This window comes from Pseudomonas nitroreducens TX1, assembly GCF_000313755.1.
In the GTDB taxonomy this organism is placed as follows: Bacteria; Pseudomonadota; Gammaproteobacteria; order Pseudomonadales; family Pseudomonadaceae; genus Pseudomonas; species Pseudomonas nitroreducens_A.
Genome location: NZ_AMZB01000129.1, coordinates 1 through 57,366, shown reverse-complemented (window position 1 = coordinate 57,366; position 57,366 = coordinate 1). Strand labels below are relative to the sequence as shown.

Sequence of the window (57,366 nt, the reverse complement as noted above, 5' to 3'; positions counted from 1 at the left end):
CCCCCGCCCTCTCCCTGAAGGGAGAGGGAGCTATCTGTGCCGGCTGACAGGTCCGGCGTACTGCTGATACATCCATCTGCTCCGAACCAGTCCCCTCTCCCTTCATGGGGGGGACGCCTAGTCAGAGGGTTAGGGAGAGGGTGCTTCCGGCCGCTCCGGCGCTGGACGCTGCCCTCTCCCCCCGCCCTCTCCCTGAAGGGAGAGGGCGCTATCTGTGCCGGCTGACAGGTCCGGCGTACTCCTGATACATCCATCTGCTCCGAACCAGTCCCCTCTCCCTTCATGGAGGGGACGCCTAGTCAGAGGGCTAGGGAGAGGGTGCTACCAGTCACTCTGGCGCTGGGCGCTACCCGTGCGGCGTTCAGCCTTGTGCGTCAGCCCCATGCCCTTCCGCCATCGCCACCACCACCTTGCGCGGGCCTGAGAACGGCGAGCGCGCATGGGCGGCGAGCATGTTGTCGAGCATCAGGACGTCGCCGCTGTACCAGGGGAAGCTCACCTTCGCCTCCTCCAGCACGCCGCGCACTTCGTCGAGTACCGAGGGCTCGATGGGACTGCCGTCGCCGTAGTAGACGTTGCGCGGCAGATCCTCCTCATCGACGATTTCCAGCAGGCTCTCGCGCACGTCCGGCGGCAGGTTGGAAACGTGGAACAGGTGCGCCTGGTTGAACCAGACCCAGTCGCGGGTCACCGGGTGCTGCGCGACGGCCTGGCAGACCTGGCGGGTGCGCAGCTCGCCGTCTTCCTTCCATTCCCAGCCGATCCGGTGGGCCTTGCAGTAGGCCTCCACCACGGCCGGATCGTCGCTGTTGAACACCTGCTCCCAGGCCACGTCCAGGCCATTGCCGAAGTTGCGGGTGTACATCAGGCCGCGTTCGCTGAAGCGCCGGCGGATGCCTTCGTCCACCTGGCGATAGATCTCGCGGCTGTCGGCGATGGGCGTCTCGCCGCCGCTCTGTGCGGCCTGCACGCAGTAGAACCAGATCTTCATGGGCCACTCGCGGGTGTAGGCCTGCTCGTTGTGCAGCGGGATGTGCTGGTGTGGCGGGTACTCGGTGGAGGTGTACACGCCACTGGTAACGTTGCTGCGCGGAGTGGAGCCGAACTCGTAGTTGAGCAGCGGATGGCCGAAGCCGGCGGCGAACTCGCGGAAGCGCTCCGGTGCGCCGGCCTGGAAGCCACGAAAGAGCATGCCGGCGCAGACCGGCAGGCGTTCCGCCACCAGCGGCCGCAGCTCGGCCAGGGCGTCGAGCAGGTCGATGCCGTCGCCGCGGGCCTGGACCAGCAGGGGCAGGCCGCCGCGCGCTTCGGCCAGGGGAGCAATGTCGAACAGAGAGGAGCTTGGCATCGGGGTCTCCGCTTGAATCGATCAGGCCAGCGCTGCGCTGGTCGACGGGCCGGGCTGGCGCAGGTGGCCGAGCAGCAGCTCGAGCAGGCGCGCCTCGCCGTCGTTGAGAAAGAAATGGCCGCCGTCGAGCATCTCCAGGGAGAAGCCTGCGCTGGTTTCGTCCTGCCACGCGGACAGGGAATCCACCGAGAGCCGGTCGGCCTTGCCGCCGAACACATGGATCGGGCAGGCCAACGGCGCACGAGGGCGGTAGTCGTAAAGGCCGCAGAGGAGAAAGTCGGCGCGCATCACCGGCAGGGTCAGGCGCAGCATTTCCTCGTCGGCGAATACCGCTTCGGGCGTGCCGCCCAGGCGGCGCATGCGCTCGATCAGCTGGGCATCGCTCTGCTCCTGTGCCAGCTCGCGATGGCTGTCGCGGCGGGCCGGCGCGGAGGCCGCCGAGGCGAACAGCGCCTGCGGCCTCGGCAGGCCACGCTCGCGCAGGGCGTGGGCGAGTTCGAAAGCCAGCAGGCCACCGAGGCTGTGGCCGAAGAGCGCGTAGGGCTGGTCCAGGCGCGCGGCGATTTCATTCGCCAGTTGGCTGGCCAGGGCACGCAGATCGGTCTGCAGGCGCTCGGCAAAGCGCCGGCCACGACCGGGCAGCTCCACCGGGCAGACTTCGATCCAGCCCGGCAGCTGGCGCTTCCAGCGGGCATAGAGCATGGCGCTGGCGCCGGAGTACGGCAGGCAGAACAGGCGCAGCATCGGTTACTGCACCTCGGCCATCTTCTGCCGAAGGCTCAGCGGGCGCATGTCGGTCCAGTTGGCTTCGACGAAGGCGAGGCAGTCGACCTTGCTGCCCTGCTTGCCTGCTTCGCGCCAGCCGGCGGGAACTTCCTTGTAGTCCGGCCACAGCGAGTACTGCTCTTCGCCATTGACCAGCACCTTGTAAACCGCATCTTCGCGATCGAACGCCATCGCCCTTCTCCTTCAGCTGTGTGGGATGCCGGCCACCGGCCATTACCGATGTTTTCCAGCTCTGCCATGAAGACGAGGGAGATGATGAAATAGTTAGTGTTCTCGGATGCGATTAATTCTCATAAGATATGTGCCGGCGAAATTTCCAGGCTTGTCCTTCACCCAAGTACCGAGAGACCTGACGAATGGATGCGAATGAAAAATCTTCAGACTGGTGTGGGAACCCTGTTCCAGAGCGATAGTCGGAGTCTTCCGAATAAATTGATAATAATTATCATTTGATCTAGATTGACCGCCTCAACCCATGTGGACGTCCCCGCCTCCGCCGCCGCATAGGAAACCTTGCATGTCCAAGCCAATGCCCGCCGAGCCGCGCCCCGCTCTCCACGAGCTGTTCGCTACCCACCGGCAGACCTTCATCAATGCGGCCGCACGCATCCTCGGCTGCCGCAGCCATGCCGAAGACGTGGTGCACGATGCGTACATCAAGCTCAATGCGAGCGACCTCACTCCCGGCATCCAGTCGCAGAGCGGCTACCTGATGCGCGTGGTGCGCAACCTGGCCATCGACCTCTATCGCCGCCAGGCGCTGGAAAAGCGCTACTCGGGTAGCGAGGAAGAAGGCATGCACATCGCGACGCCGTCCGCCTCACCGGAGGCCGAGCACGAGGACCGGCAGACCCTGGAGGCTATTTCCAGCGCCCTGCAGACCCTGCCCGAGCGCACCCGCTACGCCTTCGAGATGTACCGCCTGCACGGCCGCACGCAGAAGGAGATCGCCGAGGAACTGGGCGTTTCCCCGACGCTGGTGAACTTCATGGTGCGCGATGCGCTGGTCCACTGCCGCAAGACCCTCAAGGGGCTGGAAGACGGCAAGCGCTGAGATTGCGTTTTGAGCCTCAGCCTTCCGCCAGGGCGCGGAAGGTCAGTCGATACTGCTCCGGCGTGGTGCCCGACAACCGCCGGAACATCGCGATGAACGCCGAAGGGCTGCTGTAGCCCAGGTTGAAGGCGATCTGCTGCACCCCCTCCCCCGATGCCAGTGCCTCGATGGCGGCAAGAAACCGCAGGCGCTGGCGCCATTCGCCGAACGACATTCCCAATTCCCGCTGACACGCCCGCGCCAGGGTGCGTTCGGTGCTGTGCACGCGCTCGGCCCATTGCGCGAGGGTGCGGTTGTCGCCCGGCTCGGCCTGCAGCGCGGCCAGCACTTCACCCAGTGCACCACCGTTGGCATACGGCAGGTAGTCGTCGTGCGGCTGCGCGGCCTGCAACTGGTCCATCACCACTTCGGCCAGGCGCTGGTCCGCCGGACTCTGCGGGATGTTCACCCCGCGCGCGGCGAAATCGGAAAGGATCGCCTTGAGGATGTCGCTGATCGCCAGCGTGCAAGGGGACCGCGGCAACTTGCGCGCCAGTTCGGCGGATACGTAGAGCGAGCGGTAGATGATCGCCTGGCGGTTGTAGCAGCTGTGTTCGAGCCCCGGCGGCACCCACACGGCGTACTGCGGCGGCGAAAGGAAGCGCTGGCCGTCCACCTCAAGCTCCATCACTCCGTGGGAGGCGTAGTTGAGCTGGCCCCAGGCGTGGCGATGGCGGGGCGAATGGGTGCCGGCGTCGAACTCGTCGTAGCGGAAGTACAGCTCGGCGGGCAGTTGATCGATATCGGGAAGCGGGAGCGGCAGTGCGCGGGTCATGTCCGAATGCCGGGGTGGATTGTCCGGTTTTCATTATACGTCTGGATTCGGACGAGGCGAGAATAGGCGCCATATATGGAGCCCTCTCCCCAGCCCTGGCTACGCGCCCCGCTCTGAAGGGAGAGGGAGCCGTTTGGCAGTCAGCGCAATAGCGGAGTCAGCCGGCTAACACTGGACTTTCCGGCAGCTCCAGACCGTCCCCTCTCCCTTCAGGGAGAGGGTTAGGGAGAGGGAAACAACCCCACTCCGAAGCCAAACCCGAGCCCCGCAAGAATCCCATGAATTACCTGTTCCCCCTGCTGGCCGTGGTCATCTGGTCCGGCAATACCGTCGTCAACAAGCTCGCCGTGGGGCAGATCGCCCCGGCGGAGATCGGCTTCTTCCGCTGGGTTCTGGCCGGCGCGCTGCTGACGCCCTTCCTGCTGCGCGCTACCCTCGCCCACTGGCCGGTGATCCGCGCCAACCTGGGCAGGATCGTCACCCTCGGCCTGCTCGGCATGGCTGTCTACCAGTGCCTGGCCTACTACGCCGCCGCGCTCACCTCGGCGACCAACATGGGCATCATCCTCTCGCTGATGCCACTGATGTCACTGGCGCTGGCCTCCGTGCTGCTGCGCCACCGGCTGAGCCTCGCCGCCCTGCTGGGCGCGCTGGTGTCGCTGGGCGGCGTGCTGCTGGTGATCACCCAGGGCAGCCCGCGGCAACTGCTCAGCCACGGCGTGAACCTGGGCGACGGCATGATGATCGTCGCCACCCTCGCCTACGGCGTATACGGCGTACTGTTGAAGAAATGGAACCTGCCGTTGCCGCCGCTGCTGATGCTGTACCTGCAGGTGCTGGTCGCCATCGTCGCGCTGGCGCCGCTCTATGTGGCCTCGCCGCACCATGGTCTGAACGCCGCCAACCTGCCGCTGGTGCTGTATGCCGGGCTGCTGGCCTCTATCGTCGGCGCGCTGGCGTGGATGCAGGGCGTGCAGCGCATGGGGCCAAGCCGCATGTCGCTGTTCTTCAACCTGCTGCCGGTGCTGACCGCCGCCATCGCCGCCGTGGTGCTGGGCGAGCAACTGACCGGCTACCACCTGGTGGGCGGCGCGCTGACCCTGGCCGGCGTGCTGCTGGCCGAGCTGTGGCGACCACGGGCGAAGCCCGCCGCGGCCGTCAGCGCCCGCTGATCGGGCATGCCATCCGCCTCGGCGCCGCACGGGCTCTTGTAGGAGCGAGCTTGCTCGCGAAACGCCTGACGTCTGTGCCGCCGGGAAATCCGTTCGCGAGCAAAAACCAGGCGTCCACCTCGCTCCTACAGCTCTGTGCCGCAGCGGAACTCGGCCATCAGGGTCGAGACCAACTCCGCCGCGGGCATTTCCCGCGCCAAAGGCGCGCCCTGACCGGCCCATTGCACGGCGAAATCGCCGTTGCCCTTGGCGGCCGCCGCGGCGGTCAGGGCCTTGGCCGCATCGTAGGTGATCGGGTAGTCGGGCAACGCCGGCCCACTCGAACTTCCGACATCAGTGAACAGCCGGTTGACCATGCCCCGCGCGGCACGGCCGGAAATCGCCGCCGTCACCTCGGTGCGCTCGCCTCGCTCCCCTCGCAGCGCCGCCTTGAACGCGGCGTTGGCCGAGGACTCGTCGGCAGCGATGAACGCCGTCCCCATCTGCACCGCCTGCGCGCCCAGTTCGAACACCGCGCGCATGCCCTGTCCGTCCATGATGCCCCCCGCCGCGATCACCGGCAGGCCTGTACCTTTCACCAGTGTGCGGACCAGCGCGAAGGTGCCGATGCGCGCGTCCTTCTCCGGCTCGAACACGCCCCGGTGCCCGCCGGCCTCATAGCCTTGCGCGACGATGGCGTCGATGCCCGCCGCCTCGATGACGCGGCCTTCTGCAAGGCAGGTGGCGGTCGCCAGCAGACGGATGCCCGCGGCTTTCAGGCGGTCGATCCAGTCCTGCGGCGGCAGGCCGAAGTGGAAGCTGACCACGGCCGGGCGCGCTTCGATGAGGAAGTCCAGCATCTGCGGATCGGCCAGGAAGCTGCGGTAGATCTCGGTGATCTGTGCTGGCGGCTGCGCATCGAACTCGGCGAACAGCGGGCGCAGGTGTTCCAGCCAGGCTGCCTCGCGAGCCGGATCCGCCACGGCCGGACGGTGGCAGAACAGGTTGAGGTTGAGCGGCTTGTCGGTCAGCTCGCGGGTCTGCGCCAGCAGCGCGCGGGCCTGGGTGGCACTGCTCGCACCCAGGCCGATGGAGCCCAACCCGCCGGCGTTGGACACCGCCGCGGCCAGCGCCGGGGTGGACACGCCGACCATCGGCGCCTGGATGATGGGGTGCTGGATGCCGAGCAGTTCGGTGATGCGCATGACGGGGGTCCTCGGGGTCGGAGCCGGCGACGGGGGCGCCTGGCTGATTTGCACTTGACCAACAATCTCACAAAGAGAATATTATCGACAACGTATTCTCTAAAGAAGATCGACAATGGATCTCTCCAGCCTGGAAATCTTCCGTTGCGTGGCCGAGGAGCAAAGCGTCACCCGCGCCGCTGCCCGTCTGCAACGCGTGCAATCGAACGTCACCACGCGCATCCGCCAGCTCGAGGAAGACCTCGGTGCGGCGCTGTTCCTGCGCGACGGCAAGCGCATGACGCTGACCGACCAGGGCCGCGAATTCCTCCGCTACACCGAGCAGTTGCTGGCCCTGGCCAGCGAAGCGCGGCAGTCGCTGCACCCGCAGAGCGCTGCCGGCAGCCTGCGCCTGGGCAGCATGGAAGCCGCTGCGGCCAGCCGGTTGCCGAATATCCTCGCTGGCTTTCACCGCGCGCATCCCGAGGTCGAACTGCACGTCAGCACGGGGCATAGCCAGAAGCTGATCAATCAGGTGCTGGACCGCCAACTGGACTGCGCGCTGATTTCCCACCCTGACATCCTCCATGCCGATCCGGGTTTCGAATCGCTGCTGGAACGGGGCCTGTGCGCTGAACCTGTGTTTCGCGAGGAACTGCTGCTGGTGCTGCCCGGCGACCACCCGCCGGTCGAGCGCCCCGAGGATGTACAGATCCGCACCCTGGTGGGCTTCGCCCGTGGCTGCACTTACCGCCAACTGCTCGAGCGCTGGTTGAAGGGGGCCTCGCTCGCCGTGCAGGAAGTGGGCTCCTATCACGGCATCCTCGCCTGTGTGAATGCCGGCTCCTGCTTCGGCGTCCTGCCGCGCTCGGTGCTGGAGCTGCAACGGGACATGCCGGCCTTGCAGGTGGTACCGCTGATGGAAGTGGACACCCTGCTGATCTGGCGCGACGGCTACGCCACCGGCGCCTTCCAGCGCTGGCGGGAAGCCCTGGAGGCACGTTCGTGAGCCGCACTCGCCGCCTGCCCGCCGCGTTGTCCGCAGCGCTGATCCTGGCTGTCGGCATGGGTTTCGGCCGTTTCGCCTTCACCGGCCTCTACCCTCTGATGGTGCGCGACGGGGTGCTCAGCGTCACTGGCGGCTCCCTGGCCGCCTCGGCCAACTACGCCGGCTATCTGCTCGGCGCGCTGCTGCTGGCGCGCAGCCACGAACGGCATGCCGCGCGCATCTGCGTGATCGCCCTGGTCGGCACCCTGGCCACCCTCGCCGCCATGGCCATTCCCGCGCCGACCGGGTTCGCCATCGGCGTGCGCCTGCTGGCCGGCGTGCTCAGCGCCATGGCCCTGGTCAGCGCCGCGCAATGGCTGTTGCAGAGCATGGGCGAAAGCCACGGCGCGCCGATGATGTTCGCGGGCGTGGGGATCGGCATCCTGGTCTCGGCGGAACTCATCGCCGCTGGCAACGCCTTGGGCCTCGGCAGCGCGGCGATCTGGTGCGTGCTGGCGCTGGCTGGGCTGGTGCTGTCGTTGCTGGCCGCGCCCGCGCTCGGTCGGGAGGCGCCGACCAAACCGCATCACGCCGCGAACGGTGCAGGGGTGGCGCCGGAGCTGTCCGCGCTGATCATCCTGCTGGTCTACGGGCTGGCCGGTTTCGGCTACATCATCACCGCCACCTACCTGCCGCTGCTGATGAAAAGCGGCCTGGGTGCCATCGACCCACTGCAGGTCTGGGCCGCGTTCGGCCTGGGCGCCGCACCGTCGTGCTTCCTCTGGCACCGCCTGCACCTGAAGCTCGGCGGTCGTCGCGCGCTGGCGCTGAACCTGCTGGTGCAGGCCGTCGGCGTGATGCTACCGGCACTGGGCGACTCGGCATTCCTTTACCTGGGCAGCGCGGTGCTGGTAGGCGGCAGCTTCATGGGCACCGTGACCATCGCCATGCCGGCCGCCCGCGCCGTGGCCGCGCAAGTTCGCTTCAATGTGCTGGCGGCGATGACGGCGCTGTATGGAGTTGGGCAAATCGTCGGGCCGCTGGCAGCCAGCGCCCTGCGCGGGCTGACCGGCAGCTTCATCCCGGCCCTGGGGGCGGCGGCCAGTGCGTTGCTGATCGGCGCGCTGTGCTGCCTGCCGTTGCGCCGCGCCGAGGTGGTGCCCACGTAGGGCGGATAACCTGGAACAGGTTATCCACCTACCACCTCATGGCGGATAATGCTGACGCGTTATTCGCCCTACAAATGCACGGTTCACGCCGGCGGCTGCTGGCGGAAGGAGACGCCCAGGCGGTTCCACAGGTTGATCGCGCCGATGGCCACGGTCAGGTCCACCAGCTCCCGCTCACTGAACTGCTCGCGGGCGAGCTGGAAGTCCTCCAGCGGCACCTTGGATTCGGACAGCAGCGTGACCGATTCGCACCAGGCCAGCGCCGCCCGTTCGCGCTCGGTGAAGAACGGTGACTCGCGCCAGACGCTGACGGCGAACAGGCGCCGCTCGGTCTCGCCGTTGCGCCGGGCTTCCATGGCATGCATGTCGGCACAGAAGGCGCAGTCGTTCACCTGCGACACGCGCAGGCGTACCAGCTCCAGCAACGGTTTTTCCACGGACAGTTCGAAGGTGGCGGCTTCCAGCGCCAGCACCGCCTTCAGCGCTTCCGGCGAGGCGGTGTAGTAATCCAGACGCGGCTGCATGATGGCACTCCAATAAATGACCAGGGCATTGTGCGCCGCACCGCGCCCCAGGCAGTTGACCAATCCGCTGGATTTCGACTGCGCAACTTCACCGCGCAACAAGCCGGCGCTACGCTTGCCGCACTGCCCAGAAGCTGCGGAGTTCGCCCTTGGAGCTGCACCTGATCATCCACGGCCAGAAGGATCTTGCCGGGCAACTCTATCGCCAGCTGCGCGAAGCCATCGACTCCGGCCGCCTCGCCGCCGGCACGCGCCTGCCGCCCAGCCGCCTGCTGGCCGAGCAGTTGGGTATCTCGCGCAAGACCATCTCCGACACCTATGCCCAGCTGACCTACGAAGGCGTCCTGGTGGGCAGGATTGGCAGCGGCACCTTCGTCAACACCCACCTGCCGCGCCACGACCGGCGCCAGGACGGTGTGCGCTTCGCCAGCCAGGACAACATCGAGCGCTGGGCCAGCCTCGACACCCGCCTGCGCCACCCTGGCGCTGGCACGGCAAAAGCCGACTTCATCGGCGGCGCCACCACCCAGTTGCAATTTCCCCAGGAGGAATGGCGGCGCTGCGTGAACCATGCCATGCGCCAGATGGCCGGCTTGCGAGGGCACTACAGCTCGCCCGAGGGCATCGCGCCGCTGCGCGACGGCATCGCCCGGCACATTGCCTATGCCCGCGGGGTGAACTGCCAACTGGACGACGTGATGGTCTGCAACGGCGCGCAGCAGGCGCTGGACCTGCTCGCCCGCGTCATGCTCCGCCCCGGCGACAAGGTGGCCATGGAAGACCCCGGTTACACCCCGGCGCGGCTGATCTTCCAGACCCTGGGCGCCGAGGTGGCCAGCATACCGGTGGACGCCGAAGGCATCTGCGTCGGGCTGATTCCCGACGGCACGCGGATGATCTACACCACCCCCTCCCATCAGTTCCCACTGGGTATGCCGATGAGCCCGGCGCGCCGCGAGGCGCTGCTGGCGCGGGCGCTGGAACTGGGCGCACTGGTGATCGAGGACGACTATGACAGCGAATTCCGCTACGAAGGCCGGCCCGCCGACGCGCTGCAGAGCCTCGACCGCCACGGCGTGGTGGCATACATCGGCACCTTCTCCAAGGTGGTGCTGCCGGAGCTGCGCCTGGGCTACCTGATCCCGCCGCCCAGGCTGTTTCCGGCGCTGGTGCAGGCCAGGCAGATCTGCGACTGGCACAGCTCGACGCTGCCGCAGTGGGCGCTGGCCAGGTTCATCAGCGAGGGGTATCTGCTCAAGCATATCCGCCGCTGCCACGGCATCTATGCCGGGCGCCGCGAACGCATCCTCGCGCGGCTGGCGGGCGACCTTTCGCCCTGGCTGGAAGCGGTGCCTTCGGTGGCAGGCTTCCATCTCTGCGCGTTGCTGCGCGAGCCTCGCAACGTGGCGCTGCTCTGCGAACTGGCGCGCAAGGTCGAGGTCGGCCTCTATGGTCTGGCGCCCTTCCATCACCAGGTGCCGGTACGCGACGGCCTGCTGCTGGGCTTCGGCGCCATCGACACCCTGGATATCGACCCTGCGCTGGACAAGGTTCGCGACCTGTTGCAGCAGTTGGCCTGAGCGCCAGAGCCCAGCTCCCGGTCAATTCGCGGTGCGCTGTGGAAGGATTGGCTCGGCGGTTTTTCCGGAAATTGGCGGTTCAGCCGCAGGGGCGCTGGCCGTAACCTGCCAGCATCGGTTTTGAAAGCCGCTTCCGGCCTTTACCGGACTCCGGCATCAGCGCCCAATGGCCACCCTGCACAGAAGGAGCCTCGCCATGTCCCCGTCCGCCATTGCCATCGTCCGCGTCCAGGCCTTCCCCGGCCAGGCTGCCGCCCTGGGCGAGCACCTCCAACAATTGATCATGCAGGTCCGCCAGCAACCCGGCTGCCAGGGCAGCGCGTTACAGAAGCTGGCCGCCGACCGTTGGCAGGTGCAGACCCGCTGGGCCAGCCAGGCCGAGTTGGAGGCGCACCTGTCCGGCCCGAAAGCGCAGCGGTGGTTAGGCGAGCTCGGCTGTGGCGACCTGGCGCTGGGGCTGGAATTCGAGAACTGCAGCGCCGAGTGACTCAGAAGGCCGAGCGCACCAATCCGCCGTCCACCCGCAGCGCCGCGCCGTTGGTGGCGGACGAAGCCTCCGAGCAGACATACAGCACCAGGTTGGCAATCTCCTCGGGGCGGGCGAAACGCTGCAGCAGCGACCCCGGCCGCGCGGTACGGAAGAATTCCGCCTCGAATTCCTCGAACGGCTGACCACCGGAAAGCTTGTCGACGAAATCGCCCACTCCCTCGGACGCCGTTGGCCCCGGCAGTACCGCATTCACCGTCACCCCGGTGCCCGCACAGCTTTCCGCAAGGCCGCGTGAAAGGCCGAGCTGGGCGGTCTTGGTGACGCCGTAATGGATCATCTCCACAGGGATCTGGATGCCGCTCTCGCTGCTGATGAACACCACCCGCCCCCAGTTCTTCTGCTTCATGCCCGGCAGGTAGGCGCGGGACAGGCGCACGCCGGAGAGCAGGTTGACGTCGAGAAAGCGTAGCCACTCCTGGTCCGCAATCTCCTCGAAGGGCTTGGGATCGAAGATGCCCAGGTTGTTCACCAGCACATCCACCGCCGGATAACGCTGCACCAGCGCGGCAATCTGCTGCGGATCGGACAGGTCGCCGGCAAACCCTTCCACCTTCGCATCGCCCTGCCCGGTGCGAATGCGCGCCAGGGCGTCGTCCACCGAGGCCTGGCTGCGGCCATTGAGGATCACCCTCGCCCCTTCCCGGGCCAGGCCCTGGGCGATGGCGAATCCGATGCCCTTGGTCGAACCGCTGACCAGGGCGAGCTTGTCTGACAGGTGCAGGTTCATGACATTTCTCCGGCGATGGCGAAGGGGGCGGCCTGCCGAGTGCCACAGGCCATGGACGGATCAGGATAGATGACGCCGCGACGGCGCGGCAGGTTCAGCGATCGGTGTCGGGCCTGGCCGGCGCCGCGTGCCACTGCTCGCGCGGCACCCACTTGGGCTGCTGCGGGTCGCCCAGGTAGTGCGGCGACATGATCTGCACGCCGTATTCGTTGAACACGTCCTGGATATGGGCGTGCAGCAGGCTCAGCAGTTCCGCGCGCGGCCGCGGCTCGCTGGGGATGGCCTGGGCGACCAGCCGGTATTCGGGATAGAAATCCGAAAGCGCGGTCTGGAACACCTGGGGCGCGGGGTATTGCAGGATGCCGTCGGTACGCCGCGCCGCCTCGATCAGCATCGCTTCCACCTGTCGCCAGGGAGTGTCGTATCCGATAGTCACTACGGTATCCACGACGTAGCCCTGTCCCTGGACGATGCGCGAATAGTTGCGCGTGACCGAGCCGGTGATCATCGAGTTGGGCAGTGTCAGCACCTCCCCCAGGCCGGTGCGGATGGTGGTGTTGAACATGCCCACCTCGGTCACCGTGCCCTCGTGGTCGCCGATGCGCACGAACTCCCCGGCGCGCAGGGTGCGCGAATAGGTGAGGATCAGTCCTGACGCCGCCTGTCCGATCACGCTGGAGGCACCCAGGGAGATCATCAGGCCCACCAGTACCGATAACCCCTTGAAGGCTTCCGTACCGGCGCCCGGCAGATAGGGATAGGCCATGACGATGGCGAACAGCCAGATCGCCAGAGAAGTCAGCCGGGTAGTCGGCTGCAGGGTTTCCGCAGTGAGCCAGCGCAGGTTCCCGGGGCGTGCCAGGCGTTGCAGCAGGCGACGGCTGAAGCCGGTGAAGGCGCGGGCCATGACCAGGATACAGAGCGCCACGGCGAGCCCCGGCAAGGCGCTTAGGATGCCGTTGAGCAGGTAGCGCGCCAGGTCCAGCAGGTGAACGTTGAGACTTTCCCCCCAGGGCCGCGTATAGGGGAACTGCGAAAGCACGAAGCTCAGCCACTGGTAGCTCAGCAGCAACGCTGCCAGCCAGTAGAGCAGCCAGATCGCGCGCCCGAGCAGGTAGCAGAGGTACTGGGTGTCGAATACCGGCGTGCGCCCCAGGCGCAACAGATGGGTATGCCGCTGCATCAGCTTGGGCAACACGCCCAGCGATTTGCTCCGCAGGTAACCGGCCCCGCGCAACAGCAGCAGGTAGAGCAATGAGGCCACTGCCGCATAGCCCGCGGCGCGGAGCAGGAACTGCAGATTGCGCGCCTCGCCGGCTTCGGTCACCACCTGGCGCAGGTTGGCCGCAGCCTTATCGGCCGCCTCGCGCGTGGAAACGCCCGGCTGCTCGATGTCCTGCGGCGAGACGATGAAGGCGCGGCTGTAGCCCAGCAGCACCAGGTAACTGTCCTGAATCGAATCGGTGCTTACTGCCAGGTCGCCGCCGTCCTGCAAAATCTCCTCGATCACCGCCTTGGCTCGCCGCGCCCGCGCCGCCGGCGACTCACCCAGCAAGGTGCCGCGAAACACGATCACGCTGCGGTTTTCGATCTTCAGCTCGGCGGGGGCCAGCTCCCCGGCCTGGGGGGCTCCCTCGCCTTGCGCTGCTACCGCAGCAAAGGAACACAAGGCCAGCAGCCATGACAGCAACAACCCTCCAGCCGACCTCATGACCATTCCCTGCCCCCGTCGTCCTGTTTTCCGTGTTGGTTCGGACCGTTCGCACAAGCGTAGCCAAACTCATCCCGGCTGTCGGGTCGGCGAAACAGTCGGCGGCCGATTGAACCATCGTTCAGCCGGAGGCCGCGCCAGCCGCGGGCCGCGTTCTACTTCCTGTAAGAAATCGGATACATGCTGGGAACATGTGCTCTTTCAATTCGTGGCATATGTCCCTGTTCTACTTGCGAAAATTCCATTCCCGACTAGCGTCAATTCCGTAAGCAGATATGTGTAGGACTGCTTTTCTCTGGGATTCATCAGCCGGAAATAGGGAAATGCAGGCTAAATATCGCTCGAAGCTCTTCCAGCCAGTCGGCCACGCCCTGGCGCTGGAACAACGCATCCTGTTCGACGGCGCGGCCGCAGCAGCCATCGACCAGCAGCATCACGACGGCACCGCCGCCGAAGCCAAGGACACCGCCACGCCGGCCACGGCGGTCGAGGCACGGGCCCAGGCAGCGGCCCCCGCACAGGCGGCGCCGCGCAACCTGGTGGTGATCGACGCCCGCCTGGAAAATCGCGATCAGCTCGCCGCCAACCTGCCGCTGGGCACCACTGCGCTGGTGGTGGACGCTGGCCAGGATGCCATCGCGGCGATCAGCAACGCACTGGCGCAACTGGGCAAGGTCGATTCGATCCAGATCTTCTCCCACGGCGCTACCGGCCAGTTCACCCTCGGCAACCAGACCTTCACCAGCCAGAGCGTCGACCAGCTCGGCGACCGTCTGGGCGCCTGGCGCAGCGAGCTCAATGCCGGTGCGGACATCCAGCTTTACGGCTGCGACGTGGGCTCGGGCAGCGCCGGGCAGGCGCTGGTCAACGAATTGGCGCGCTGGACGGGCGCGGATGTCGGCGCCTCCAGCAACGCCACCGGCTCGACCGCCGCCGGCGGCGACTGGAACCTGGAAGTGCGCGCCGGCGACCTGGACAAGTCCATCGCCCTGAGCGCAGACACCCTGGTGAGCTTCCAGGGCCTGCTGGCCGATGCCAGCCCCACGGTGGCCATGGGCAGTGGCGGATCGACGGTGCGCCTGGGCGATCAGTTCACCTTCGACGTGATCTTCAACAACCCGTCGTCCCAGGTCGGCTATGCCCCCTATATCGACCTGTTCATGCCGGCTACCGGCCGCGACGGCAACGACGGCGCCATTTTCGTCTCCGCCACTTACCTCGGCCAGGCGGTGAAGAGCTTCGTCATCACGTTCGACGCCAGCGGCAACGCCACCCACCCCCTGGCCAAGGACGCCAACGGCAACGCCCTGGTGATCAATGCCGCCAGCGTCGGCATGAAACCGGGCGACCAGATGGTGGTGCTGCAACTGCCCTACGCCAGCGTCACCAGCGGCCAGCCAGCCATCGACATCCAGGTCACGGCGCAGCTGAGCAACCTGGCCGACACCAGCTATTCCGACGGCGCGCCCAACCTCACCATCAATGCCCGCGGCGGCTTCGAGTATGGCAACGATTCCCTGAACAACCCCGCCCAGGACCCAACACTGGTCGAGGCCGCGCTGCACAGTTTCGTGGTTACCCCGACGCTGCTGTCGATCACCCAGACGGTGAACATGCCCGAGGGCGAGACCGTCACAGGCCCCAACTTCACCCGCACCGAAACGGTCACCGTGACCCCGGCGCCGGGCCAGACCTTGACCAACGTGACGGTCACCCAGACGGTGCCCGACCAGGTTCACGTCAGCTCCATCACGCCCGGCGCCGGTGGTACCCTGACCTCGATCACCCTGCACGACGGCACCGTACTGACCAACCCGACGTTGATCGCCGCGGCGCTGAACAACCCCAACGCCTTCGTCGCCAGCTACACCATTCACTACGACACCCTGAGCGCGGCCAGCACCACCACGGTCGGCTTCTACGTACCGGAGATCGACGCCGCTGGCCGCCCCGTGCTCGACCCCGCCACGGGTAACCCGCGCACCATCACCTTCGGCACTGCCAGCGTGAATGGCGACTGGAATCCGCTGGACGTGCGCGACCGCCCGACCGACCCGGACGGCTACCCGTTCACCGTCACCGGCGACGGCGCAGGTATCACCTTCGTCGCCAAATCGATCACCCTGCTCAAGACGGTGAACCTGCAGACCGACTTCGGCACCCCCGGCATCACCCCCGGCGATACCCTGCGCTACACCATGGACGTGGCCATCTCCGATTTCTATGCCTTCGGCAAGAACATCCTCGGCCAGGGCACCTTCACCGTCACCGACCAGCTCAGCGACGGCCAGACCTTCTCCGCCGCCAATGCGCCGAGCATCGTCATCCAGCAACACGGCGCGTCGCAGGTCATCCCGGTGATCTACACCGCCACGGTGAACGCCGACGGCAGCACCACGCTGGTCTTCGATATCGGCGCATCCATCGCTGCCGCCGTCCAGGGGCCCGGCCTCTATGCGCTGTTCGGCGACCTCTGGGATGACGATGTGCAGGAAGGCGCCACGCGGATGTCCATCGTCTACGACGCGACCATCGACACCACCTACACCTCCGACCACCCGCCCCATGACCAGCTCAACGAGGGCGACAGCGTCAGCAACAATGCCGTGGTCGATGCCACGGTGCTGCGCGACTCGCTGAACATTGGCGGCGAGCAGACCGACGGCTCCGGCACCACCAGCACCATCGACACCTCCAACATCGATATCACCCTGACCCAGGTGAACGGCGGCAACCCGCCTGCCAACGGCGAGTTGCGTCCCGGCGACGTGGTCACCTTCACCATCACCTATGACCTGCTGGTGGCGGATTACGAGAACTTCAAGCTCACCGCCTACCTGCCGCTGCCGCTGCTCAACGCCTCCGGTATCAACTGGAGCAACGGCAACGGCGTCGGCCAGTGGAGCTTCGGCGCCGGCAATACCATTCTCGACGTGCCCGACAGCGTCACCACCGGGGCCGGCAACTCGATCGTCTTCGACTTCGGCAACTACGTTTCCGGCGGCCTCAACGGCGGCACCGTGCAGGTGCGCTTCACCATGGTGGTCGGCGACCAGCCCTATGCCGACCAGCGCGAACTCGACGTCCTGGCGCAATCCAGCCAGACCACCACCATCGACAAGACGCCGCTGATCTCCTCGGATGTCGCGGTCATCGAGTCGGTCGCCGAACCGGTGCTGGACATCAAGCACGGCGTGGTCTCCGCCACCCATGGCACGGTCACCGGCACCACCGGCACCTGGGCCCAGCCGGGCACCGCCGGCATTCCGTTCAGCGGCAGCGTGACCAGCCTGGCGGCCGTGGACGGCGACGTCAGCGGCATCGATGGCGCCGATACCCTGCGCCTGGCCACCGCGATCAAGAACAGCGGCGGCGGCAACGCCTTCGACGTCGCCACCAGCATCACCCTGCCGGCGGGCCTGGCCTTCGTCGGCGGCAGCCTGTCCACCGCCAACCTGCAGATTCACCGCGGCGACGGCACCCTGCTGGTGCAGGGCGTCGACTACAGCGTCAGCGGCAACGCCATCACCTTCCTCGACGCCAACAACCAGGGCACCCTGCTCGCCGGCCGCGCCGGCACGGCCAACGATCTCTCTGGCGCCAACGTCGTGGTGATCACCTACGACGTCACCGTGAGCAACGCCATCCTCGCCTCCCGCACCCTGCAGTCGAGCGCGGCGCTGACCCGCTACGCCAGCGTCGAAGGCGGCCAGGACTTCACCCCGGTGGACCTCGTCGAAGTCGCCAACCAGCAGGTGGCCGCGCCGACCATCAGCAAGACCTACCAGAACGGCAGCCTCACCGACGACGACTCCAGCGCCGGCCACACCACCGGCAGCAACCTGGTGATCGGCGAAAAGATGACCTACGACATCGTGGTCACGCTACCCGAAGGCAGCACCGCCAACCTGCGCCTTTCCGACCTGATTCCGCCAGGCCTGCGCCTGGACCTCTCGGCCTTCGGCGGTGCGGGTTACCAGATCATCACCACGGTCGCCGGCAGCGGCGCGCTGGGCCAGGACTTCGCCGGCAACGTCAATGTCCTCACCTTCAGCGGCGATGGCAGCGATGGCGGCGACCTGAACCTGGTGTTCAGTGCCGCCGGCTCCGCGGCGGACAACAACGTCGGCAACAACGCCTTCGTCATCCGCCTCGTGCTGGTGGCGAGCAACGTGCAGGGCAACCAGCAGGGCGTCACCCTGAACAACGGCGCGCAGCTGACCTACAGCGACCCGGACGGCGACACGCCCAATGGCGCCGCAGCGCTGGACCGCACCGTCGCCAGCGCGCAGCAACCCTCGGTGACCATAGTCGAGCCGACCCTGACGGTGAGCCAGCAGGTCACGGCCACGCCCACCTTCGGCGGCTTCGACGAAGGCGACACGGTCACCTACACCATCACCATCAGCAACAACTCCGGCACCAATGCCTTCGATCTCAGCCTGCTGAACATACTGCCCACGCAGATGGACAACATCGTGATCACCGGCAAGGTCTACAACGGCGGTGCCACCAACAACGGCGGCGTCGACTTCGTCATCCAGAACGGCCAGCTGGTCACCGCCAACGGCGCCAACATCGATATCGCCAATGGCGGCAGCATCGTCATCTCCCTGTCGGGCGTGGTGAATGCCACGGCAGCCGGCCAGGCGGTCATCTCGAACAATGTGGTGGTGCGCTGGACCAGCCTGGACGGCCTGAGCAACACCACCGACACCGCCGCCGGCGAACGCGGCGGCGACGACGGGCTGCTCAACTCCGGGGTGCTCAACGACTACCGGCAGATCAACACCCTGTTCATTCCGGTCACCAACGGCATCCAGGTCTCGCGCGTCGGCGGTCTCGACGCCACGCCACCGGCCACCAACTCCTCGGGCGCCACCGATACCGCCGGCCTGGAGGAAACCGTGGTGGTCGGCGAGATCGTCCGCTACCGCGTGGCGGTCGTGGTGCCCACCGGGGACAACCCCGATTACCAGATTCGTATCGAACTGGCTCCCGGGCTGGAGTTCATTCCCGCCGACCTCAACAACATTCTCATCGCGTTGGGTTCCAGCACGGGCGGGCTCACCACGGACGCCACCGATCTGATCAGCGGCGGTGCGCTGACCATGATCGGCAACCAGAACAGCGACGTCTCGCTGCCGATCCATCCGGACCTCTCCGGCGACAAGCCCACCGGCATATTCAATATCAACAGCGGGCGCCTGCAGATTTCAACGGACGGCCGGACCATCACCTTCAACCTCGGCAACCTGACCAACACCGAGGTGAACGACGGCGACATCGAAGGGGTGATCCTCGAGTTCAACGTCCGCGTGGCCAACATCGCCAGCAACCAGACAGGCGCGCAGCTGGGGATGAACGTGTTCGAACATGTCGGGCTCAACGGTGGGGTCGACCGCGGCCACAGCACCACGATCTTCGAGCACGTGGTAGAGCCGAGTTTCACCGGCATGGACAAGTCGGTCATCGACATCGCCGCCGGCAGTGTCGCCGGTACGACCCAGGCGACGGTCTCGGTCGGCTTCACCCAGAACGGCGAAGTACCGGCCTACAACGTCGTGCTGCGCGACCAGTTCCCCAACGGCAGCAACTACGCCATCCAGAGCATCGTCATCAATGGCACCAGCTACACCACCGGCAACCTGCCGGCAGGCGTCACCGCCAGCGTGACGGGCGGCCAGGTAGTGCTCAACTTCGACCAGTTGAACGTCAACGACAAGGTGCAGGTAATCTACAGCGTCACCCTGCCCAACACCATCGTTCCCGACGACGTCACCAGCTCCGCGGTCCTGACCTGGACCAGCCTGCCCACCAGCTTCGAGAACGCCGGCTGGGCCGGTTCGCTGCCACTGACCGCCGGCGGCGCCGATGGCGAGCGCACCGGCCAGGATGGCGTCAACGGGCTGAATAACTACATCCTCAGCGACGGCGCCGGCATGGGCGTGGTGCAAGGCACCCTGTGGGATGACACGAAGTCCGCCACCACCAGCGCGACGCCCGACGGCCCTGGCCTGGGCGGCATCGGCGTGACCCTGACCTGGGCCGGCGACGACGGCGTGTTCGGCAACGCCGACGACCGCACCTTCAGCACTGTGACCGCCGCCGATGGCACTTACCAGTTCGCCATCCTGCCCTCGGGCAATTACCTGGTGGCGGTGGCGCAGAACTTCGCCCAGGCGAGCAACAACCGCTTCCACGTGCGCGTCGACTCCGACAGCGGGACCTCCACCGTCGGCCTGGGCAACATCAACCTGAACCTGGCCGAAGGCGCCATCGGTATCGCCGATGCCGGCTACGTGCATATCAACGAAGCGCCGATCAATACCGTCGCCGACCAGCATGGTCAGGAAGATACCGTACTGCACATCGTCGGCCTCGCCACCAGCGACGTGGACGTCAACGCCGGCAATACCGACGGTGTCATGACCGTCACCCTCAGCGTGGTGCACGGTGTGATCTGGCAGAGCGCAACGACGCCCGGCGCCACCGCCGCCCCTCCGGCCGGCGCCAACCGCACCCTGGTGCTCACCGGCACCCTGCAGCAGATCAACGTGTTGCTCAGCCAGATTTATTACAAGGGCGACCAGGACTTCAACACCGCCCGCAATGCCGAAACCCTCACCATGGTCACCAATGACCAGGGCAATTTCGGTGATGCGGACGGCGATGGCATCCCTGGCGAAAACCCCGACGATGCGCTGAAAGCCACCAACACCCTGAACATCGTCATCGACCCGGTGAACGACGCCCCCATCGCCAACCCCGACCTCGCCATCGCGCTCGAGGCCGGCGGACTGAACAATGCCGATCCCGGCATCGACCCCACCGGCAACGTGCTGACCAACGATACCGATGTGGACATCGCCACCAACGGTGACGTGCTCAAGGTCACCCGCGTGGAGAACTCCATCGGTGGATTCGCGACGGTGGCGGCTTCAGGCGTGACTCCCCTCGCGGGCCGCTACGGCACGCTGTACATCACCGCCACCGGTGGCTTCCAGTACGTGGTCGACAACACCAACGCCGCGGTGCAGGCGCTGCGCAGCGCCGGCGACGTGCTGCGCGAATCCTTCGGCTACTTCGTCACCGACACCGGTGGCCTGAGCAGTTCGACCTCCCTGACCATCGACATCCACGGCGCCAACGACACCCCGGTTGCGCACAACGACACCGGTACCGCCGTCGAGTCCGGCGGCACCAACAATGGCAGCCCCGGCGCGGACGCCATCGGCAACGTGCTGCTCAACGACACCGACGTGGACTCCACGGTCTACGGCGAGACCAAGGCCGTCAGCCTGGTACGCTACGACGGCATCGGCGGCGGACGCATATTCCCGGTCGCCCCCGGCGCGCCGGCGACCGTACAGGTCACCTACGGCAGCCTGACCATGAACGCCGACGGCTCCTACCGCTACGTGGTGGACAACAGCAACCCTCAGGTGAACGCACTGTCGCCGGGCGAAACCCTCACCGAGGTCTTCACCTACCAGGTCACCGACAAGGGTGGCCTGAGCGCCATCGCCACCCTGACCATCACCATCCAGGGCGCCAACGATGCGCCGGTGGCGGTAGACGATCACAACACCGCGACCGCCGGTGCCAGCGACGGCAGTCCGGCGCCGGTCAATGCCAGCGGCAACGTGATCACCGGCGGCCTCAGTGGTGTCGGCGCCGATACCGATGTCGACAACTTCGACCAGCCCACCGCCGCCAAGCTGAAGGTGGACGGCGTGCGCAGCGGCCTGGAAAGCGCCGGTACCACCATCCCCAACAATGTTGGCAGCAGCGCGCCCGCGGTCATCAGGGGCACCGTGGCCAGGCTGGCGAACGGGACGGTCATCGGCGGCGACTTCGGCCAGCTCACGCTGGGCGTGGACGGCACCTACATCTTCATCGTCAACAGCGACGACCCGGCCATTCGCGCACTGACCGCCAGCCAGAGCCTGGACGTCATCTTCACCTATCGCATCCACGACAGCGGCAATCTGACCGACCTGGCGCAACTGGTGATCACTGTCACCGGGGTGAACGACCCGCCCATCGTGCAGCCGGTGGAAATCCACGCCACCGAAGCGGGCGGCCTGAACAACAACATCCCCGGCCTGGACCCCACCGGCAGCATCCGCGGTGCGTACACCGATCCCGACGGCGACGTGCTCACCATCACCGCCGTGGTCAGTCCCACCGGCGTCAACGGAACCGTCGGAGCGGATCTGGCCGGCAACTACGGCAAGCTGTTGCTCAACGCCGACGGCAGCTACCGCTTCGTGGTGAACAACCTCGATCCGGCAGTCCAGTCGCTGCGCACCTACAACGACACGCTCAGCGAGGTGTTTACCTACACGGTCAGCGATGGCAACGGAAAATTCATCACCCGCACCTTCACGGTGATCATCCACGGACAGAACGACGTCCCCATCGCCGCCGACGATACCGGCACTGCCATCGAAGCGGGCGGCACGCTCAACACTACCCCTGGCGCCCCCGCCACCGGCAATGTGCTGCCCAACGACCTGGACGTCGACGGCGCCGCCTACGGTGAAACCAAGGTGGTGGACGCCGCGCGCACGGGCGCGGAAGCCGCCGGCGGTACGCTCATCGACCTCACTGCCAGCGGCGGCGTGATTGCCGGCAGCTACGGCACCCTGGTGCTCAATGCCAATGGCACCTACAGCTACACGGTGAACGACAGCCTGGCCGCGGTGCAGGCGCTCAAACTGGGTGACAGCCTGGTGGAGAGCTTCACCTACCGCATGCACGACGCAGCCGGTGCCAGCTCCATCGCCCAGCTGACCATCACCATCGAAGGCCGTTACGACGCCCCGGTGGCCAACGACGACATCAACTACGCCGTGGCCAACCTCGACGGCAGCGGCGGACGCAACCCTACCGGCAACGTCATCACCGGCCTGACCGGTATCTTCGCCGGCATCGGCGCCGACACCGACGTCGATGCCGGCGACCATAGGGTCGTCACCGCCATCGCCAAGGGGCCCGAGGGCTCCCAGGTCAATACCGTATCCGTGGTGCCGGGCAGCCCGCAGACCATCCAGGGGGCCTTCGGCACCCTGGTGATCAACGCCGACGGCAGCTACCAGTACTTCGTCGACAGCACCAACCCGGACATCATCTCCCTCGGCCCGCTGGCCTTCGCCCTCGAATCCTTCACCTATCAGGTGACCGACGACGGCGGCCTGCACGACCAGGCCACCCTGATCATCCTGATTCGCGGACGCAATGACCCACCCATCACAGAGCCCGACTTCGGCACCGCCGTGGAAGATGGCGGCCTGCACAACAACGTGCCGGGCAGCAACCCTTCGGGCAATGTACTGGCCAACGACACCGACCCGGACACCATCACCACCATCCCGCAGGACGTGATGCACGTGGTCTCGTTCTGGGCCGGCGACAGCCCGACCTCGACCAGCATCAGCGCGCCCGGCCAGCCCCTGCGCGGCCAGTACGGCACGTTGACGCTGAACCAGGACGGCAGCTGGAGCTACGTGCTGGACAACACCCTGCCGGAGGTCGAAGCCCTGCGCGCCAGCGGCCAGACCCTGCAGGACAGCTTCACCTACATGGGCGCAGACATCTGGGGCGGCGCCACCCCCGGCCTGCTGACCATCACCATCGACGGGCGCAACGATGTGCCCATCGCCAGCGACGACAGCGCCGTCGCCATCGAGGCCGGCGGTGTGAACAACGGGACGCCAGGAATCGATCCGCGCGGCAACGTGCTGGACAACGATACCGACGTCGACGGCGTGCAGTACGGCGAAACCAGGACGGTAGTGGACTTCACCCACCAGAACGGCACCACGGCCAGCGCTGGCAGCGTACTGCAGGGCCTCTACGGCAAGCTGACTATCAATGCCGACGGCAGCTACGAGTATCGCGTCGACAATGACAACCCCACCGTGCAGGCGATGCGCAGCGCCAACGAAAAGCTGCAGGAAGTCTTCATCTACCGCATGCGCGACACCGCCGGCGCCATCTCCGACGCGCGCCTGACGGTGGTCATCCAGGGCGCCAACGACAACCCGGTGGCACGCGACGACAGCAACGGCGCCACCGACCAGACGCCTGCCCCGCAGGCCAGCGGCAACGTGCTGCCCAACGACAGCGACGTGGATGGCGGCGATTCGCTCACCGTCACCGGTATCCGCACCGGCCAGGAAACCGGCAGCGGCACTGCGGGGGTGATCGGGCAGCCGATTGCCGGGCGCTACGGCACGCTCGTCCTCAACGCCGACGGCAGCTACACCTACAGCATCGACCTGAGCAACCGCGAAGTGCTGGCGGCCGCAGGCCTGGGGCAAGTGCTCAAAGACTACTTCACCTACACCATCAGCGACCTGGCCGGCGCCACCGACGACGCGGTGCTGACCATCACCCTGGACATCGCCACACCCTACATCCCGCCGGGCCCGCACCTCGACCGCCTCGGCGATGACGGTTACCCGCGTGATCGACTTCACGACGTGGACCCGGCGATCTTCGTGCAGCCGGTAGTGGAGCGTATCGACGAGCGCCTGTCGCTCTCCGCCTGGGGCGCCGACGGCAGCAACATCGACATCTTCGCCACGCCGGAAATCGAAAGCCCGTCGCTGGGCGCACAGCTGGGCCAGGTGAAGGGCCAGTTCGTAGCCCGCGCCGTGGCCGAGAGCCGACGCGCGTCGGCGCTGGACAAGAACTGGGTGGACGGCCGCCATGGCGTGATCAGCCTCAGCGCCGACGGGTTGTTGCCCGACCCGTCACTGTGGGCGCCTTTCCCCGCCGACATGGTCGGCAAACCCGACAAAGCACAGACCGCACCCGGCTTCCGCGCCCAACTGCGCGACGCCGCCCAGCGCCGGAGCGGCCAATGAGGAACTTGCGTCTTTCTGCAAATGATCAAGGACAGAACATGCCCGCCTACGCACTGAAATGCCTGAGCGCCACCATCACCGTGAGCATATTCCTCAGCGCCTGCTCGGCGTTCGAGCCCAAGCCCTACACCGAGGAGGAGATGCGCCAGCGGGTGATCGACGACCAGGCGCGGATGTACAGGGAACAGGAGCCGGTCAGCGGGCCGATCACCTTCTACGAAGCCTCGGCGCGCGCGCTGAAGTACAACCTCGACTACCGCCTGAAGCTGCTGGAAAGCGCGCTGGCTTCGGACCTGCGCGACGTCACCAGCCACGAGATGCTGCCCCGCGTCGTGGCCTCCGCCGGCTACGCCGGGCGCAACAACGACTCCGGCGGCACCTCCATCGGCATCGAGGACCGCCAGGTCAGCCTGCGCCCCTCCACCTCCGAGGAGCGCTATCGCACGCTGTACAGCCTCGGGCTGTCCTGGAGCCTGCTGGACTTCGGCGTCGCCTATTACCGCACCCAGCAGAAGAACGACCAGATGCTGATGGCCGAGGAGCGCCGCGAGAAGGTCGCGCAGAACGTCCTGCAGGACGTGCGCAACGCCTACTGGCGCGCCCTGGGCGCCCAGCGCCTGCTGCCGGAAGTGGATGGCCTGCTGCTGCGTACCCACCGCGCCCTGACCTCCGCCCGTGAGGCCGAGGGCAAGGGCCTGCTGCCGCGCCAGGACATCCTTGCCTACCAGCGCGCCCTGCTCGACTCGGTGTACATGCTCACCGTGCGCCGCCAGGACCTGGAGTTCGCCCGCGCCGAACTGGCCGCGCTGATGTCGCTGCCACCGAACACGAAAATGGTCCTGGCCGACATCGGCGAACAGCCGCTGCCGCTGGTGACCAACAACGTCGAACAGCTCGAGCGCCTGTCGCTGGAACGCCGCCCGGAAATCATGGAGGAGTGGTATCGCAAGCGCGTCGACATGAACGATTTGAAGATCGCCAAGGCCCAGCTGTGGCCGAACGTCAGCTTCAACTACGGCTACGAGTACGACTCCAACAAGTACCTGTACAACAACGACTGGAACCAGACCGGCATCAACGTCTCGATGAACCTGCTGCGCCTGGCCCAGTACCCGGACATCAAGGCCGCCGAAGCCAGCCAGGAAAAGACCGACGACATGCGCCGCACCGCGCTGTCCATGGCCATCCTCACCCAGGTCCGCGTCGGCCTGCTGCGCTACCAGCTGGCCAGGCAGGAAGTGGAGTTCGCCGACGAGAGCCTGCGCGTCGACCAGAGCCTGCTCAGCTACGCCCAGTCCGCCCGCGGCGCCGCCCTGGGCAGCGAACTGGAGCTGATCCGGGCCGAAGGCCGCTACCTGCTCTCGCGTTACCAGCGCGAAGCCGCCTACTCCGACGCCCAGGCCGCCTGGGGCCGGCTGTACAACTCGGTGGGCTTCGAGGTGATGCCCAAGGAAATCGAGAACCACGACGTGAAGACCCTGGCGCGGGAGATCCAGCGCACGCTGGAGCAGCAGACCAGCACCAACCTGCTCGCCAGCAGCGGCTCCACGCCCGTACAACCTGCCACCGGGCAAGCTTCCGCAGGGCAACTGTCCAACAGGCAAGAAGGAACCGCCAATGCCGCGCAGTAAGTCGTACCTGCTCTTCCCGCTGTGCCTGATGTTCCTGCAGCCGGTGCTGGCCGACGATGCCAGCAACGGCTTGCCGCCACTGCCCGACAGCCAGGACCCCGGTGCCATTCGCGTGCTGCTGGTGTCCAACCTGGAAACCACCCTCTCCGCGCAGATGAACGGCACCCTCGGTGCGCTCAAGGCGAGCCTCGGCGACAAGGTCGCCAAGGACGCCGAGCTGGCCCAGCTCAACTGCGTGGAAGTCAATGCCCGCGCCAAGGTTGCCGCCGCCGAACTGAACATGGCGCGCGCCAACCTCTCGGCCAAGCAGAACCTGCGCAAGCTCGATGCGGTGGGCGACCTCGAAGTCGCCATGGCCAACACCGAGGTGCAGAAGGCCGACGGCGCACTCACCCTCGCCCGCGCCCAGGCCGGCTACTGCCTGGTCGACGCGCCCTTCTCCGGACGCATCGCCAAGGTCTACGTCAAGCCGTACCAGACGGTGACCGCCGGCACGCCGCTGTTCGACCTGGTCAGCGACGGCGCCTTGAAGGTCCGCCTCAACGTGCCCTCCTCCATGCTGCCCAGCCTGCGCCCGGACATGCCGCTGGAGGTGGACATCCACGAAACCGGCAAGCACTACCCGGCCAAGGTCAGCGTGATCAACGCGCGGGTCGATGCCGTGGCGCAGACCGTGGAACTGGAGGCGAAGCTGGACGCCAGCTACCCCGAACTGATCGCCGGCATGAGCGGGGTTGCACGCTTCCCCGAAAGCCATGAGTGAGCTGCTGCCGCCCCCCCAGCTGCTGCTGAGCCTGGCCAATGTGCGTGACAAGGCGCTTACGGCCGATTCCCTCGGCGCCCTCGCCTTCAGCATCGCCAACGACCTGTTCCCGCTGCTGCGTTTCCACCAGGCCCTGGTGTTCGCCTGCCACGACTCGCGCAACGAGCTGCTGGCGGTGTCCGGGCTGGCCAAGCCGACAGAGGATTCGCCCTACCTGGTCTGGCTGGAGCGCGCCAGTCGCTGGGTATCCGGGCATCTATCCGACGCGACGCCCACCTGGCTGGGCCGCGATGCCATCGAACCGCCTGCCGACATCGCCGAAGGCTGGAGTGAATGGTGGCCCGCCGGGCTCTGGTGCGTACCGCTGCATGACCGCACCGGCAAGCGCCTGGGCCTGGTGCTGTTCCTCCTCGACGAACCACCGGCGCGCAACCTGCAACCCCTGCTGCAAGGCATCTGGCAGACCTGGGCGCACGCCTGGGCATCATTCGGGCCGCGTCCCCGCCTGCGCTACTGGCGGCCGAGCAGGCGCCAGCTGCTGGTCGGCGTGATCGTCCTGGCCGCGCTGTTGCTGATCCCGGTGCGGCAGACCGCCCTGGCGCCGGCGGAAGTCGTCTCGCGCAACGCCCAGGTGATCAGCTCGCCGATCGACGGGGTGATCGTCAAGATGCTGGTGCGCCCCAACCAGAGCGTCGAGGTCGGCACACCGCTGTTCGAGCTGGACGAAACCACCCTGCGCAGCCGCGCCGACGTGCTGGCCAAGGAAGTCGCCGTCGCCGACGCCGAACTCATGGCCGCCAGCCAGCGTGCCTTCGACAATCCGCAGAGCAAGAGCGAACTCACCGTGCTCGACGGCCGCGCCCGCCAGCGCCGCGCCGAGCTGGCCGCCGTGCAGGCGCAACTGGCGCGCACCCGTGTGCTGGCGCCACGCGCTGGCGTTGCCGTGTACAGCGACCCCAACGACTGGCTGGGCAAGCCGGTGGTGACCGGCGAACGCATCCTGCAGATCGCCGACCCGACGGCGCCGGGCATGCGCATCCAGCTGCCGGTGGCCGACGCCATTGCTCTGGAGCCGGGGGCGCCGGTGGCGCTGTTCCTCACCGCCTACCCACTCGATCCGCTGCACGGGGAAATCCTCGACACCAGCTACCAGGCCAAGCCCAGCGACGAAGGCGTGGCTTCCTACCGTCTGCTCGCCAGCGTCCAGGACGCACCGCCCCATGCCCGCCTGGGCCTGCACGGCACCGCCAAGCTGTATGGCGAGCGCGTGGTGCTCGGCTACTACCTGCTGCGCCGGCCCCTGGCGTCGCTGCGCGCCTGGACCGGCTGGTAACGACGATGGATGTCGCCGCCGAAGACCTGCCCACCCCGCCGCTGCGCGACGACCTGCGCCTGGACGAAGCCGCGCCCGGCCCTGGCGGCGAGCCGGTGTGGGTGATCCAGGACAGCGTGCTCAACCGCTTCTACCGCATCGGCTGGCTGGAGTTCGAATGCCTGCTGCGCTGGGAACAGACGCCCCGGCAGATCAGCGAGCAGATCGCCGAACAGACGGCCCTCAAGCCCGACGCCGAGCAGGTGCTGGGCTTTCGCCAGTTCCTCGAGCAGCACAAGCTGCTGCGCCCAGGCCCCGAAGCCTTGGCGCGCCTCGCTGCGCGCAGCGAAGGCAAACAGTGGACGACCTGGAACTGGTGGCTGCACCACTACCTGTTCTTCCGTATTCCGCTGATCCGCCCGCAACGCTTCCTGCGCGCCATCGCCGGCAGCCTCGACTGGCTCTTCAACCGTTACGTGGCGATGCTCGTTCTGCTGCTCAGTCTCGCCGGCATCGTCATGGTGACGCACCAGTGGGACACCTTCACCCATGACGTGGTGGAGTCCTTCTCCTTCGAAGGCTTGTTGAGTTTTGCCGCCGCCCTGGTGGTGGCCAAGACGCTCCACGAGCTCGGCCACGCTCTGGTGGCGACGCGGCTGGGACTCAAGGTCGCGCACATGGGCATCGCCTTCGTGGTGATGTGGCCGATGCTCTACACCGACACCGGCGAGAGCTGGAAGCTGCGCAGCAACCGCCAGCGCCTGGCCATCGCCAGCGCCGGGATCATCACCGAACTGGGCCTGGCCGGGCTGTCGACGCTGGGCTGGGCGCTGGCCGATCCCGGTCCGCTGCGCAACGCCCTGCTGTACCTGGCGACCACCAGCTGGGCGCTGTCGCTGGCGCTGAACGCCAGCCCCTTCATGCGCTTCGACGGCTACTTCATCGTCTCCGACCTGCTGGACTTCCCCAACCTGCACGAGCGCGCCGGCGCCCTCGCCCGCGCCACGCTGCGGCGCAACCTGCTGGGGCTGGACGAGCCCTGGCCGGAACACTTCCCTACCGGCCAGCGCCGCCTGCTGGTGGCCTTCGCCTTCGGCACCTGGGTCTACCGCCTGCTGCTGTTCCTCGGCATCGCCGTGGCGGTCTACTACTTCTTCTTCAAACTGCTGGGGATCTTCCTGTTCGCCGTGGAAATCAGCTGGTTCATCGTTCAGCCCGTGTGGCGCGAACTCAAGGTCTGGTGGCAGCGCCGCGCGGAAGTGAAGCCGCGACGCAAACTGGTGTTCCTCGCGCTGCTCGGCGCCATCGTTCTGCTGCTCGCCATCCCCTGGCGCACCCAGGTGCACGCCATGGGCGTGGCCCGCGCGGCGCAGCAGTTGCACGTCTACGCGCCCTTCCCGGCGCTGCTGCGTGACCTGCGCCCCGGCGGCGAAGTTGGCCAGGGCGAGACCCTGGCCGTCATGGAAGAGCCCGACATCGCTGCCAGGGTGGCCGGCAGCGAAGCCGGCATTCGTGGCTACCAGGGCCGCCTGGCCGGCATGCTCGCCGATCCGGGCGGCCTCTCCGAGGAAGCGGTCACCCGCCAACGGCTGGGCGTGGAGTACCAGCAGGCGCGCGCCGCCCGCAACGAGATGGCTCGCCTGAACCTGCAGGCGCCGTTCGCCGGGCGCTGGGTGGACGTCAACCCGGACTGGAAGCCCGGCCAGTGGATCAACACCCGCGAACCCATCGGCGTGCTGGTAGACCCGCAGCACTGGCTGGTGGATGCCTACGTCAAACAGGACGAAGTGCAACGCCTCACCGATGGCGGTCAGGTGCGCTTCTACCCCGAAGGCGTGCCGCGTCCCATCGAGGGCCAGGTGGTGCTGATCGGCACCACGCGCATCAGCCAGCTGGAACAGCCGATGCTCGCCTCGCGCTACGGCGGCCCGCTGAACGTCAACCCGCAGGGCGAGGCGCTGGTGCCTAACCCGGCGCTGTTCCATGTGCTGGTCAAGCTGGACGCCGCGCCGCCGGGGCTCCACGAAACCCGCGGCCACCTGCAGATCGAAGGCGCCCGGCGCAGTTGGCTGGGCGAGGGTTTCACCCGGTTGCTGGCGGTGGCATTGCGCGAGAGCGGCTTCTAGCGCCGGCCCCATCCTGCAGAGGCGCGCCATGCCCGCGACCTCGGCGCGCAACGACCAGAACAGTAGATGCGCGCCGCGGCCACAAAAAAGCCCCGCGCATTGGCGGGGCCTTCGGCAGAACCGCGGCTCAGCCCAGCAGCGCACTCAGGTCCAGCAGCCCGTCCCTGCGCGGTGGGCACCAGTAGTAGCCGCCGGTCAGCGGCCGGCTGAAGCGGTACAGCGCGTCGGTGATGCCGTCTTCCAGCCCGCTCATGCGACGCAGCTGCACTTCGAAGGCATCCAGGGTACAGCCGAAAGCGAGGAACATCAGCCCGGCATCCTGGCCCTGGGTCCAGGGCATGGAGCGGCGCACGATGAAAGCTTCCGGCTCGAAGCTCTCCTGGGCGGTGCGCTTGACGTGGGCGGACTCCGGCGCGTCGTCCAACTCCTCGTTGTCGCTCAGGCGGCGGCCCATGATGTCGTCGCGTTCATGCTGCGGCAACGCGGCGAAGTCCTGCAACTGGTGGCGCCACTGCTGGATCGCGGCGAAGCTGCCGCCGGCCAGGCCCGCGGCACCCACGACGATGGCGGCAGCGATAGCGTCGTCGTCCTGCGGGTTCTCGGTGCCGTCCTCGTAGCCGGTCAGGTCGTGGCCGCTGCCATGACGGAAGGCCTCGGTCAGGCTGCTCAGCTCCAGCGCCGGCGCCAGCAGGGACTGGACTTCCTGGGTGCGCAGCAGCAGGTCGCCGCGCTCCTCACCCCGCAGCCAGACCCACAACGCATGCGGGGTGGACGGGTTGTCGACGCCCACGCCGGAGATCGCCGGGAACTCGCGCAGCCCCTCGATGCGGCGGCCCAGCGCACGCACCAGCGACTCGCCGAAGCCAACCACCGCGCGCTCTCCATCGGCGAACTGCATCAGGCGATCCAGCTCGGCGGGCAGGTCCTGCAGCGACTTCAGATCGAAGAACAGATGGCGGGCGTGGGCGGGAACCGGGGTGGCGAGAATGCCAGGCTGATGAAGGCTCATGACAGCGTCCTTGAACGAAAGAGCGGCGATTCTAATCGCCCGGCGCACGATTCCAAACCGCTCTGTATCAATGACTTGGCGATCTGTCCGGCAATCCGTCGAGCTTGCGCCTGCGCCGATGCCGCCCGTAGCGCCACAGCGCCAGGCCACCGAACACCAGCACCACCGCGACGAACACCGGCAAACGGTACGGCCGCAGGTTGCCCAGCCACTGCTCCAGCAACTGGCCGGCCCAGTAGCCGGCGGTGGCGAACAGCAGCGCCCAGCAGAAGGCGCCCAGCAGGTTGATCAGCAGGAAACGCAACGGTCCCACCCGGCTCGCGCCGATCAACAGCGGGCCGGCCAGGCGCATGCCATAGAGGAAGCGCACCGCGAAGATCGCCAGGTGCGGATAACGCTCGATCAGCCCGGTAACCCGCTCGATGGCCAGCCCGCGTTTTTTCAGCCAGGGCACGGACCGGTCCCCGGTACGGCGACCGGTCCAGAAGAGCATCTGGTCGCCGAGGGTCCCGGCCAGCGTCGCCCAGGCCACCACCGGGGCGAAGCCGAGCAGCCCCTGGTGCGCGGCGATGCCTGCCAACAGCAGCATCGATTCGCCTTCCAGCAGGCAACCGAGGAACAGCACCGGATAGCCGTAGCTGGAAAGCAGTTGGGCGAGGTCAGGATGCTCGAACATGAAGCGCCTTCGAAAAGTGCGGTGCCAAGAGCCTAGCGCCTTGGCGGATGTTCTGCTTATCGAACATCACCTGTAAAAAATAAACGACTCAACGAACAGCCGTGATCGTTAGCAACCAATCAAATCAATCATTTGTCTACACCATTCGTCTTGCCATGTAGTTTTTTTCGCTCATTGGCGATTCAAGTGTTTGACATATTTAACGGATTTGGCAGACTGCGGCCCGTTGACGCAACTGGTTACGTTTCTCCGGCTCTCCCTGCCTGGTGCACCGGATAACCGCTGCCGCGCAACACAACAAAAACAACTTGTCAGTCGCGGCACCCCAGCCCGAGTTCCAACTCGGCAGTGCGGTTCCCGGCGAGCCAACGGAACGAACAAATGCTGATCTGGTTTGTAGCGGTGTATCTGGTGATCACCGTAGCTGTCGGTTTCTACGCCACCACCCGCGTGCACAACTCCTCGGACTATGCCGCCGCTGGCCGGAGCATGTCCTTCCCCCTCGTCGTGACCATGGTGTTCGCCACCTGGTTCGGCTCAGAAGCCGTGCTGGGGATTCCCGCCACCTTCCTCGAAGAAGGCTTCGCCGGGATCATCGAAGACCCCTTCGGCTCCTTCGGCTGCCTGATGCTGGTCGGCGTCGTCTTCGCCCGTCCGCTGTACCGCCTCAACCTGCTCACCATCGGTGACTTCTTCCGCAAGCGCTTCGGCCAGCACGTGGAAATCTTCACCAGCCTGGTGATCATCATTTCCTACATGGGCTGGGTCGCCGCGCAGATCACCGCGCTGGGCGTGGTCTTCAGCGTGCTCTCCGACGGTGGCCTGACCACCACCCAGGGCATGATCATCGGCACCATCATCGTCCTGCTGCACACCCTGTTCGGCGGCATGTGGTCGGTGGCGCTGACCGACTTCCTGCAGATGATCATCATCGTCTGCGGCCTGTTCTACCTGGTCTGGCTGATCGGCGACATGGCCGGCGGCCCGGTCAACGTGATCAGCCACGCCGCCAGCGAAGGCAAGTTCACCTTCCTGCACGGCACCTCGGCCAAGGACATCGTCGCCTTCATCGGCGCCGCGGTGACCATGATGTTCGGTTCCATCCCGCAGCAGGACGTGTATGCCCGCGTGATGTCGGCCAAGACCGAGAAGATCGCCCAGCGCGCCACCATGACCGGTGCCTGCTGCTACCTGGTCTTCTGCATGCTGCCAATCTTCCTGATCTACGCCGCCTCGATGATCGAGCCGGAGATGGTCAAGCACTGGCTGGCCGAGGACTCCCAGCAGATCCTGCCGCACCTGATCCTCGAACGCACCCCGCTGTTCGCCCAGATCATGTTCTTCGGCGCCCTGCTCTCGGCCATCATGTCCTCCGCTTCGGGCGCCCTGCTGGCCCCGTCGGTGACCCTGACCGAGAACATCGTCAAGCACTTCCTGCCCAACATGAACGACCGCCAGGCCCTGCTGGCCATGCGTTGCAGCGTACTGGCGATGACCGTCGCCACCTGCGTGTTCGCTCTGTTCTCCAACGCCAGCATCTACGAGATGGTCGGCAACGCCTACAAGGTGACCCTGGTTGCCGCCGTGGTGCCGCTGTTCTTCGGCCTGTTCTGGAAGCGCGCCACCACCCAGGGCGCCCTGACCGCCATCGCCTGCGGCCTGATCGGCTGGGTATCGCTGGAACTGGGCTATCAGGAAGGCGATTTCTGGCCGCCCCAACTGGTGGGCCTGATCTGCAGCGCCATCGGCATGATCGTCGGCTCCCTGGCCCCGCAATTCAGCGCCCACCGTGGCGAGAGCGTGTCGGAAATGGCCGCCGCCGCCGGCAACTGATCGCCCGAGCGACAGACGGCAAGCCCCGCCCAGTGCGGGGCTTTTTTCTGGCCGCTCGATGAGTTTGCAGAAGGAAGCCACCCTACGGCCGCGACACCGACTCACCCTGAGCGGCAGTCCTCGGATGCGCCACAGGTGGCTCAGCTGCTCTCGCGCACCATTAACTCGAAGCCCAGGTCCATCACCGGTTCGCTCACCGGCTTGTCGTTGATCAGGTCGAGCAGGCGTTCCGCCGCATGGGTGCCGATGGCCTTGCGCGGGGTGCGGATGCTGGACAGGCGCGGCACCATGAACTCCGAGCTGGGCAGGTCGTTGAAGCCCAGCACCGCCACCTGTTCGGGGATGCGAATCCCATGGCGCATGGCCTCCAGCAACGCCCCCTGGGCCAGGTCGTCGTTGCCGAAGAAGATGCCTTCCACCTGCGGGTGACTGGCCAGCAACTGGCGGAACAGCTCGCCGCCCAAGCCAACCGAAGACGGACGCGGCGTCAGCACCTCCAGCGCCGGGTCATAGACGCCCGCCTGCTGCAGCGCGCGACGGTAACCCTCGCCCCGCAGCAGCGTGCGTTGGTCCAGCTGCGCGCCGATATAGGCAAGGCGCCTGCGGCCGCTCTTGAGCAGGTGCCGGGCCGCCGCCTCCCCCGCGCGAATCTGCGAGAAGCCTACGCAATGCAGCCCCGCGCCGGGGTCCAGGTCCATCATGTAGACGCTCGGCACACCGCTGGCCTCGATCATCCGCCGCGCGCTCTCGGTGCGGTCGAAGCCGGTCAGCAACAAACCGCGCGGCTGGTAGGCGAGGTAGTTGCGCAGCAGGTTCTCTTCTTCGTCGCGGGAATAGTGGTAGTTGCCGATCAGCACTTCCAGGCCGCGCGGATGCATCACCGCGTGGATGGCTTCGAGGGTTTCGATGAACAACTGGTTCGCCAGTGACGGCACCAGCACCACGATGTTGTGGCTCTGCTTGGAGGCCAGCGCTCGGGCAGCCGGGTTGGCCACATAGCCCAGTTCGCTGGCCGCCTGTCGGACCTTTTCCGAGAGTTCCTCGGCCACCGTGCTCACCCCGCGCAGGGCGCGCGAGGCGGTGATCGGGCTTACTCCAGCGCGACGCGCCACGTCGTTGAGCGTGGGTTTTCCGGTGGTGCGGGAGTTCCTGTCGTTCTTCTTATCGTTCTTTTGGGCGGTCATCAGGCGTATTGCCAAATAAAAATCGAGGCACTAAGGTAGCGCTGTCTCACGATCAGGGCAATTGCCTGAGGCCGGCTCAACCGGTCCCTCGCCCGCCGTCAGATCACCTCTGCCGAGAGCGCGAGACACACCGACTAGAATGACAAGAATACGGAGGCAGCCGATGCTTTTCGTTACGCCCACCAAAGACAGCGCTGTCTCAGCCATGAGGCCCTCCATGACCACCGCCATCGACGCCGTGCTCATCATGGGTGTCGCCGGATGCGGCAAATCCAGCGTCAGCGAGGCTCTGTGCCTGCGCAATGGCGCCTACGCCATCGAAGGCGACTCCTTCCACCCCGCCGCCAACATCGAGAAGATGAGCGCCGGCATCCCGCTCACCGACGATGACCGCGCCGGCTGGCTCGACACCCTCGCCGCCGAGCTGCAGAAAGCCATCGCCGCCGGGCAGCGCCCGGTGCTCACCTGCTCCGCGCTCAAGCTGATCTACCGCGAACGCCTGCGCCGCGCCGTGCCCGGCCTGGGCGTGGTGTTCCTCGAACTGACGCCGGAAACCGCCGCGCAACGGGTTGCCACCCGCCCCGGCCACTTCATGCCGGCCAGCCTGATCGACAGCCAGTTCGCCGCCCTCGAACCACCATTGAGCGAACCGCTGACCCTGCACCTGGATGCCACCCGCCCGGTCGCGGACCTGGCCGAAGCCGCCCACCTCTGGTGGCGCCAGCACTCCAGCGACTGAATCCCGATAGCGCCTGCCCACTAAAGATAGCGCTATCTCAACTCACCAACTCTCTGTCCCCAGAGAAGAGCCGCTCCGGCACACAACGACAACAACAGGAGAGCCCCATGCTCGGCATGTCCCACGAGACCTATCTGCTGCTGGACGCGGTGGTCACCATCATCGGCCTGATCCTGCTGATCACCCGCTTCAAGATCCATCCCTTCGTCGCCCTGATCATCGCCGCCGGCTTCCTCGGCCTGACCTCCGGCATGCCCGTGGCGACCATCGTCAAATCCTTCCAGGACGGCTTCGGCAGCGTGCTCGGCTTCGTCGGCATCATCCTCGCCCTGGGCACCATGCTCGGCAAGATGATGGCCGAGTCCGGCGGCGCCGATCAGATCGCCCGCACGCTGATCCAGGCCTTCGGCAAGCAGCGCGTGCACTGGGCGATGATGCTCGCCGCGTTCCTCGTCGGCATTCCGCTGTTCTTCGAGATCGGCTTCATCCTGCTGGTGCCGCTGGTGTTCATCGTCGCCCGGCGCAGCGGTGTGTCGCTGATCAAGATCGGCATCCCGCTGCTCGCCGGCCTCTCCGCCGTGCACGGCCTGGTGCCGCCGCACCCGGGCCCGCTGCTGGCCATTGGCGTATTCGGCGCGGACATCGGCAAGACCATCTTCTACGGTCTGCTGGTGGCCCTGCCCACTGCCGCCATCGCCGGCCCGATCTTCGGCGCGTGGATCGCCAAGGTAATTCCCGGCCAGCCCAACGAGGAGCTGGTGGCGCAGATCGCCCACGAGCCGGACACCAGCAACCTGCCCAGCTTCGGCGTCACCCTGTTCACCGTGCTGCTGCCGGTGTTCCTGATGCTGCTGAAAACCTTTGCCGACGTCATGCTTGCCGACGGCCACATCGTCCGCGCCTGGCTGGACATGATCGGCCACCCGATCACCGCCCTGCTGCTGGCCCTGCTGCTGTCGCTTTATACCTTCGGCCACGCCCGCGGCTTCGACTCGAAGAAGATCCTCAAGCTGCTCGACCAGAGCCTCGCGCCCACAGCCGCCATCGTGATGATCATCGGCGCAGGCGGCGGCTTCAAACAGATGCTGGTGGCCAGCGGCGTGGGCGACGTGATCGGCCACATGGCCGTGCACGCGCAGATCTCGCCGATCCTCCTGGCCTGGCTGGTGGCCGCGGTGATCCGCATCGCCACAGGCTCCGCCACCGTCGCCACCATCACCGGCGCAGGCATTGTGGTGCCGGTCATCAACCTGATCCCCGGCGTCAATCGCGAGCTGCTGGTGCTGGCCACCGGCGCCGGCTCGCTGATCCTCTCCCACGTCAACGACGCCGGCTTCTGGCTGGTGAAGCAGTACTTCAACATGAGCGTGATGGAGACCTTCAAGACCTGGACCGCCATGGAAACCATCCTCTCGGTGGTCGGCCTGGGCTTCATCCTGCTGCTGTCGCTGCTCGTCTGATGCATTGATCGATGGGTATCGCTCCGCTCGCCCATAGGATGGCGTGGAGCGCAGCGATACCCATCACCTCCGGCTCCAAACCACCCGGCGAACGCCACACCGTTTGCCAACCGGATTCCTGCAACGAGGTATCGCCCATGACTTCCTCCGCAACTCCGCAAGCCCAACCCGCGCACCCCACCTGGCCCCGCGACTTCGACATCCGCGCCCGCTACGCCGAGCAGCAGGAACTGCTGCAACCGCCCCCCGCGCCAACCCACACGCCCTCGCACCCGTAGGGCGCATAACGCGGTACGCGTTATCCGCCGGATCCCGAGCACCGAAACTCCCGGCGGATTACCACGAACGGTCAGGCCGCTACACCTTGCCTGCGCCATCGCTTCATCGCTGGGTTCGCGGCGCCCTGAAACCACAGTCAATCGGCGTATAACGCGGAGCGTTATACGCCCTACCAAAGCCACCATCCGGCCTTTCGTCGCATCGCTTGCTGAATCGATTTACCTAATCGCCCGCACGGACTAAAACAGACCAGTCCCCACCGTTTCCGAAGGATGAGTCATGCACGACAACAACAAACTCGACCGCCTCTTCCCTTACCTCAACGACATCCCCGAAACCTGGCGCCCCGACGCCCCCGTCGAGCAGCGCGAATACCTGGTCAACGGCCAACTGCTCCGCTGGGACGGCCCGCTCGCCCCGGTGCGCAGCCCGATCTTCCTCGCCACCGACCAGGGCAATGAACAGGTCATCCTCGGCAGCACCCCGCTGCTGGACGCCGAGGCCGCCCTCGCCGCGCTGGACGCCGCCGTCACCGCCTACGACAACGGCCAGGGCCTGTGGCCCAACCTGCGCGTGGCCGAGCGCATCGCCCACGTCGAACGCTTCCTCGGCCGCATGCGCGAGCAGCGCACGGCCGTGGTCAAGCTGCTCATGTGGGAGATCGGCAAGAACCTCAAGGACTCGGAGAAAGAGTTCGACCGCACCTGCGACTACATCGTCGACACCATCCAGGCGCTCAAGGAACTGGACCGCCGCTCCAGCCGCTTCGAGCTGGAACAGGGCACCCTCGGGCAGATCCGCCGCGTGCCGCTGGGCGTGGCGCTGTGCATGGGCCCGTACAACTACCCGCTGAACGAGACCTTCACCACGCTGATCCCGGCGCTGATCATGGGCAACACCGTGGTCTTCAAGCCCGCCAAGTTCGGCGTACTGCTGATCCGCCCGCTGCTCGAAGCCTTCCGCGACAGCTTCCCGCCGGGCGTCATCAACGTGATTTACGGGCGCGGCCGCGAGACCGTCAGCGCGCTCATGGCCAGCGGCAAGGTCGACGTCTTCGCCTTCATCGGCACCCACTCCGGCGCCGCCGACCTGAAGAAGCTCCACCCGCGCCCGCACCGCCTGCGCGCCGCCCTGGGCCTGGACGCCAAGAACCCCGGCATCGTCCTGCCCAGCGTCGACCTCGACAACGCCGTCAGCGAAGCCATCACCGGCGCCCTCTCCTTCAACGGCCAGCGCTGCACCGCCCTGAAGATCCTCTTCGTCCACGAAGACGTGCTGCCCGGCTTCCTCGACAAGTTCAGCGCCAAGCTCGCCGAACTCAAACCCGGCATGCCCTGGGAGCCGGGCGTGTCGCTGACGCCGCTGCCCGAGCCGGGCAAGGTCGATTACCTCGATGGCCTGCTGCAGGACGCGCTGGCCAAGGGCGCCCAGGTCATCAACCCCGGCGGTGGCGAAAGCCGCGAAAGCTTCTTCTACCCGGCACTGCTCAGCCCGGTCAGCGCGGACATGCGGCTCTACCACGAAGAACAGTTCGGCCCGCTGGTGCCCGTGGTGCCCTACCGCGAGCTGGATGAAGTGATCGACTACGTGCTGCAGTCCGACTACGGCCAGCAGCTCAGCCTGTTCGGCGACGACCCCGCGCAGATCGGCCCGTTGGTGGACGCCTTCGTCAACCAGGTCGGCCGCATCAACATCAACGCCCAGTGCCAGCGCGGCCCGGACAGCTACCCCTTCAACGGCCGCAAGAACTCCGCCGAAGGCACCCTCTCCGTGCACGACGCCCTGCGCACCTTCTCCATCCGCACCCTGGTGGCCACCCGCTTCACCGACGCTAACAAGGAACTGATCAGCCAGATCATCCGCGACCGCGACTCCAACTTCCTGACCACGGACTACATCTTCTGACCCCGGCAGCCGGCAGGAGCCCCTCTCCCTGAAGGGAGAGGGGACCGGTCCGGCGCAAGGAGAACCAGCAGCATCAGCCGGCAAGGACAGCTAGCGGCGCACGCGCACGTCTGTGGAGGGGCCTGTACAGGATAAAACCAAGCTGTCAGCCGGCACAGACTGCCCCCTCTCCCTTCAGGGAGAGGGCTGGGGAGAGGGCAACGCCCAACTCCGGAATCGCAGCCGCCCACTTATGTAGGAGCGAGCTCGCGAACCCACCCCACTCCAAACCGCCAATCCTCCCCGCCCTCTCTCCCGCGCTATCCCTCACCCATCTTCATCTCGGCTCTGTTCTCGGGTCTGAACGCTCAGGACCTCCTGTCGACAGTCCCTGCTCCAGCGATCTCAGGCTTTGACAGCAGGAACCGCCACGTCCCATCCTGATCGACATGCGTGGCAGCGTATGAAGCACTCCGGCCCCAGTGCTCCGCTTTGTCACGCCAACAAGAACAAGCGACTTCACGGGTCGCAAACTCGACTGCAGGCCTCAAGGCCGCGGCTTACCGACACGATCAACGCCTGACGCCCATGCCCGATCTCTCGCACCTCCACCGTCATTTCACCGAGTGGGTGATCACCCCCATCACCAACCAGATCGCCGGCCTCTTCGACCTCAGCGGCCGCGTCGGCGTGGTGTTCCTGCTGTGCTCCTACGCCATCGCCTATGCCGTATTCCGCTTCCGCCGGCAACGGGGGCTGACGGAGGCGGCGTCGTTCTGGCAGTTCATTGGCGGCAACCGAGTGAATTTCCACCGGTCGGCGCTGCTGGATTACCGCTACTACTTGGTGCGCGGCATCCTCAACGTGGCGCTGCTGGTGCCCATCATCGGGCTGGTCGATCCCTACATCCTGCGCTCGGGCGACTACATCGCCTTCTTCACCCACCTGTGGGGCGCGCGGCCGCAGATGGGGACGAACCTCGGCCTGTCGCTGCTCTATGGTTTCGGGGTGTTCCTGGTCAGCGACTTCAAGAACTACTGGGTACACCGGGCCTTCCACTCGCGCTGGCTGTGGGCCTTCCACAAGGTGCATCACTCGGCGGCAGTGCTGACGCCGATCACGGCGAGCCGCGTGCACTTCGTGGAGAAGCTGGCGGCGAAGCTGGCCGGGACCGTGTTGCTGGGCGCCTACGCCGGCATCTTCTGGTACGCCTGCGGCGGGCAGATCAGCGCTTATACGCTGTTCGGCGTGACCTACATGATCCTGCTGTTCAATGTGCTGGCCACCAACCTGCGGCACAGCCATGTGTGGCTGTCGTTCGGACCGGTGGTGGAGCACGTGATCAACAGCCCCGCCCAGCACCAGATCCACCACAGCGACGCGCCCCGCCACTTCAACCGGAACTTCGGCATCAACCTGTCGCTGTGGGACTGGATGTTCGGCACGCTCTACGTCACCCAGCGCGCGCCGGAGCCGATCCGGTTCGGCGCCGGTGAGCAGGATGACGAGAAGTATTCGTCGCTGTGGAGCCTGATCGTGACGCCGTTTGTGGAGACGGTGCGGAAGTTTCGCAGGCCCCCGCGCGCTGGAGCGACCACACCCGAAACGACTCGGGCGCCTGCTTCATAGCAGGCCTCCTTCTCCCGCAAGGTTCTGCTAGCGCCTACCTGCGCACTACCGCCATTCACGGTTCGGGCAGCTCAGTCCTTCGCCTGAAATCCTGCAATCCGTACGCCCGAATATGCCCTTCACGCCCCGTCGAATCGGCACGCGGGTACTGCTGTTTGTTCTTGCCAGTAAGAATTATTTGTGTTCCCTCGCGCATCCCCGGTTCGGCCTTCGGCATCGGCTGCCTGATCGACTAGGCGCCGGGGATGTTCGCCTACATCATCTTCGGCTCGCTGCTCGACCATTATCCGGGCGAACAGGGCTACACCTAGGTGTTCAGCCTGATGAGCGTCCTGGCGGTTGTGGGCGTGCGGGTCTCCGGCCTGCTGCAGCGGCTGGTGAACAAGCGTACGGCGGCTCCGGTGGCGGAGGCGCTGGCTTGACCTGAGAAATGGACTGCCAGCGGCGCGAATGCCGCTGGTGGTTCTGCTGAGCAATTGCACAACGCCTCTCGCCGATGCCCCCTGCTGGCCGGTGCTGCTTAGCCGTGCCTATGAAAGCACTGTGGAGCCGCAACGGCTCAATCGTCGTGCAAGCACCGTTGTCCCCGAACCGGTTCGCCGCCGGAAGCAGGATGACGAAAAGTATTCTTCGTTGTGAAGCCTGATCTTCCGCCATAGGGGGAGAGGCTCAGCCCCATCAGCGCCAGCCGCTAGGCCCGCGCCTGCGCTGCCCTGAGCAAGGCCAGGGCCATTTCCTCGATATCGGCCCGCTGATGCAGTCGCGCCAGCCAGTGGGCGGGAATATCCTGCTTGCCGTAATAGGCACCGGCGATCTGCCCGGTGATGGCGGCAGTGGTGTCGGCATCGTCGCCGAGGTTGGAGGCTTCCAGCACGGCGGCAGCGAAGCTGGTGGTGGTCCAGAAGCACCAGAGCGACGCTTCCAGCGAGGCAATGCAGTAGCCAGTGCCGCGCACGTCTTCCCTGCGCTTGTGGCGGAAGCTGCCGGCGGCAAGCTCGCGGATGGCGGGCTCGCTGTAGTGCTCCGGCGAGAGAGTCAACAGCTCATCCTTGGATTGGCCGGCCAGGGCATTGGCCAATACCTGTGCCAGCAACCGGCAGGACTCGACCGCCTCCGTCGCACCATGGGTGGTGCGTGAACTGTCGGCGGCGGCCGCAGAGACCTCGCGCAGGTCCGGGTAGTGATACAGCACGACCGGCGCCAGGCGCATGATCGAGCCATTGCCGGCAGTGGCCGGATCGGTAGAACCGGCGAAGGGCTCGCCGGTCTCCTGGAAGGTGCTCAGCGCCTGGCGAACGGTCATACCGATGTCGAAGCACTCCCCGGTCGCGCTCCAGTAGCCCCACTGCCACCAGTTGAGGTAGCGCGTCATCTGGTCCCTGGCGTCGAAGCCATTGCACGTGAGCAGGCTTTCCCCCAGGCACAGGGCCATGGACGTGTCGTCGGTCCACTGCCCCGGCTTGAGGCCGAACGGCCCGCCGCCGACCATATCGCTGATCGGCGTAAGGCTCGCGCGGTTGGTGAATTCCAAGGTGGTGCCGACGGCATCACCGCATGCCAGGCCGAGCAGGCAGCCGGTGTAGCGGTCCGAAAGTTCGAGTTGAGCGCTCAAAGGCTGCCTCCAATGCAGAACGGTGTCCTAGGCAGCCATCATAAGATGGGCGCGGAGTGCCGCACCATTCCCGGCGCGCGTCATGCTGATTGGTGCAGACGCTCAGTTTTCATTCCCGCACCCCTGCCCCCACACCGGATACCGCAGCCTGTGCCGCTGCCCGGCGCTGTCTTCGTAGGTCATCTCCACCTCGTGTATCCCGCAGAAGGCCAGGTCCGGCTGTTGCACCACCCGCTTGATGTCGAGCTGCTGGCCGTCGTGGTAGTCCTGCGGCGGTGGTGCGTCCTGCGCGGCGAGAACCGCGCAGGAGGTGAAGAGGCAGGCGACAGCGAACCATGCCTTCATGGCCGATCCCCGGTGGAACGGCGCGGCATGGGCGCGCCGGTCATGCTGGGGAGGACTTCGTCTCGGCGGATGAGGCCGTGGAACAGCGCAGCGGCGAGGTGCAAGAGGATGGTCGCCAGCAAGGCATAGGCGATGATCGTGTGGGCGCTGCGCAGGATGGCGTGGAGCTGCACCGAGGGCGAAACCAGCGCCGGCAGTTCGAAGCCACCCCAGAGCACGACGGGGTAGCCGCCGGCAGATTGCATGGTCCAGCCCACCAGCGGCTGGGCCAGCAGCAGGCCGTAGAGCACGAGGTGCGAGAGGTGTGCGGCGCTGCGTTGCCAGCCGGGCATGTCGCTGGGCAGCGCCGGGATGCGGTGGGTCAGGCGCACCAGGATGCGCAGCAGTACGAGCACCAGCAACGCAGCGCCCAGGGGTTTGTGGATGGCAACCAGCGCAGCGTGGCGCGGCGAAACACTGGCGACCATGCCGAGGCCGATCAGCAGCATGGCGAGCACCAGCACGGCCATGAGCCAGTGCAGCACGCGCAGGGTGGGCGGGAAGTAGGTCGGTTTCATCAGTGGGTCTCCTGGGCCTGCTCACGGGTGCGGCGGTTGAAGGACTCCGAATAGGCGGCCGAGCGTGCGCTGAGCAGCGGGTCGTCGGAGGCGCGGATGCCGTCGGGGAGGATCAGCGGGTCGTAGTTGACGTCGCGGCAGTCACCGCCGATTTCCGGCTGCAGGCGCTCGATCACCAGTTCGCCGGCATCCACGGTGCGGCGGCTGGCGGGCCAGGCCTGGGTGGGGTCGACGGTGCTGTCGCCGGGCTCGCCGAGTGTGAACTGCAGGCGCCAGCGCAGCGGGCCGGCGGCGATGCGCTGGGCCAGTTCGTCGGCGAGGAAGTCGGCGTCGCCACGCTTGTCAGCGGCCAGCGGTTCGACCGGCGCCTCGGGTTGCACGGACCAGCGCACCGGCTGTTCCTTGCCGTCCTTGTTAACCAGGTAGAACGCGTTGAGGCTGTAGTAGGCGCTATTGGCGTAGCTGGAGGACGGTGTCGAGGACTTGGCCCACTTGAGGAAGGCCTGGGTCTCGGGGTGCGACTTGAAGAAGGCGCCAGCCTTTTCCGGGTCCGGCTTGCCGGTCCCTGGCTGAGGCGCGGTGGCCTGCTGCAGGGCGTAGAAGCTGGCGACGTCGCGCACGACGAAGACCGGCATGGCATTCATTCCGGTGCGCCATTCCTGGCCGTCGGCCGGCAGGAAGCGCAGGGCCAGGCTGCGGATCGGCGCGGCGCCGTCGCTGGCCTTGGGGTTGCCGCCGGGGATGGCGAGACGCCCCACCACCGGCACACGGCCGACGGAGAACAGGCTGGCGCGCGAGAGGTCGGCCACGCCGCCGTTGCTGTCGAAGTGGCCGATCACGCACAGGCCCTTGGCATGGTTGCGCCGATAGCCGGGGTAGACTCCGCCGTTGTGCTCCAGGGTGTTGATGACCTTGTCCGGGGTGAGGCGCTGCGGGTCGAGCCAGCCGGCGACGTAGGCGAAGACGGCGGCCACGCCGAGCACCACGGCGCCGATGGCGGCCAGGCGCAGCGGCACGTTGGGTGGGGTTTCTGTCATTTCCAGCTCCTCAGGCTTAGGCTGAATGCGTTGAGCCGGTACGACGCACCGTGCGACGGGTTATTCCCGCCCACCGCGAGAAATTTATTTTTTCGCCTGGCGGGAATAGATCGCCGCGACATTCGTCTTTCACGCTCGAACCCACCCATTCCTGGCGCCCCGATGCATTCACTGGACGACCATTCACTGCGCGAACTGCTGCCCCGGTTGCGGCGCTTCGCCCTGTCGCTGACCCGCAGCGCGAGCAGCGCCGACGACCTGGTCCAGGCCACCCTGGAGAAGGCGCTGTCAGCCTGGACCGGCCGCCGCGACGATGGCGATCTGCGCGCCTGGCTGTTCTCGATCCTCTACCGGCACTTCATCGACGGGCAGCGCCGGGCGAAACGCTACGCACGCCTGCTCAGCCTGTTCGGTGCGGACAGCGCGGTCAGCGCATCGCCCGAGGACATCGTCAGCGCGCGCTCGACCCTGGAGGCCTTCGAGCGCCTGCCCGCCGAGCAACGCGCGCTGCTGACGCTGGTCAGCGTGGAAGGCCTGAGCTACCGCGAGGTGGCCGAGGCACTGGACATTCCCATGGGCACCGTCATGTCCCGCCTGTCGCGCGCCCGCACGGCGCTGCGCGCGCTGAGCGAAGGACAGGCGGCGACTCCTTCTTTGCGGGTACTGAAATGAACGAACGCATTCCCGACGGCATTCCCCAGGAACAGGATCTGCATGCCTACATCGACGACCAGTTGGAGCCGTCCCGCCGCCAATGGGTGGAAGCCTGGCTCAGCGCGCACCCGGACGACGCCCGCCGCGTGGAAGGCTGGCGCCAGGATGCACAGCAGCTGCGCGCGGCCTTTGCCGGTCAGGCACGCGCAGCCATTCCCGAGCAACTGAACCCGGCGCGGATTCGCCGGCAGATCCAGCAACGCAGACGTTCGCGCCTGGCGACGGCGGCGGCCTTGCTGATCGCGCTGGGCGTCGGTGGCATGGGGGGGTGGCAGATGCGCGGCGACGCGATGCTGCGCGGGATGCTGCCGATGCAGGATGCGGTGCAGGCTTACCGGTTGTTTGCCGACGCCGGCCAGAACGGGCTGGACCTGCGCGATGGAGGCGACCTGCATGGTTGGCTGGCGCGCTACCTGAAAGACGCCCCGCCACCGCCGGCGCTGGAGCAGGTGGGATTGAAGACCGTCGGCGCGCGGCTGCTCGCCACCGAACAGGGTGCGGCGGCACTGGTGATCTACGAGGATGGCAAGGGCCGGCGGTTGACCTTCTTCATCCGCCCGCCAGGGCCACGCCATGAGATGTTGCCGCAGGGACAGCGCACCGATGGCGACCTGCTGGCGCGCTACTGGAGCCAGGGCGGTTACAACTATGCGCTGGTGAGCCGCAGCGATGATCCGCAGGCTCAGGCAGTGGGGCAGTTGGTGGGGTTCTGAGCGCGGACCTTGTCCGCGGTTCGCGGGCATGGCCCGCTCCTACAGGAGATATCGTGCCGGCCGGCCCTCTCCCCCGCCTCTCCCTGAAGGGAGAGGGAGCTGTTCGTGCAGGCTGACGCAGTGATTTCACCCTGCGCCGAACGGTCCCCTCTCCCTTCAGGGAGAGGGTCAGGGAGAGGGAAGTCTCGGGTACAAGGGTTCGCAGAATGGCAGTTGCCCCCCATATGGCGTCCCTGAACGTAGGAGCGGACTCCGTCCGCGATTGCCGTCCGGCCCTCGCGGGCCAGACGGTTGCGCCATCAGAACGCGAAGCACGAACACCCGAAGGCGCCCCAGAAGCCCTGGAAGTCACTCACCGGCACGCTCGACTGGCGGGCGCGTTCATGGCTGTGGCCATGCACTCCGCAGGAGCCGACGCACTGGTGCACGGCATTCTGCAGCGGTGCTTGCGGGCGCCAGTGGCCGGGGACCTTGGCCACCGGCGACCAGTCCGGCAGTACCGGAATCGCCGTCGGCGCCTGGCGCTCGAAGTCGCCGCTGCCGAACACCACGCGGCCGTCGACCACGGTCAGCACTGATTCGATGGCCTTGATCTCTTCCTCCGGCACGCTGAAATAGTCCGCCGAGAGCACCGCCAGGTCGGCCATCTGCCCGACCTTGATCATCCCTTTCTTGCCCTGTTCGTTGGAGAACCAGGCGCTGCCCTGGGTGTACAGCTCCAGGGCGGTGGTGCGGGACAGGCCCTCCGGGTACAGCTCCAGGCCGCCGACGGTCTTGCCGCTGACCATCCAGTACAGCGAGGTCCACGGGTTGTAGCTCGAAACACGGGTGGCATCGGTACCTGCGCCCACCGGCACACCTTCGGCCAGCATGCGTTTGATCGGCGGTGTGGCCTCGGCAGCCTCTTTGCCATAGCGGTCGACGAAGTATTCGCCCTGGAAAGCCATGCGGTCCTGGATGGCGATGCCGCCACCCAGCGCCCTCACCCGCTCGATGTTCTTCGGCGAGATGGTTTCGCAGTGGTCGAAGAACCAGTGCAGACCGTTGAACGGGATGTCGCGGTTGACCTTCTCGAACACGTCGAGCATGCGCGAGATGGATTCGTCGTAAGTGGCGTGCAGGCGGAACGGCCAGCGCTGCTCGACCAGATGGCGCACTACCGGTTCCAGCTCGGCCTCCATGGTGCCGGGCAGGTCCGGGCGCGGCTCGAGGAAGTCCTCGAAGTCGGCCGCCGAGAACACCAGCATCTCGCCGGCGCCGTTGTGCCGCAGGAAGTCGCTGCCCTGGCCGTACTGGACGCTGCTGGTCCAGTTCTTGAAGTCGGCCAGTTCTTCCTTGGGCTTCTGGGTGAACAGGTTGTAGGCGATACGCACGGTGAGCTGGTTGTCTTTCTCCAGCTGCTCGATCACCTGGTAGTCGTCCGGGTAGTTCTGGAAGCCGCCGCCGGCATCGATGGCGCTGGTGACGCCCAGGCGGTTCAGCTCGCGCATGAACTGGCGGGTGGAATTGACCTGGTACTCGAAGGGCAGTTTCGGCCCCTTGGCCAGGGTCGCATAGAGGATCATCGCGTTGGGCCGCGCCACCAGCATGCCGGTGGGCTCGCCCTTGCTGTCGCGGACGATCTCGCCGCCGGGCGGGTTCGGGGTGTCCTTGGTGTAGCCGACGACGCGCAGCGCGGCACGGTTGAGCAGCGCGCGGTCGTACAGGTGGAGCACGAAGACCGGGGTGTCCGGCGCCGCCTGGTTCAACTCCTCGATGGTCGGCAGGCGGCGTTCGGCGAACTGGAATTCGTTCCAGCCACCCACCACGCGCACCCACTGCGGCGACGGCGTGCGCAGCGCCTGTTCCTTGAGCAGGCGCAGGGCGTCGGCCAGCGACGGTACACCTTCCCAGCGCAGTTCGAGGTTGTAGTTCAGCCCGCCGCGGATCAGGTGCAGGTGCGAGTCGTTGAGGCCGGGGATGGCCGTGCGCCCCTTGAGGTCGATGACGCGGGTGGCGCCGGCGCGCAAGGCCATGGCCTCCGCCTCGGTGCCCACGGCGATGAACTTGCCGTCGGCGATGGCCACGGCGGTGGCCTCGGGTTTCTCGCGGTCGACGGTGTGGAAGCGGCCGTTGGTCAGGATCAGGTCGGCGTACATGGCGATATTCCTCTTTCGATCAGCGGGCGTTGAGCCAGGCGGAGAACAGGCGCGTGGCCCTTGGCATGAAAACGTAGACCACCAGCAGGACGATGGTCGCGACGATGAGCATGTTGGCCGGCACGAAGCCGCCCAGCAGCGGGACCTGCGCAAACAGCGGGCGCCAGAGCTGAGGCACCAGCATCACCAGCGGCAGGATCACCAGGTAGGAAATGGCAGCCTGCTTCCAGCGTGGCGGTTGCTTCTGCGGGTTGTCCGGGGTGGTGAACCAGAACTCGTGGGCGCGGTGCAGCTCCTTCTGTTCACCGTCGATCAGGTGCGGGTCGGCGCGCTCGATCAGTTCACGGCGCTGCGGCGAGTCGAGCCAGGCCTGCAACTCGTTGGCACTGGCGAAGCGCAGCACCGAGGTGAAATGCTCGCCCTGGCGCATCACGTCCACGCCCAGGTGGCCAGGGAACTCGCTGGCGGCACGGGTCAACTCGCGCAGGATGGCTTCGTAGGCGGCGACGCTTTCGGGGCGGGCGCGGTGGCGGATGATCAGGGTGACGGATTCTTGCTGCGTGGGCTGGTTCAATTGGGTTCCCTCCAGAGAAGTGGCCTCCCCCGCCCCGTGGCGAGGGAGGTAAGCGGCTTATTGCAGGTGAGCCTTCAGTTCCTGGCCGGCCTGGCGCATGGCGGCCTGCACCGCCGGTACCTTGCTCACCACGTTGAGCAGGCCGTAGTCGTGGATCATTCCGTTGTAGCGCACGGAGGTGACAGCCACACCAGCGGCATCCAGCTTGCGACCGTAGGCTTCGCCTTCGTCACGCAGCACGTCGGACTCGGCGGTCTGGATCAGGGTCGGCGGCAGGCCCTTGAGCTGGTCGGTGGTGGCGCGCAGCGGCGATGCGTAGATCTCGGCGCGCTGTTTCGGGTCGGTGGTGTAGCTGTCCCAGAACCACTGCATCATCGGCTTGGTGAGGAAGTGCCCCTGGGCGAACTGGTTGTACGAGCCGGTCTCGAAGCTGGCATCGGTCACCGGCCACAGCAGGGCCTGGAAGCGCAGCTTGGGCGTGCCCTTGTCCTTGGCCATCAGTGCGACCACCGCTGCCATGTTGCCGCCGACACTGTTGCCGGCCACGGCCAGGCGCTTGCCGTCGACGTTCAGCTCCTTGCCGTGCTCGGCGACCCATTGGGTTGCGGCGTAGGCCTGGTTGATCGCCACCGGGTAATGCGCCTCGGGGGACGGGGTGTAGTCGACATAGACCGCCACCGCACCTGAGTTCACCACCAGGTCACGGATCAGGCGGGCGTGGGTCGGGTAGTCACCCAGCACCCAGCCGCCGCCGTGGAAGTACATGAACACCGGCAGCGTGCCCTTCACGCCGGCCGGGCGGACGATGGTCAGTTTCACCGGGCCGACGTCGGTCTGTACGGTCTTCTCGCTGACCTGGGTGCCGGAGAGGTCGACCTTCACCGAAGCCTGGGCGCCGGTCAGCACCGCACGGGCATCCTTGGGCGAGAGGGTTTCCAACGGCTGGCCCTTGCCGGCTTCCAGGGCTTCGAGGAAAGCCTGGGTGTTGTGTTCGACGGTGGGGTTGCCGGCAGCGAAGACGTTGCCGATGGCCAGGGCGAGGGAGGCGGCGAGCAGGGATTGATTGGTGTTCATGATTCGGTTCCTTGAAAGTGGGAGGAGCGGACGAACGAATCTTGATCCATGCCCGCAATGCGCGGAATAGACAGGGTTGCAGGGTCACTTTGCAATTTTGCAAGGGGCTTGAAACAGCGTTGCAGAAGTGCCGGGGACAACGGATGTGCCCGCGTAGGCACAAACGCAGATGTGTGAAGCGCAGCGATATCCATGCTGCCGGTGCGCCAGATCGATGGGTATCGCTGCGCTCCACGCCATCCTGCAAAGCGTCAGCCGACGGGATCGAAGCGGTAGTGGCTGCGGCGCTGTCCGGGGATCGCCGGCGACCAGGGGTTACGCCGCCCGGCACGCCACGGATGCCGGCACAGCGTTTGGCCGGTACAATGCGCGATTGCCCGTGCCCTACCTGAAAAGCACACCTGATAAGCACGCCTGATAAAGAAGAAACCATGTCCTTGCCCAAACACCATCTGGAACTGCTCAGCCCTGCCCGCGATGTCCACATCGCTCGCGAGGCCATCCTGCATGGCGCCGACGCCGTCTACATCGGTGGCCCCAGCTTCGGCGCGCGGCACAACGCCTGCAACGAGGTGAGCGATATCGCCCAGCTGGTGGAGTTCGCCCACCGCTACCACGCGCGGGTGTTCACCACGATCAACACCATCCTCCACGACAACGAACTGGAGCCGGCGCGCGCGCTGATCCACCAGCTCTATGACGCTGGCGTCGATGCGCTGATCGTGCAGGACCTGGGCATCATGGAGCTGGACATCCCGCCCATCGAGCTGCATGCCAGCACCCAGACCGACATCCGTACCCTGGAACGGGCGAAGTTCCTTGACCAGGCTGGCTTCTCCCAGCTGGTGCTGGCCCGTGAGTTGAACCTGCAGGAAATCCGCGCCATCGCCGACCAGACCGATGCCGCCATCGAGTTCTTCATCCACGGTGCGCTGTGCGTGGCCTTCTCCGGCCAGTGCAACATCTCCCACGCCCAGACCGGCCGCAGCGCCAACCGCGGCGACTGCTCCCAGGCCTGCCGCCTGCCGTACACCCTGAAGGACGACCAGGGCCGCGTGGTGGCCTTCGAGAAGCACCTGCTGTCGATGAAGGACAACAACCAGAGCGCAAACCTGAGTGCCCTGGTGGACGCCGGCGTGCGTTCCTTCAAGATCGAAGGGCGCTATAAGGACATGGCCTATGTGAAGAACATCACTGCCTACTACCGCCAGCGCCTGGACGGCATCCTCGCCGAGCGTCCGGACCTGGCCCGCGCCTCCAGCGGCCGTACCGACCACTTCTTCGTGCCGGACCCGGACAAGACCTTCCACCGCGGCAGCACCGACTACTTCGTCAGCGAGCGCAAGATCGACATCGGCGCCTTCGACTCGCCGACCTTCACCGGCCTGCCGGTGGGCACCGTGGAAAAGGTCGGCAAGCGCGACCTGCTGGTGGTGACCAAGGACCCGCTGTCCAACGGCGACGGCCTCAACGTGCTGGTGAAGCGCGAAGTGGTCGGTTTCCGCGCCAACATCGCAGAACCCAAAGGTGAGTTCGAGGAAGACGGCGAGAAGCGCTACCGCTACCGCGTCGAGCCCAACGAGATGCCCGAGGGCCTCTACCGCCTGCGCCCGAACCACCCGCTGTCGCGCAACCTGGACCACAACTGGCAGCAGGCGTTGCAGAAGACCTCCGCGGAGCGCCGCGTCGGCCTGTCATGGGTCGCCAGGCTGCGCGAGGAACGCCTGGAGCTGACCGCCACCAGCGAGGAAGGCGTCACCGTCAGCGTCGCCCTGGACGGCCCGTTCGGCGCAGCCAACAAGCCGGAACAGGCGCTGGAGCAACTGCACGATCTGCTCGGCCAGCTGGGCACTACCCAGTACCACGCCGACCGGATCGAGTTGGACGCCCCGCAAGCGTTCTTCATCCCCAACTCCCAGCTGAAATCACTGCGCCGCGAGGCCATTGAGGCGCTGACCGAAGCCCGCGTGCTGGCCCACCCGCGCGGCGGCCGCAAGGCCGAGACCAACCCGCCGCCGGTCTACCCGGAGTCGCACCTGTCCTTCCTGTACAACGTGTACAACGAGAAGGCCCGTGCGTTTTACCATCGCCACGGCGTGCAACTGATCGACGCGGCCTACGAGGCCCACGAGGAAACGGGCGAAGTGCCGGTGATGATCACCAAGCACTGCCTGCGTTTTTCCTTCAACCTGTGCCCGAAACAGGCCAAGGGCGTCACTGGCGTGCGCACCAAGGTGCAGCCGATGCAACTGATCCACGGCGACGAAGTGCTGACCTTGAAGTTCGACTGCAAGCCGTGCGAGATGCACGTGATCGGCAAGATCAAGGGCCATATCCTCGGCCTGCCGCAACCGGGCAGCGAAGGCGTGAACACCATAGTCGGGCAGATCAGCCCGGAAGACCTGCTCAAGACCATTCGCAAGCCGGCGCATTGATTGCTCACATGGCAACCGGCTGACGACGGAGTGTGCACGCGCTCCGAACGGTCCCCTCTCCCTTCAGGGGGAGGGTTAGGGAGGGGGAACGGAGTCAAGCCTGGATGCGGCGCAGGGGAGAAGTCCGCCCCCTCTCCCCAGCCCTCTCCCTGAAGGGAGAGGGAGCAGTTCGCACAAGCCGGCAATGTCGAGCTGGTTGGACATACCCGCTACGGTGCAGGCCACAAGCTGGCCCCCCTGCGCAATTCCCCGATCCCCCGCTATGATCGGGACATGCCCACCACTCCCCCGCTCCGCCAGCAATGCCCGCCCGGCGCCTGCAACTGCGACCGGGAACGCCTGCTGGAAACCCCCAACGCCGACCTGCGCATCCTGCTGCTGACGCGGCACGAGGAACAGCGCCTGCTGGAACGCCTGGAGAATCTCAAGGACCTGGCAGACCTGGAGCGCCTGCAACACAAGCTCTTCGAGCAGCTCGGCATCCGCCTGCACATCGCCCCCGGCTTCAACGAAGTGCGCAGCATGCGCGGCATCGAGTTCGACTTCGACGAACAGCCCGGCCTCTGCCGCAAGACCCGCCAGGCCATTCCCGCGGCGATCCGCCGGGGCCTGGAGAAGAACCCGGAAATCGCCTGGCGCCTGCTGGACTCCCACGACCTGCTCGGCGGGCTCTGATCAGAAGCCGCCATCCAGCGGGTATTCCACGGCAACACGCAACTGATCGGTATTGAGCTCCGCCTGTGCCGCATTGGCTCGATGGGTATTGTGCATCAGCACCAGGCGCAGCCCTTTCGCCGGGCCTTCCGGCACCCGGTACTGGAGCATCAGGTCTCGCTCCCAGTGCTTGCCGCCCTCACCGTAGCCCAGGTACGCGTAGCCGCCGCGCGGGTCGGCATGGCTGCCGTCGATGTCCGCGCCGCGCACGTAGGCCGCCGCCATCGCCAACCCCGGTACGCCGAGCGCCGCCAGGTCGAGGTCGTAGCGCAACTGCCAGGAGCGCTCATTGGGCGCATTGAAGTCCGACAGTTGCACCGCGTTGGTCAGGAAGATCGCCCCACGTGTCACGTAGTCGAACGGCGTGTTGCCATCGACCTGCTGGTAGCCGAGGCTCAGCCGGTGTGCGCCCAGGCCGTAGCCGCCGAGCAGGCTCCAGGTGGTGTTGTCGATGCGCCCGGAGAGCGCCTGTCCGGTATCCCGGCTGCGATAGAGATTGAGGTTCAGCGACAGGTCCTGAGCATCGCCCAGCCGCTGGCTGAGGGTGCCGCCGAGATAGTCCTGGCGCCAACTCTCCGCGTAGCGCGAGGAGAACAGGCTCAGGCTCGCGTTCTTCTGCGGTGCATAGGTGAGGCCCGCCAGGTCGAAAGCATCGCCCTGGCGCCCATTGGAGTAGTTCACCACGAAGCCGCGATCATGGCTGGAGGCGTTGCGGTCGGTGCTTTCGGTGAAATGCCCGCCTACCAGCCGCAGCCCGGAAAGCTCCTCGCTGGAGAGCAAGAAACCGGTCGCTGTTTCCGGCAGCAAACGGCTGTCGGAGGAACTGAATACCGGCGTTTTCACCCGTTGCTCACCCCACCACAGCGTCGTCGAGGCAACCCGCGCCTTCAGCGCCGCGCCGCCTCGGGCGAAGCTGTCCTTGGGATGGCCGTCGTTTTCCAGGCCAACCAGCCGAGCCTTGCCGGCGCGGCCGCCGCCGCTGTCCAGCAGCACGCCCTGGTACAGATGGGCGTCCAACCCCAGCCCGACGCTGCCCTGGGTGAAACCGGACTGCAGGCTGCCCATCAGGCCATAGGCCCACTCCTGGGCATAGCCATTGCGCTCGCCGCGCGGCTTGTAGGCGTTGCGCGCGGCGCTGTTGCGGTCACCGTGGCGGTATTCGCGCTGATCGAACACCGTCCGGTTGAGCAGGCTCCAGCGGCTGTCCTCGGTCAGGCCATTGGACTCGCCCTGTGCCTCCCCGAACGCCGGCAAGGACAGCGCCAGCAGCACGGCGCAACCGCACAACCTCACAGGTACTTGAGCCAGGCGATATCACGGCGGCGGGCCTTGAGCCGGGCAAACCAGTGCACCGGCGGGTACAGCGCGACGATCAACACCAGCGCGCCGACCCAGACCGTCCACACCGAATCGAAGCCGAAGTACTGACCCTGGTTCAGGCCCCGGATCGCCACGGCGGTCAGGTAGAGCAGCTTCAGCACGTAGAGGTGCAGCAGGTAGAAGAACATCGGCGCTGCGCCGAACACCGCCAACCAGCGGGCCAGGGCACCCTGCCCGCGGCGCTCGAAGAACACCAGCAGGAGCAGGCCGACACCCAGGGTCAGGGCAAGGAACAGCAGCGACGGCGGGTACTTGGTGATATTGAAGAAGCTCATCAGCAGTTGCAGGTCGGTCTCGCCGTCGCCCCAGGGCTTCTCGCCGTAGCCGTTATTCAGGCGCAACATCAGGAAACTGCCCAGCGCGACAGCGGCGCTCAGCAGGAGCCTGCGGGTACGCTGCATCGCATCGGCGGCGCTGCCGAACCAGGGACCGGCGGCATAACCCAAGGCAATCACGCCAATCCAGGGCAGCAACGGGTAGGACGTGCGCAGGCGCAGCACATCGCCCACCTCGATCCAGCCGCGATCATGCAGCACCGCCCAGGGCACATGGGCCCAGTGCGCCGGTGCGAAGTGCAGCCCGTCCAGCAGGTTGTGTCCCGCCACCAGCACCAGACCAAGCGTCACCAGCGCGGCACGCGGCAGCCAGACCAGCGCGGAGAGCGCCAGCATGCTCAGGCCGATAGCCCAGATCACCTGCAGGTAGATGACCGTGGGTGGAAACTGGAAGGTCCAGGCAAAGTTCACCAGGGTGATTTCCAGCAGTACCAGGAACAGGCCGCGCTTGAACAGGAACGCCGAGACCGCGGCGCGCCCCTGGTGCTTCTCGCCATAGAGGAAGGCGGAAAGCCCGGTGAGGAACACGAACACCGGCGCGCACAGGTGCGCCAGGGTGCGGCTGAGGAACAGCACTGGGTCGGTCTGGGTCACGTCCATCGGGTCGCTCACCTGCAGGTGCAGATAGAACGTCTCGCGGACGTGGTCCAGCAGCATGAAGAGAATCACCAGCCCGCGCAGGGCATCGATGGAGTGGAGTCGGGTGGTGGCATTCGTGATAACGGCTGCGGAAGGCGCGATGGCAACGGTCATGGAGGGGATCGGCTGCGATTGAATTGTAATATTATTACATTCCAAGAACCCAGATCGCCAACCCCTCGAAACATCCGGACATGTCTGCGACGGCCCTTGCCGCCCGCGACCTCACTCCAGGGCGCGCTTCATCGCCCCGGCGAGTTCAGCCGTGCCGAGTTGCTCGAGCCGCTCGGCGGCGCCCAGGCGGTCACGTTCTTCCTTGTTCTGGCTGAGCTTGGACTTGCCGATGATCTCGCCGATTTCCACCTCGATGCCGACGATATTTGCCAGCATGCCGCTGATGAATTCCGGGGTGGAGTCACTCATCTTCCAGGGTTTTCCCTCGCTGGCCTCGTGGGTGCGGGTCAGGCGGCCGACCACACCCCGCACGAAGCGCTCCTCGTCCACCACCTTCAGGCGACCGCGCACGTGCACCACCTGGTAGTTCCAGGTGGGCACCTGGCGGTGCGCCTCGTGCTTGCTCGGGTACCAGTTGGGCGAGACGTAGGCGTGCTCGCCACGGAAGATCACCAGCACCTCCTCCCCATCCGCCTCCTGCCAGACCGGGTTGTTGCGGGCGACGTGGGCGCGCAACAGGGGCTTCTCACCCGATGGTTCCAGCTCGAACGGCAGGTGGTTGGCATCCAGCAGGCCATCGTGGCCGGTGACCAGGATGCCCAGTGGATGCTCACGAATCAGCCGGTGCAGCTCGTCCGGGCGGGTTTCCTCGAAATGCGCAGGTACGTACATGAAAAGCCTCGGCAGCAGGTGATGACGGACATCATGCCGCCACATTGGCACCTTATAAAGGTCCATTAGAGACCGCTTAAACAGAGCCAATCCGCAGTCACCGACGTTTTGGTACAGCCCATGCTTCGACTCGCTGGACGGCGATGATGCCGCACCCTACTCTAGCCCTTGGCCAGCATTCGCCCTGGACGGCAGACACAGGCTCCCACTCTCGATGACCGCACCCGAGTTCCCCGCCGCCCCTCGGCAGCAGTATCAGGGGAAAATCCCACCGCGCCTGCAGGATGCCTACAAGGCGTACGTGATCCAGCATTACCGGCGCTTCCTGCTGGCGATCAACTTCATCGCCATGGCGGCCTACGATTCCTACGTATTGGCCGACGCGCTGCTGATCCCGGACATGGCCAGGGAATCGCTCCTGCTGCGCGCCGGGTTGAGCCTGATCGGGCTGCTCAACATCTTCCTGGTGTTCCGTTTCAGCCGCAGCGTGCTGGTGATGGACCTGTTGATGCCGGTACACGACATCATCTCGACCATCGCCTGGTTCGAGTTGCTCAAGCGCAGCGCCTCGCCCGACGTGCCCTTCTTCCTCTACGCCTCGGTGGTGTTCGTACTTCTGGGCAACCTGGGCGTGCGCTACTCGTTCAGGGGCATTGCGCTGGTCTCGGCGATCATCACCACGATCATTCTCTACAACGTCTGGCTGCTCCACGATGGCGCCGCCAAGCCGCTGCTGATCTTCATCCTGGTCTACCTGCCCATCGCGCTGTTCAGTCTGTTCATCAGCTGGACCAACATCAAGGGCGTGCGCCAGGCCTTCCTCGCCGACCTGGAAGAGCGCCGCCAGCGGGCTGAACTTGCCGCGCTCAACCTGCGCCTGCAGGAGCTGGCCACCACCGACGGCCTCACCGGCGTGGGCAATCGCCGCTCGCTGGACCTGCAGCTCAACGAGAGCTGGCACGGCATGCGCGCCCATGGCCGGCCTTTCGCCCTGCTGATGGCCGACATCGACTACTTCAAGCCGTACAACGACCACTATGGCCACCAGGCGGGTGACCGCTGCCTGTGCCAGGTGGCCGAGAGTCTGGTCGGCACCCTGCGGGGCGGCAGGGCCAACGTCTATCGTTATGGCGGTGAGGAATTCGCCATCCTGCTGGAGGCGACCAGCACCGACGACTTGAGTTGCGTGGCCGAACGACTGCGTGAGCAGGTGGCAGGCCTGGGCATCGAGCATCTTTACCGGCTCTTCGCATTTAAGGGTGTAG

43 protein-coding genes are annotated in these 57,366 nt (G+C 66.4%); 22 read left to right on the top strand and 21 right to left on the bottom strand.

The window, feature by feature from the left end; genetic code table 11:
* Positions 1-361: 361 nt before the first annotated feature.
* From C167_RS0124390 to C167_RS0124380, 3 genes are read right to left on the bottom strand one after another with little or no spacing between them, the layout of a single operon-like run.
* Complete coding sequence (locus tag C167_RS0124390; RefSeq protein WP_017520931.1) at positions 362-1,348, bottom strand: TauD/TfdA family dioxygenase; 987 nt, start codon at positions 1,346-1,348, stop codon at positions 362-364.
* Positions 1,349-1,369: 21 nt separating this feature from the next.
* Positions 1,370-2,092: a thioesterase II family protein gene (locus C167_RS0124385; protein ID WP_017520930.1), complete on the bottom strand. Its 723-nt coding sequence runs from the start codon at positions 2,090-2,092 to the stop codon at positions 1,370-1,372.
* A 3-nt stretch (positions 2,093-2,095) separates the two neighbouring features.
* The gene (locus tag C167_RS0124380) at positions 2,096-2,305 is read right to left on the bottom strand and encodes an MbtH family protein (RefSeq protein WP_017520929.1); all 210 of its coding nucleotides are present in this window, start codon (positions 2,303-2,305) and stop codon (positions 2,096-2,098) included.
* Between the two features lie 346 nt (positions 2,306-2,651).
* Here C167_RS0124380 and C167_RS0124375 point away from each other — a divergent pair, with 346 nt between their 5' ends.
* Entirely contained in the window at positions 2,652-3,188 is a 537-nt protein-coding gene (locus tag C167_RS0124375; RefSeq protein ID WP_017520928.1) for an RNA polymerase factor sigma-70, read from the top strand.
* 16 nt (positions 3,189-3,204) lie between these two features.
* On the opposite strand, the gene C167_RS0124370 is transcribed toward C167_RS0124375, so the two are convergent.
* The gene (locus C167_RS0124370; protein ID WP_017520927.1) at positions 3,205-4,002 is read right to left on the bottom strand and encodes an AraC family transcriptional regulator; all 798 of its coding nucleotides are present in this window, start codon (positions 4,000-4,002) and stop codon (positions 3,205-3,207) included.
* A gap of 278 nt (positions 4,003-4,280) precedes the next feature.
* On the opposite strand from C167_RS0124370, the gene C167_RS0124365 reads away from it, so the two are divergent.
* Positions 4,281-5,174 (top strand): DMT family transporter, encoded by an 894-nt coding sequence (locus C167_RS0124365; RefSeq protein ID WP_017520926.1) that lies wholly within the window; start codon positions 4,281-4,283, stop codon positions 5,172-5,174.
* A 125-nt stretch (positions 5,175-5,299) separates the two neighbouring features.
* Here the strand turns inward: C167_RS0124365 and C167_RS0124360 are convergent, their stop codons facing one another.
* Entirely contained in the window at positions 5,300-6,358 is a 1,059-nt protein-coding gene (locus C167_RS0124360; RefSeq protein WP_017520925.1) for an NAD(P)H-dependent flavin oxidoreductase, read from the bottom strand.
* A gap of 115 nt (positions 6,359-6,473) precedes the next feature.
* Here C167_RS0124360 and C167_RS0124355 point away from each other — a divergent pair, with 115 nt between their 5' ends.
* Complete coding sequence (locus tag C167_RS0124355) at positions 6,474-7,346, top strand: LysR family transcriptional regulator (RefSeq protein ID WP_017520924.1); 873 nt, start codon at positions 6,474-6,476, stop codon at positions 7,344-7,346.
* The gene (locus C167_RS0124350; protein ID WP_017520923.1) at positions 7,343-8,494 is read left to right on the top strand and encodes a YbfB/YjiJ family MFS transporter; all 1,152 of its coding nucleotides are present in this window, start codon (positions 7,343-7,345) and stop codon (positions 8,492-8,494) included. The genes C167_RS0124355 and C167_RS0124350 overlap by 4 nt, the downstream gene beginning before the upstream one ends.
* Before the next feature lie 83 nt (positions 8,495-8,577).
* On the opposite strand, the gene C167_RS0124345 is transcribed toward C167_RS0124350, so the two are convergent.
* Positions 8,578-9,018, bottom strand: coding sequence for a carboxymuconolactone decarboxylase family protein (locus C167_RS0124345; protein WP_026079249.1), 441 nt, complete (start codon positions 9,016-9,018; stop codon positions 8,578-8,580).
* A 149-nt stretch (positions 9,019-9,167) separates the two neighbouring features.
* On the opposite strand from C167_RS0124345, the gene C167_RS0124340 reads away from it, so the two are divergent.
* Both C167_RS0124340 and C167_RS0124335 read left to right on the top strand, forming a co-directional pair.
* Positions 9,168-10,598 (top strand): PLP-dependent aminotransferase family protein, encoded by a 1,431-nt coding sequence (locus C167_RS0124340; protein WP_017520921.1) that lies wholly within the window; start codon positions 9,168-9,170, stop codon positions 10,596-10,598.
* A 196-nt stretch (positions 10,599-10,794) separates the two neighbouring features.
* The gene (locus C167_RS0124335; RefSeq protein ID WP_017520920.1) at positions 10,795-11,085 is read left to right on the top strand and encodes a putative quinol monooxygenase; all 291 of its coding nucleotides are present in this window, start codon (positions 10,795-10,797) and stop codon (positions 11,083-11,085) included.
* Between the two features lies 1 nt (position 11,086).
* Here C167_RS0124335 and C167_RS0124330 read toward each other — a convergent pair whose 3' ends face one another.
* Positions 11,087-11,875, bottom strand: coding sequence for an SDR family NAD(P)-dependent oxidoreductase (locus C167_RS0124330; protein ID WP_017520919.1), 789 nt, complete (start codon positions 11,873-11,875; stop codon positions 11,087-11,089).
* A gap of 94 nt (positions 11,876-11,969) precedes the next feature.
* Positions 11,970-13,586 carry a mechanosensitive ion channel family protein gene (locus C167_RS0124325; RefSeq protein ID WP_026079248.1) on the bottom strand — a complete coding sequence of 539 codons (1,617 nt, stop codon included), beginning with the start codon at positions 13,584-13,586 and terminating at the stop codon, positions 11,970-11,972.
* 323 nt (positions 13,587-13,909) lie between these two features.
* Between C167_RS0124325 and C167_RS0124320 the strand changes: the two genes are divergently transcribed.
* The 5 genes from C167_RS0124320 to C167_RS0124300 are packed head-to-tail and all read left to right on the top strand — an operon-like array spanning position 13,910 to position 30,295.
* The gene (locus C167_RS0124320) at positions 13,910-24,463 is read left to right on the top strand and encodes a VCBS domain-containing protein (protein WP_017520917.1); all 10,554 of its coding nucleotides are present in this window, start codon (positions 13,910-13,912) and stop codon (positions 24,461-24,463) included.
* A 38-nt stretch (positions 24,464-24,501) separates the two neighbouring features.
* The gene (locus tag C167_RS0124315) at positions 24,502-26,094 is read left to right on the top strand and encodes a TolC family protein (protein ID WP_017520916.1); all 1,593 of its coding nucleotides are present in this window, start codon (positions 24,502-24,504) and stop codon (positions 26,092-26,094) included.
* Positions 26,081-26,857 carry an efflux RND transporter periplasmic adaptor subunit gene (locus tag C167_RS0124310; RefSeq protein WP_017520915.1) on the top strand — a complete coding sequence of 259 codons (777 nt, stop codon included), beginning with the start codon at positions 26,081-26,083 and terminating at the stop codon, positions 26,855-26,857. Before C167_RS0124315 ends, C167_RS0124310 begins: the two co-directional genes overlap by 14 nt.
* On the top strand, positions 26,850-28,190 hold the full coding sequence (locus C167_RS0124305) for an efflux RND transporter periplasmic adaptor subunit (RefSeq protein WP_017520914.1): 1,341 nt from the start codon (positions 26,850-26,852) through the stop codon (positions 28,188-28,190). Before C167_RS0124310 ends, C167_RS0124305 begins: the two co-directional genes overlap by 8 nt.
* Positions 28,191-28,195: 5 nt before the next feature.
* Entirely contained in the window at positions 28,196-30,295 is a 2,100-nt protein-coding gene (locus tag C167_RS0124300; RefSeq protein WP_017520913.1) for an HlyD family efflux transporter periplasmic adaptor subunit, read from the top strand.
* A 127-nt stretch (positions 30,296-30,422) separates the two neighbouring features.
* Here C167_RS0124300 and C167_RS0124295 read toward each other — a convergent pair whose 3' ends face one another.
* Together C167_RS0124295 and C167_RS0124290 are read right to left on the bottom strand one after the other, a co-directional pair.
* A complete protein-coding gene (locus C167_RS0124295; protein ID WP_017520912.1) occupies positions 30,423-31,304 on the bottom strand; it encodes a Dyp-type peroxidase in 882 nt (293 codons plus the stop codon).
* A 67-nt stretch (positions 31,305-31,371) separates the two neighbouring features.
* Positions 31,372-31,980, bottom strand: coding sequence for a DedA family protein (locus C167_RS0124290; RefSeq protein WP_017520911.1), 609 nt, complete (start codon positions 31,978-31,980; stop codon positions 31,372-31,374).
* 381 nt (positions 31,981-32,361) lie between these two features.
* On the opposite strand from C167_RS0124290, the gene C167_RS0124285 reads away from it, so the two are divergent.
* A complete protein-coding gene (locus C167_RS0124285; RefSeq protein ID WP_017520910.1) occupies positions 32,362-33,813 on the top strand; it encodes a sodium:solute symporter family protein in 1,452 nt (483 codons plus the stop codon).
* A 140-nt stretch (positions 33,814-33,953) separates the two neighbouring features.
* On the opposite strand, the gene C167_RS0124280 is transcribed toward C167_RS0124285, so the two are convergent.
* Positions 33,954-34,997: a LacI family DNA-binding transcriptional regulator gene (locus tag C167_RS0124280; RefSeq protein WP_017520909.1), complete on the bottom strand. Its 1,044-nt coding sequence runs from the start codon at positions 34,995-34,997 to the stop codon at positions 33,954-33,956.
* Between the two features lie 217 nt (positions 34,998-35,214).
* On the opposite strand from C167_RS0124280, the gene C167_RS0124275 reads away from it, so the two are divergent.
* From C167_RS0124275 to C167_RS0124255, 5 genes are all read left to right on the top strand, one after another.
* A complete protein-coding gene (locus C167_RS0124275) occupies positions 35,215-35,736 on the top strand; it encodes a gluconokinase (protein WP_017520908.1) in 522 nt (173 codons plus the stop codon).
* A gap of 107 nt (positions 35,737-35,843) precedes the next feature.
* Entirely contained in the window at positions 35,844-37,196 is a 1,353-nt protein-coding gene (locus C167_RS0124270) for a GntP family permease (protein WP_017520907.1), read from the top strand.
* A 137-nt stretch (positions 37,197-37,333) separates the two neighbouring features.
* Entirely contained in the window at positions 37,334-37,474 is a 141-nt protein-coding gene (locus C167_RS34905) for a hypothetical protein (RefSeq protein WP_017520906.1), read from the top strand.
* A gap of 280 nt (positions 37,475-37,754) precedes the next feature.
* Positions 37,755-39,380: an NADP-dependent glyceraldehyde-3-phosphate dehydrogenase gene (locus C167_RS0124260; protein WP_017520905.1), complete on the top strand. Its 1,626-nt coding sequence runs from the start codon at positions 37,755-37,757 to the stop codon at positions 39,378-39,380.
* 567 nt (positions 39,381-39,947) lie between these two features.
* Positions 39,948-40,988, top strand: coding sequence for a sterol desaturase family protein (locus C167_RS0124255; protein WP_017520904.1), 1,041 nt, complete (start codon positions 39,948-39,950; stop codon positions 40,986-40,988).
* 691 nt (positions 40,989-41,679) lie between these two features.
* Here C167_RS0124255 and C167_RS0124245 read toward each other — a convergent pair.
* The 4 genes from C167_RS0124245 to C167_RS0124230 all read right to left on the bottom strand — a co-directional run bounded on the left by C167_RS0124245 (position 41,680) and on the right by C167_RS0124230 (position 44,539).
* Positions 41,680-42,600, bottom strand: a complete 921-nt coding sequence (locus C167_RS0124245; protein ID WP_017520902.1) for an ADP-ribosylglycohydrolase family protein — start codon at positions 42,598-42,600, stop codon at positions 41,680-41,682.
* Positions 42,601-42,702: 102 nt separating this feature from the next.
* Positions 42,703-42,945, bottom strand: a complete 243-nt coding sequence (locus C167_RS0124240; protein ID WP_017520901.1) for a DUF2790 domain-containing protein — start codon at positions 42,943-42,945, stop codon at positions 42,703-42,705.
* Positions 42,942-43,502, bottom strand: a complete 561-nt coding sequence (locus tag C167_RS32920) for a cytochrome b (protein ID WP_017520900.1) — start codon at positions 43,500-43,502, stop codon at positions 42,942-42,944. Before C167_RS32920 ends, C167_RS0124240 begins: the two co-directional genes overlap by 4 nt.
* Positions 43,502-44,539 (bottom strand): catalase family peroxidase, encoded by a 1,038-nt coding sequence (locus C167_RS0124230; RefSeq protein WP_017520899.1) that lies wholly within the window; start codon positions 44,537-44,539, stop codon positions 43,502-43,504. The genes C167_RS32920 and C167_RS0124230 overlap by 1 nt, the downstream gene beginning before the upstream one ends.
* Before the next feature lie 162 nt (positions 44,540-44,701).
* Here C167_RS0124230 and C167_RS0124225 point away from each other — a divergent pair, with 162 nt between their 5' ends.
* Complete coding sequence (locus C167_RS0124225) at positions 44,702-45,211, top strand: sigma-70 family RNA polymerase sigma factor (protein WP_017520898.1); 510 nt, start codon at positions 44,702-44,704, stop codon at positions 45,209-45,211.
* Positions 45,208-45,966 (top strand): anti-sigma factor family protein, encoded by a 759-nt coding sequence (locus tag C167_RS0124220; RefSeq protein ID WP_017520897.1) that lies wholly within the window; start codon positions 45,208-45,210, stop codon positions 45,964-45,966. The genes C167_RS0124225 and C167_RS0124220 overlap by 4 nt, the downstream gene beginning before the upstream one ends.
* 299 nt (positions 45,967-46,265) lie before the next feature.
* Here the strand turns inward: C167_RS0124220 and C167_RS0124215 are convergent, their stop codons facing one another.
* From C167_RS0124215 to C167_RS0124205, 3 genes are read right to left on the bottom strand one after another with little or no spacing between them, the layout of a single operon-like run.
* Complete coding sequence (locus C167_RS0124215) at positions 46,266-48,104, bottom strand: amidohydrolase (RefSeq protein WP_017520896.1); 1,839 nt, start codon at positions 48,102-48,104, stop codon at positions 46,266-46,268.
* A gap of 19 nt (positions 48,105-48,123) precedes the next feature.
* Positions 48,124-48,678 (bottom strand): antibiotic biosynthesis monooxygenase, encoded by a 555-nt coding sequence (locus C167_RS0124210; protein ID WP_017520895.1) that lies wholly within the window; start codon positions 48,676-48,678, stop codon positions 48,124-48,126.
* A gap of 57 nt (positions 48,679-48,735) precedes the next feature.
* Positions 48,736-49,752, bottom strand: a complete 1,017-nt coding sequence (locus tag C167_RS0124205) for an alpha/beta hydrolase (protein ID WP_017520894.1) — start codon at positions 49,750-49,752, stop codon at positions 48,736-48,738.
* 431 nt (positions 49,753-50,183) lie between these two features.
* Here C167_RS0124205 and C167_RS0124200 point away from each other — a divergent pair, with 431 nt between their 5' ends.
* The gene (locus C167_RS0124200) at positions 50,184-52,187 is read left to right on the top strand and encodes a peptidase U32 family protein (RefSeq protein ID WP_017520893.1); all 2,004 of its coding nucleotides are present in this window, start codon (positions 50,184-50,186) and stop codon (positions 52,185-52,187) included.
* Between the two features lie 273 nt (positions 52,188-52,460).
* Entirely contained in the window at positions 52,461-52,862 is a 402-nt protein-coding gene (locus C167_RS0124195; RefSeq protein WP_017520892.1) for a hypothetical protein, read from the top strand.
* Here C167_RS0124195 and C167_RS0124190 read toward each other — a convergent pair whose 3' ends face one another.
* From C167_RS0124190 to C167_RS0124180, 3 genes are all read right to left on the bottom strand, one after another.
* Complete coding sequence (locus C167_RS0124190) at positions 52,863-54,173, bottom strand: OprD family porin (protein WP_017520891.1); 1,311 nt, start codon at positions 54,171-54,173, stop codon at positions 52,863-52,865. It lies immediately after the preceding gene.
* Between the two features lie 17 nt (positions 54,174-54,190).
* Entirely contained in the window at positions 54,191-55,369 is a 1,179-nt protein-coding gene (locus C167_RS0124185; RefSeq protein WP_017520890.1) for a DUF1624 domain-containing protein, read from the bottom strand.
* A 111-nt stretch (positions 55,370-55,480) separates the two neighbouring features.
* Positions 55,481-56,101 (bottom strand): FMN-binding negative transcriptional regulator, encoded by a 621-nt coding sequence (locus tag C167_RS0124180; RefSeq protein WP_017520889.1) that lies wholly within the window; start codon positions 56,099-56,101, stop codon positions 55,481-55,483.
* A gap of 214 nt (positions 56,102-56,315) precedes the next feature.
* Between C167_RS0124180 and C167_RS0124175 the strand changes: the two genes are divergently transcribed.
* The coding region (locus C167_RS0124175; RefSeq protein ID WP_017520888.1) for a GGDEF domain-containing protein at positions 56,316-57,366 on the top strand (1,051 nt) is incomplete at its 3' end.

Coding starts and splice junctions, on each gene's coding strand:
- C167_RS0124240 (WP_017520901.1), bottom strand. CDS start 42,945: ATGAAGGCATGGTTCGCTGTCGCCTGCCTCTTCACCTCCTGCGCGGTT.
- C167_RS0124290 (WP_017520911.1), bottom strand. CDS start 31,980: ATGTTCGAGCATCCTGACCTCGCCCAACTGCTTTCCAGCTACGGCTAT.
- C167_RS0124320 (WP_017520917.1), top strand. CDS start 13,910: ATGCAGGCTAAATATCGCTCGAAGCTCTTCCAGCCAGTCGGCCACGCC.
- C167_RS0124380 (WP_017520929.1), bottom strand. CDS start 2,305: ATGGCGTTCGATCGCGAAGATGCGGTTTACAAGGTGCTGGTCAATGGC.
- C167_RS0124180 (WP_017520889.1), bottom strand. CDS start 56,101: ATGTACGTACCTGCGCATTTCGAGGAAACCCGCCCGGACGAGCTGCAC.
- C167_RS0124310 (WP_017520915.1), top strand. CDS start 26,081: ATGCCGCGCAGTAAGTCGTACCTGCTCTTCCCGCTGTGCCTGATGTTC.
- C167_RS0124260 (WP_017520905.1), top strand. CDS start 37,755: ATGCACGACAACAACAAACTCGACCGCCTCTTCCCTTACCTCAACGAC.
- C167_RS0124325 (WP_026079248.1), bottom strand. CDS start 13,586: ATGAGGTCGGCTGGAGGGTTGTTGCTGTCATGGCTGCTGGCCTTGTGT.
- C167_RS0124360 (WP_017520925.1), bottom strand. CDS start 6,358: ATGCGCATCACCGAACTGCTCGGCATCCAGCACCCCATCATCCAGGCG.
- C167_RS0124300 (WP_017520913.1), top strand. CDS start 28,196: ATGGATGTCGCCGCCGAAGACCTGCCCACCCCGCCGCTGCGCGACGAC.
- C167_RS0124185 (WP_017520890.1), bottom strand. CDS start 55,369: ATGACCGTTGCCATCGCGCCTTCCGCAGCCGTTATCACGAATGCCACC.
- C167_RS0124345 (WP_026079249.1), bottom strand. CDS start 9,018: ATGCAGCCGCGTCTGGATTACTACACCGCCTCGCCGGAAGCGCTGAAG.
- C167_RS0124215 (WP_017520896.1), bottom strand. CDS start 48,104: ATGTACGCCGACCTGATCCTGACCAACGGCCGCTTCCACACCGTCGAC.
- C167_RS0124200 (WP_017520893.1), top strand. CDS start 50,184: ATGTCCTTGCCCAAACACCATCTGGAACTGCTCAGCCCTGCCCGCGAT.
- C167_RS0124255 (WP_017520904.1), top strand. CDS start 39,948: ATGCCCGATCTCTCGCACCTCCACCGTCATTTCACCGAGTGGGTGATC.
- C167_RS0124205 (WP_017520894.1), bottom strand. CDS start 49,752: ATGAACACCAATCAATCCCTGCTCGCCGCCTCCCTCGCCCTGGCCATC.
- C167_RS0124365 (WP_017520926.1), top strand. CDS start 4,281: ATGAATTACCTGTTCCCCCTGCTGGCCGTGGTCATCTGGTCCGGCAAT.
- C167_RS0124315 (WP_017520916.1), top strand. CDS start 24,502: ATGCCCGCCTACGCACTGAAATGCCTGAGCGCCACCATCACCGTGAGC.
- C167_RS0124375 (WP_017520928.1), top strand. CDS start 2,652: ATGTCCAAGCCAATGCCCGCCGAGCCGCGCCCCGCTCTCCACGAGCTG.
- C167_RS0124275 (WP_017520908.1), top strand. CDS start 35,215: ATGACCACCGCCATCGACGCCGTGCTCATCATGGGTGTCGCCGGATGC.
- C167_RS32920 (WP_017520900.1), bottom strand. CDS start 43,502: ATGAAACCGACCTACTTCCCGCCCACCCTGCGCGTGCTGCACTGGCTC.
- C167_RS0124305 (WP_017520914.1), top strand. CDS start 26,850: ATGAGTGAGCTGCTGCCGCCCCCCCAGCTGCTGCTGAGCCTGGCCAAT.
- C167_RS0124295 (WP_017520912.1), bottom strand. CDS start 31,304: ATGAGCCTTCATCAGCCTGGCATTCTCGCCACCCCGGTTCCCGCCCAC.
- C167_RS0124370 (WP_017520927.1), bottom strand. CDS start 4,002: ATGACCCGCGCACTGCCGCTCCCGCTTCCCGATATCGATCAACTGCCC.
- C167_RS0124355 (WP_017520924.1), top strand. CDS start 6,474: ATGGATCTCTCCAGCCTGGAAATCTTCCGTTGCGTGGCCGAGGAGCAA.
- C167_RS0124280 (WP_017520909.1), bottom strand. CDS start 34,997: ATGACCGCCCAAAAGAACGATAAGAAGAACGACAGGAACTCCCGCACC.
- C167_RS0124330 (WP_017520919.1), bottom strand. CDS start 11,875: ATGAACCTGCACCTGTCAGACAAGCTCGCCCTGGTCAGCGGTTCGACC.
- C167_RS0124390 (WP_017520931.1), bottom strand. CDS start 1,348: ATGCCAAGCTCCTCTCTGTTCGACATTGCTCCCCTGGCCGAAGCGCGC.
- C167_RS0124335 (WP_017520920.1), top strand. CDS start 10,795: ATGTCCCCGTCCGCCATTGCCATCGTCCGCGTCCAGGCCTTCCCCGGC.
- C167_RS0124220 (WP_017520897.1), top strand. CDS start 45,208: ATGAACGAACGCATTCCCGACGGCATTCCCCAGGAACAGGATCTGCAT.
- C167_RS0124230 (WP_017520899.1), bottom strand. CDS start 44,539: ATGACAGAAACCCCACCCAACGTGCCGCTGCGCCTGGCCGCCATCGGC.
- C167_RS0124285 (WP_017520910.1), top strand. CDS start 32,362: ATGCTGATCTGGTTTGTAGCGGTGTATCTGGTGATCACCGTAGCTGTC.
- C167_RS0124270 (WP_017520907.1), top strand. CDS start 35,844: ATGCTCGGCATGTCCCACGAGACCTATCTGCTGCTGGACGCGGTGGTC.
- C167_RS0124225 (WP_017520898.1), top strand. CDS start 44,702: ATGCATTCACTGGACGACCATTCACTGCGCGAACTGCTGCCCCGGTTG.
- C167_RS0124195 (WP_017520892.1), top strand. CDS start 52,461: ATGCCCACCACTCCCCCGCTCCGCCAGCAATGCCCGCCCGGCGCCTGC.
- C167_RS0124385 (WP_017520930.1), bottom strand. CDS start 2,092: ATGCTGCGCCTGTTCTGCCTGCCGTACTCCGGCGCCAGCGCCATGCTC.
- C167_RS34905 (WP_017520906.1), top strand. CDS start 37,334: ATGACTTCCTCCGCAACTCCGCAAGCCCAACCCGCGCACCCCACCTGG.